Genomic DNA, 55566 nt, shown 5'->3' on the forward strand with positions numbered 1-55566 from the left:
TTCGTTGCCGGCTTGCGTTGCCGGCCGGCGGTTTCTTGGTGGTGCTCACCGGTCCCGGTCGTCCAGCAGTTCCGCCGGGTGCACTCCCATTGCCTCGGCCAGGCGGAACAGTGTGTCGAGCGTGATGTTGCGCGTCGGGCGTGGGGAGCCTTGCGCGAGTCTCGAACGTTCGAGTTCGGCGATCACCGAGCGGGACACCCCGGCCCGGTCCGCGAGGTCGGCCTGGCTCAGGTCCCGGTCCCGCCGCAGCCGCCGGACACGCGTTGCCAGCGCCCGCAGCCGGGCGTCCAGTGCCTCCTCCATCGTCACAGCGACGCAGCCTACCAACGGTCCCGCCGAGCCGACTTTTTGTCTTTTCTATGCTACCGTGGAGGGGTGAACAGAGAACTCTCCGCCACCGGCCCCGCCTACCTCTACGACCTCGTCGCCGACGACCTGGCCCGTCGCATCGAGACGGGGGAGCTCGCGGTCAACACGCCGCTGCCGGCCGAACAGACGCTCGCCCGGCAGTACGGTGTCTCGCTCGGCACCTGCCGCCACGCGACGAAAGTCCTGCGCGACCGTGGGCTCGTGCGCACGATCCCGTCCAAGGGCACCTTCGTCGCCGAGCGGCCCAACCGCGCGGCCGTCTACTGCTTCGAGCCGTACCTCGTGGCCTAGACGACCTGTGCGCGCACCTTGCGCAGCAGCCGCACGTCCACGCGCGCCGGCTCGGCGGCCAGCCAGTCGCCGATCACCTGCACGAACTGGTCCGGCGTCATCGGCGGCGCGGGCACGTCGAAGTCCTCGTCGGTGGTGATCTCGCCCGTCCGGCTCGGGTACACGATCAACGCGCCCCGGATCTCCGCGCCCGGCAACAACGCGCGGAAGGCGTCAAGAGCCTCCGGCAGCTGCGTCGCCCCGCCGCGGAAACGACGGTTGTCCCGCCACAGCTCCCCGTACTCGTCAGCCGCGTAGTGCCCGGGCAACCACGTCTTCGACTCGATCAACACCAGCCGCCGCCCCGCGAGCACAGCATGATCGATGTCGGCGAACACCGAACCCGGCCACGCCAGCCCATGGAAGATCCGCGCCCCCGGCAACCGGGTCAGGTACCGCTCCAGCAGCTCCGCCGTCAACCGCTCGCCCCACTGGTCCGGCTCCGAACCGGGCGCGCCGAACACGACCGTGCCACCGAACTCGTCATCCACCGCGCGCTCGGCCCGCGCCATCTCCCGGTGCTGCCGCACCAACCAGATCGCCACCGCCGACGCCAGCACCAGCCACACCGCGACAGCCAGCGCGCCCGCCATGATCGGCAGCACCACCAGCAGCAACCACGCCAGCAACAACGCCGCCGGAGCGTGCCCAGGCGCCGCCCGGTCCCCGGTCCGCGCCTTCTCCCGAGCCGCGTCCCACCACTCCAGCGCATCCGGGTCCAGCACCGGCAACTCGGCCGTGAAACTCGGGTCCTCACCCAGCTTCCGCCCCGGCCGCCGCGCCCGCACCGGCGACGAGGTCGCGGCCGCACGATCCAGCGCCCGGTCGTACGCCGCGCGCTGCAACGGGTCCACCAGCACCTCGTAGGCCTGCCGCAACGCCTGGAACTCGTCGGGCGAACCACCGGCGTCCGGGTGCGCGGAGCGCGCCCGCTGCCGGTACGCGGACTTGATCTCCGACGTCGAGGCACGCCGGTCCACCCCGAGCAGGTCGTAGTAGCCCTCGCCACGCACGCGGTCACTTTATGTGGTCTCCGATTTCGCGCCACATGTGGCTAGAGTCAGCCGATGGTCCTCGACATCACGGACAGGCTGGGCATCCGCACCGGCCGCCACGTCGCGCCCGCCGGGCTCGCCGCGATCGTCCTCGGGGCCGCCCTCTTCGTCCTCCCACCACACAGCACCCTCGCCGCGATCGCGCTCGCACTCGCCGGCGGCGCAGCCTTCGCGCTCGGCACCGCCCGCCGAGCGAGCGGCCGGTGGTGGGCCCTCGTCGCCGGCCTGATCAGCGCGGCACTCCTCTTCGCCGCGCTGACCGTCGCCGGCCGCGGGCTCGCCCTCCGCGCCTTCGGCCAGGCCGAGACGTGCACGGTCACCGACCGCGTCATGATCGAGACCGGCGCCCGCTACCACCACTACGGCTTCGTGCACACGCTCGCCTGCGGCAGCGGCACCCTCACCATCCGCACCGACCCCGGCGACCGCGTGCCCGTCGGGACCGCGGTGCCGATCCTGACCAGCGACCTCATCGAACCGGACTTCGCCGACCGGCACTCCCTCCTGCTGGAGGTGCCTGCCGTGCTCGGGTCGATCGCCCTGACCGCCCTGCTCGTGCGGCGTTCCGTCAGGTCAGCGAACTAGGGTCCGCCGGCACGTCCACCGCGTGCCGCTGCAGCGCCTCCAACGGCACGACGTCCAGCGCCCGCTCGTGCGTGGACGCCAGCACCACCGGCGCGGCCACCCCCGCCTCGAACGCCTGCAGCCACCGCGCGGCCACCACGCACCAGCGGTCACCGGGCTGCAACCCGGGGAAGCCGTACTCCGGGCGCGGCGTGGACAGGTCGTTGCCGACCCCGCGCTGGTACTCCAGGAACTCCTTGGTCACCACGGTGCACACCGTGTGACTGCCGAGGTCGTCGTCACCGGTGGTGCAGCACCCGTCCCGGTAGAAACCCGTCATCGGATCGGTGCCGCAGGGCTCGAGTTCGCCGCCCAGAACATTGCGATCGGTCGTCATGGCAGTCCGTGCTGTCGTATCCAATCGTCCTTGGCCAGAGCGTACTCGACGTCACCGTGTTCGGCCCCCGGAAGCGGGTCCGGCCAGTCGTCGTGGAACGTGCGCACGTACCGCAAACCGGACTTCTCCATCACCCGCCGCGACCCGGTGTTCACGGCCATGGTGAACGCCACGACCCGCTCGACCCCGCCCTCGGCGAACCCCCGGGCGATCAGCGCCCGCGCGCCCTCGGTCGCGTAGCCGCGGCCCCAGAACCGCCGCCGCAACCGGTAGCCGAGTTCCACCTCGCCGCCGCCGAGCGGGCGGAACTCGAACCAGCCGGTGAACTCGCCGCTCGCCTTCTCGACCGCCGCGAAGTACCCCTCCCGCCCGGCCACGTCCCCGGCGGCGGCGTCGCCCAGGTAACGCATGACCTCGGGGTCGCTGTTCAGGTCGGCCACGAGGTCCGCGTCGGCGGGCGTGAGGGGCCGCAGGATCAGCCGGTCGGTCTCCAGGCGCACGCCCCGATCATGCCCGCACCCGCTCCGCCGAGTCCCGCCCGGCGCTGATCGCCGTCAGGGAACGGCCCGTCGTCGGGATGGCCAGGTAGAAGATGATCAGCGCGGCGAACACGTACCCGGCGGCGAGCACCAGCATCGACACGTGCGGGCCCGCCGCGGCGACCGCCACCAGCACGACCGACTGCAGCACCCCGCCGGTCTGGCCCAGCCCGCCGGCCAGCGAACCACCGCTCGCGCGGGCGTGCGTCGGGAACACCTCCGCCGCGTAGGAGAAGCCGGGCACGAACAGGATCGGCCCCGCGACCTGCGTCAGCACCGACCCGAGCACCACCGCGGCTGGGTGGCCGGAGGTGACCGTGACCAGCAGCGGGCTCAGCGTCGCCAGAGCCAGGCCCAGCACGATCAGCTTCTTGCGCTCCACCCGGTCGATCACGAACGGCATGACGCAGTAGGTCGCGACCCCGGCCAGCGTCCCGATCGCCAGCAGCATCGTCCCGCTCGACAGGGACAGCCCGAACTCGGTGAGGATCGTCGGCTGGAACGTGATCGTCGCCCGCACCGACCACTGCACCCCGAACCAGAACCCGATCACCACCAGCAGTCGCTGCAGGTAGGGCGGGCGGAACAACAGGCGCAGCGGGAACTTCTCGCCCTCGGTCTCCGGCGGCACGTCCGGGACCGCGGGCAGCGCGTGCCCGGCCGCCGCCACCCGGCGCTCCAGCGCGGTCGTGATGCGGTCGGCCTCGTCCAGCCGCCCGCGGGTGGCCAGCCAGCGCGGCGACTCCGGGATGATCGGCTCCCGGGTGAAGAACATCAGCACCAGCGCGACCGCCCCGACGCCGAACAGGATCCGCCACCCGACGTTCGCCACCGGCACCAGCGCGGTCGACAGGAACGCGGCGGCCACCGCGGCCACTCCGGACCAGAACACGTTGTAGGCGAGGTACTTCCCGCGCCGCGCGGCCGGGGAGAACTCCTGCACCAGCGCGGTCACCACCGCGATCCCGCCGCCGGTGGCGAACCCCGACAGCACGCGGAACACCAGCAGCGACGGGGTGTCCCAGGCGATCGCGGTCAGCAGCGCGGTGACGGTCAACGCGCCGAGGCCGAGGAAGAACGACCGTTGCCTGCCCAGGATGTCGCCGAGGAACCCGAACAGGATCGCGCCGAGCGCGGTGGCCACGAGATTTCCGGTCAGCATGACCGTCACCTGGGTTGCCGTCAGGTGGAAGTGCTCTTTCAGCACGGGCAGCGAGTAGCCCACGATCGAAACGTCATAGATGTCGACGAAGTACGCGATGCCGAGGATCGCGAACGCGGCCTTCGGCAGTCCCCAGCCGGGGAGGCGGTCGATGCGGGCGTTGATCACGGCGCTGCCGCAGAGATCGGCTGGCAAGGCGGAGGTCCCTTCTTCCGGTGACGCGTCAGGCCATTACCGATCACGGCCGCGGAACCGGCAAGCGGGGTCACCGCCCCACGGAAGACAAGGAGTCGCACCGATGGTTGAGGCCATACTCGATCCGACGGGCGGACGGCGCGCCGTCGCACAGGGCGCCGCGGTGCTCACGCCGAACCGGCTCAAGCTGGCCGGCGCGACGATCGGGCTGCTGGAGAACACCAAGAAGAACGCGGCGCCGTTCCTCGCCGAACTGGGCAGGCTGCTCGTCGAGCGGCACGGCGCGGCCGGGGTGGTCGCCCGCACCAAAACCGCGTTCGCCATGCCGATCCCCGAGGAGCAGCTGGCGGAGCTGGCCCGGACCTGCGACGCGGTGATCACCGGCGTCGGCGACTGCGGCTCGTGCAGCGCTTCCGCGGTCGCGGACGGGATCGCGTTCGAACGCCACGGCATCCCGGCGGCGGTGATCTGCAGCGACGCGTTCATCGTGACGGCCGACGCGATGGCCGGGATGCGTGACGCGACCGGTTACCGCTACGTCGTCACGCCGCACCCGGTGGCGGTGCTCGGGCCGGACGAGGTCCGCAAGCGCGCCGAGGAGGCGCTCGACGACGTCGTCGCGATCCTGACCTCGGTGGCGTCGTGACCGCGCCCGATCCCGTCGTCGCCCAGGAGGCGATCGAGTACTGCTACGAGCAGGGCTGGACCGACGGGCTCCCGGTGGTGCCCGCGTCGCGCCCATTGGTCGATGAGTTCCTGGCGCGCACGAGCCGCGCTCCGGAGGAGGTGATCGGCCGCGTCGAGCAGCTGGACCGCGAGTGCACCGTCGAGCAGGCCGCGATCAGCGCGGCGATGGCCGGGTGCCGTCCCGAGTACTTCCCGGTCGTGCTGGCCGCGTGGGACGCGCTGATGCTGGACCGCGCCGCCCGCGGCGGCGGCTGGCAGAGCACCAGCGGCCCGTCGCCGATGCTCGTCGTCAACGGGCCGGTGCGCCAGGAGCTCGGGTTCAACAGCACCGGCGGCGTGTTCGGGCCCGGCTTCCGTCCGAACGCGACAGTGCCGCGCGCGATCGGCCTGATGGTGCGCAACGCCTTCGGCATCCACCCGCACGTCCTCGAACAGGCGACCCAGGGGCTGCCGGGCCGGTGGCAGATCTGCTTCGGCGAGAACGAGGAGGAAAGCCCGTGGGAGCCGCTGTCGGTGTCGGCCGGGCTCGGGGACGGGGTCAGCGCGGTCACCGCGATGCTGCTGCGCACCGTCGAGTACGTCGACAACCGGCACACGCAGGACCACGAGCAGGTGCTGTGGGACCTGGCCGACACGATGTCCCGCACCGGCGCGCTGATCTTCCGCGAGGCCTCCTACGGGCTGGTGCTCGGGCCGGAACACGCCCAGCTGCTCGCCAAGAACGGGATGTCCAAACAGGACGTGCAGGCGTGGATGATCGAACACGTCGGACGCACCGGTCGGGATCTGCGGCGTGCCGGCAAGAGCGCGGGTGAGAAGCACGTGCGGGGCGCGTCCGAGTCCACTGACGGCGACGACGAGTTCCAGCGGTTCCTGCCGTCGCCGCGGCACGTCCCGGTGGTCGTGGCGGGTTCCCGCAACGCGGCGATGTCGATGGTGGTGCGAGTGTTCGGCGAATGGTCCGGGAACGCGGTGGCGGTGGAGGGAACGACATGATCGACCAGACCGGCCTGGCGGCGATGCGCACGACGCTCGCCGCGGACGGCTACGCCCTCGACGTCGCCGAGGAGGGCGGCCGGGTGGCGGTGCGGATCTCGGTGGCCGATCCGGCCGCGTGCGCGGACTGCCTGGCGCCGGAGCCGATCATGCGCGGCATCCTGCACCAGTCGCTCGGCGTGCCCGAGCAGGTGATCGACCTGACGTACCCGGGAGACGACGATGACCGGTGACCCACTGGCCGCGGCGGGTCCACTGTGGATGGCCGGCCGCCGCGCGATCGTCAGCGGCGGCGGGCTGTCCGGTTCGGCGGGCGGCGTCGGCTACGCGGTGAGCCGACTGTTCGCCGCGCAGGGCGCCCGCGTCGCGGTGCTGGACCGCGACCCGGCCGCGGGCAAGCGGACAGTGGCCGACATCGAGGCCGACGGCGGCGAGGCGATCTTCATCCAGGCCGACCTGACCCGGGACGAGGACTGCGAGCACGCCGTCGCCGCCACCGCCGAGGAGTTCGGCGGCGTGGACGCGCTGGTCAACAGCGCCGCCTCGGGAGATCGCGCCGGGGTCTTCGACGTCACGCCGGAACGGTGGGACGAGCTGATCGCGCTCAACCTCAAGACCGCCTGGATGATGACGCGCCACGCGGCGGAAGCGATGACCGGCGGCGGGGCGGTCGTGAACATCTCGTCCGCGGCGGTCACCGCGGCCGGGCCCGGCACGGTGTACGGCATCGGCAAGGCCGGTGTGGAGCACTTCACGCAGGGCGCCGCCTCGACGCTCGGACCGCGGGGGATCCGGGTCAACTGCGTGCGGGTCGGCGCGATCTGGTCCTCGATGGCGGCGCGCGACCTGCCCGAGGAGATGCGGGAGCTGCGGGCGAAGGGCGTGGCGCTGCAGACGGAGGGCACCGGGTGGGACATCGCGTACGCCGCGTTGTTCCTGGCCAGCGACCGCGCCCGGTGGGTGTCGGGCGCGGTCCTGCCGGTCGACGGAGGCGGCCCGCACCGCGCAGGCTTCCCGAGCCGCTCCGCCGACGCCGCCCGCACCCGCTAGGCGGGGGCCCCGCCCGGGGAGGCCACCGGTACCCGTCCGCCGTCGGCGTCCTTGCGGCCCAGGTCGGCGGTCGGGACCCGGTAGTTGTCCCGGCCGGTCAGCACCGCGATCACGTTCACCAGGCACAGGCCAGCGGTGAAGATCGCGACGCCCACCCAGTTCGCGCTCTTGTCGCCGGCGATGGCGGCGGCGATCGTCGGCGTGAACCCGGCGATCGCGAACCCGATCTGCGTGCCGATCGCCATGCCGGACAGCCGCACCCGCGCCGGGAACATCTCGCCGTAGAACGCCGGCCACACCGCGTTCGTCGCGCTGTAGACGACGCCGAACATCAGGATGCCCACGACGAACACGAGCACGTAGTTGCCCGAAGCGATCGCGCCGAGGTAGGCGAAGATCAGCACCCCGCAGCCCAGCGACCCGCCGATGAACACCGGTTTGCGCCCGACCTTGTCGGCCAGCATCGCCCACAGCGGGATCGCGCCGAGCGCGACGACGTTGGCGAGCACGCCGACCCACAGCATCGGGGTGCGCTCCAGGCCGGCGGAGTTGACCGCGTAGGACAGCGCGTAGACGGTGAAGATGGTGCTGACCGCGGCGATCACGGCCGCGAACACGACCCGCAGGACGTCGGCCCAGTGGTCGCGGAACAGCACCGCGACCGGCAGCTTAGCCTGCCCCTTGCCGGCCACCTCGCGCTCGAAGACCGGCGTCTCGTCCAGCTTGCGCCGGATGACGAACGCGGCGACGACGACCAGCGCGCTGGCCCAGAACGGCAACCGCCAGCCCCAGCTCTGCAGCGCGGCCGTCGGCATCGCGGCGACCGGCAGGAACACCGCGGTCGCCAGGATCTGCCCCGCCTGCGTGCCGGACAGCGTCCAGCTCGTGTAGTACGAGCGGCGGTTCTCCGGCGCGTGTTCGAGCGACATCGAGTTCGCCCCGGCCTGCTCACCGGCCGCGGACAGCCCCTGCAGCAGGCGCAGGACCACCAGCAGCACCGGGGCGAGCACGCCGACCTGCTCGTACGTCGGCAGGCAGCCGACCAGGAACGTCGAGGCGCCCATCAGCAGCACGGTGAAGACCAGGACCTTCTTGCGGCCGAACCGGTCGCCGATGTGGCCCAGGATGAACGCGCCGATCGGACGGGCGACGTAGCCGACCCCGAACGTGGCCAGCGCCAGCAGCGTGCCTGCCGCCGGGTCCGAGCTGGGGAAGAAGATCTTGCCGAAGACGAGTGCGGCGGCCGTGCCGTAGATGAAGAAGTCGTAGTACTCCAACGCGCTTCCGACCCAGGCGGCCACCGCTGCCTTGCGGGGCTTTCCGTGCTCGACCACGTCCACGCTCCTGTCGCTCCGTTGCGGACCGGGTTAATGTACCGTCTGGTTACGTACCAGATGGTGAGTTAGCCGGACGAGGCTTGTCAACCCGGAGAAGGGGACGAAACGCTCAGTGCGCGGTCAGGTACTCGACCAGCAGGTCGCCGAGCATCTTGCGGTAGTGCTCGCGCCGGCCGGGGTCGAGCATGTCGCGCTTGAAGATGGCGTTGAACGTGTGCCGGTTGGCGGTGCGGAAGATGCAGAACGCGCTGATCATCATGTGCACGTCCAGCGCGTCGACGTCCTCCCGGAACGCGCCGGCGGCCCGGCCGCGTTCCAGGATGCGGGTCAGCACGTCCAGCGCGGGGTTGGCGAGCGTCGAGAGCACCTCGGAACGGCCGATGTGCTCGGCGTTGTGGATGTTCTCGATGCTCACCAGCCGGATGAAGTCCGGGTGCGACTCGTGGTGGTCGAAGGTCAGCTCGGCGAGCTGTCGCAGCGCCTCGACCGGGTCGAGGTGGTCGACGTCGAGTTCCTGCTCGCGGGCGCGGATGCCGGAGTAGGCGCGTTCGAGCACCGCGATGTAGAGGCCTTCCTTGCTGCCGAAGTAGTAGTAGAGCATCCGCTTGGTGGTGCGGGTCTTCGCGGCGATCTCGTTGACCCGCGCCCCGGCGTAGCCCTGGTCGGCGAACTCGCGGGTCGCCACGTCGAGGATCTCGGCGCGGGTGCGCTCGGCGTCGCGCAGGCGTTCGGCGCTTTCGGTCGGCATATGCGCACCGTAGGACTCACCGACTGGTTCGACCAACACCGGCCCGTGCGAGAGGAGCCCCGGCCATGAGGCGAGGGATCGCGACCGTGTGCCTGTCCGGCACGCTCGAAGACAAGCTGACCGCGGCGGCGGCCGCCGGCTTCGACGGCGTCGAGATCTTCGAGAACGATCTGGTCGTCTCGCCGCTGTCGCCGGCCGAGGTCCGGCGCCGCTGCGACGACCTCGGGCTGTCGGTGGACCTGTACCAGCCGTTCCGGGACTTCGAGGCGGTGCCGCCGCCGGTGTTCGAGGCGAACCTGCGCCGCGCCGAGCGGAAGTTCGACGTGATGGAGCAGCTCGGCGCCGACACGATGCTGGTGTGCTCCTCGGTGTCGCCGGACGCCGTCGACGACGACGATCTCGCCGCCGAACAATTGCATACACTCGGTGTACGAGCTGCTCAGCGCGGTATGCGCGTTGCGTACGAGGCGCTGGCGTGGGGCCGGTTCGTCGACACCTACGACCACTCGTGGCGGATCGTGCGGCGCGCCGACCACCCGGCGGTCGGCCTGTGCCTGGACAGCTTCCACGTGCTCTCCCGCGGCAGCGACCTCGCGCTGATCCGGACGATCCCGGGCGAGAAGATCTTCTTCCTGCAGCTGGCCGACGCGCCCCGGCTGCACATGGACGTCCTGCAGTGGAGCAGGCACCACCGGCTGTTCCCCGGGCAGGGCGCCTTCGATCTGACCGCGTTCGTCGGGCACGTGCTCGCCACCGGCTACTCCGGGCCGCTGTCGCTGGAGGTCTTCAACGACGTGTTCCGGCAGGCCGATCCCCGTCGCGCGGCGGTCGACGCGATGCGGTCGCTGCTCGGGCTGGAGGAGTCGCTCGGGGAACCGGCGATCGCCGCGCCGGAACTGACCGGGCACGCGTTCACCGAGGTGGCCGTGGACGAGACCACCGGCCCGCAGCTGGCCGCGGCGCTGACCGCGATGGGCTTCGCGCACACCGGGCAGCACCGGTCGAAGCCCGTGCAGCTGTGGGCCCAGGGCGAGGCGCGGGTGCTGCTCAACGCGACCGGCGGGCCCACCGAGATCAGCGCGCTGGCGGTGGAGAGCGCGGACCCGGCGCGCTCGGCGGAGCGGGCGGAGTCGTTCCACGCGCCGGTGCTGCCCCGCGAGCACCGAGCGGGGGAGGCGGACCTGTCCGCGGTGGCCGCCCCGGACGGCACGGCGGTGTTCTTCTGCCGAGACGGCTGGCTGTCGGACTTCACGCCGACCGGTTCATCCGCCGCGGGCGCCGGGTTGCTGGGCACCGACCACGTGTCGTTGAGCCAGCCGTTCGACAACTTCGACGAGGCCGCGTTGTTCTACCGCACGGTGCTCGGGCTGCACCCGGAGATGCCGACCGAGTTCGCCGCGCCGTTCGGCCTGATCCGCAGCCGGGCGGTCACCAACCCGGCCAACACGGTGCGGATCGCGCTGAACGTGGCGCTGCTGCGCCGCGGCGAGTGGGCGCCCGGCGTGCCCGACCCGCAGCACATCGCCTTCACCAGCGACGACGTGCTGGCCACGGCCAAGGCGATGCACGCGGCCGGCGCGCCGTTGCTGGAGATCCCGGCCAACTACTACGACGACCTGGACGCCCGGCTGGCCCCGCCGCCGGACCTGCTCGCCGCCCTGCGCGAGTACTCGGTGCTCTACGACCGCGACGAGCACGGTGAGTTCCTGCACTTCTACACCGAGGTTCTGGGTTCGCGGGTGTTCTTCGAGGTGGTCCAGCGCATCGGCGGCTACCGCGGCTACGGGGCCGCCAACGCGCCGGTGCGGATGGCCGCGCACCGGCGGCTGCGGCTGGCGCGTCAGTCCGGCTGAGCGAAGACCTCGGGGTAGGCGGTGAACACCGGGTTCGCCGCCACCCAGTCCCACAGCTCGTCGTTGATGTCGCCGTAGATCTCCGCTTCCACCATGTCCGCGCACTCGCCGCCGCGCTCGAGCAGGGCCGCTCCGCGGTCGTTGTGCGCGAAGGCGGCGTCCACGTCGGTGTACTCCTCGATGACGACGTAGCTGCCCGGCTCACCGGAGAACCAGCGGTAGGTCAGCGTGCCCGGCTCGCTCGCGGCCTGGTCGCGCAGCGCGCGGGCGACCTCCTCGAACCCGTGGTGGTCGTGGACGTCGAAGCGGGCGCGCACGTAGAAGCTCATCCCCGAATCCAACCAGTGATCCGGCCCATCCGGTCCCGTTTCGGCGCCGAACACAGGGCGTCGGTGTGAGGGAGGATGACGGGATGGACGATCCGGTCCGGGCGATGCGCCCGGCCGCGCCGGGGCAGGCGGGCCCCTCGCCCGAGGACCTGATGGCTCAGGTCGCGCGGGGGAGCGAGGCGGCGTTCGAGCAGCTCTACGACGTCGTGGCCGGCCCGGTGTTCGGTGTGGTGCGGCGGGTGGTGCGCGACGTGGCCCAGTCCGAGGAGGTCGCGCAGGAGGTCCTGGTCGAACTGTGGCGCACCGCGGCGCGGTACGACCGCGGGCAGGGCAGCGTGCTGAACTGGTCGCTGACCTTGGCGCACCGCCGCGCGGTCGACCGGGTGCGGTCGGCGCAGGCGCGCACCGACCGCGAGCAGCGGGCCGGTGCGATGGCGCCGGGGCGGGAGTTCGACGAGGTGATGGAGGCGGTCACCGCCCGGCTGGAGCGGGAGCAGGTGCGCCGCTGCCTGAACGGGCTGACCGAGCTGCAACGCGAGTCGATCATGCTGGCCTACTACGGCGGCCACACCTACCCGGAGGTCGCGGACCTGCTGCAGAGTCCACTCGGGACGGTCAAGACGAGGATGCGGGACGGCCTGATCCGCCTGCGCGACTGCCTGGGGGTGACGCGGTGAACCCGGACGTCCACATGCTGACCGGCGCGTACGCCCTGGACGCACTCGACGAGCTGGAGCGGCGCCGGTTCGAGGAGCACCTCGCCGGGTGCGCGGACTGCGAGCGCGAGGTGGCCGAACTGCGCGCGACGACGGCCCGGCTCGGGGCCGCGGTGTCCGAGACGCCGCCCGCGACGCTGCGGGACCGGGTGCTGCGGGACGTGCGCGAGGTCCGGCAGGAGCCACCCGGCCGCCGGGCGCCGACACGTGGTTCCCGTAGCTGGACGACACGCTTTCTCGCGGCGGCGGCCGTGATCGCGATCGCCGTCGCCGCGGTGGCCGGGGTCCTCGCGGTGCGGGCGGACCGGCAGCTGGAGACCGCGCAGGCGCAGTACGCGGCAGTGACGCAGCTGCTGGCGGCGCCCGACGTGCAGACGCTGGACGGCGCGGACGCGGGCATCCCGGGCGAGGCGCGGATGGTGATGTCGCCAAGCCAGGACCGGGCGATGCTGATTATGACCGGAATGCCCGACCAGCCCGCCGAGGTGACGTACCAGGCGTGGACGATCGACGCGGCGGGCCCGCACCCGGCCGGGGTGATGGGACACGCCGGGACGACCGGTGCGCCGCTGATGCTGGCGGGCCTGACGGGGGTGCGCACGGTCGCCGTGACGATCGAACCAGCCGGCGGCTCGGAGCAGCCGACCAGCGCGCCGGTGGTGCTGTTCACGATGCCGGCGTGACGGTGGGCCGGGATGTGAGCCCGGGTGGTGCCCGGTGGCCGGGGTGTTTCGGCGGTGGGTGCCGCCGCACCCGCGGAAGCATTTCCACACCACGCAATGCCGGATTCACTGGGCGGCCGCCGCACGGCGAGCGGCTGGTGGCTGGCGCGGGTTGCGGCTCCGCGGTGGCTCGGCCACTGGGTGCCGCCGCGTGGCGGTGGCTGGTGTGTGGGTGGCGGTTGCGGCGTGGTGGGGTCCCCGGTGCTGCGGCTGCTGTGCGTCGCCGCATCGGCGGGCGGTTGGTGAGTGGTCGGGGTGCTTCGGCCACTGGGTGCCGCCGCGTGGCGGTGGCTCGTGTGTGGGTGGCGGTTGCGGCGTGGTGGGGTCCCCGGTGCTGCGGCTGCTGTGCGTCGCCGCACCTGTGGGCGGCCCGGTGCGTGGCCCGGGGCGCTCCGGCCGCCGGTTGCCGCCGCGTGGCGGTGGCTCGTGTGTGGGCGGCGGTTGCGGCGTGATGGTGGCCCGGGGTTGCCACGGCTGCTGAGCCTCGCCGCACCTGTGGGCGACCGGTGCGTGGCCCGGGGCGCTCCGGCCGCCGGGTGCCGCCGCTCCGCGGCGGATCCTGCGTGGGGTGGCGGGTTGCGGCGTGATGGTGGCCCGGGTGCTCCAGTTGCCGAGCGTCGCCGCACTCGCGGGCGGCTGGTGAGTGGGCGGCCACCGCCGCATCCATCAGCGCTGGCCATCACCCGACAGCGCTGGCGTTGGCGAGCGGGAGATCATCGCCGCAAGCGGCGTCGTCCGATGAGGGGGCCCAGGCCGGACCGCCACCACGCCGGCCACGCGCCGGGCCGTCCCGCGACGGCCATCGCGACCGGCATCGAGTCGAAGAAGGAGTCCCGGCGCGTCACGCGGCCGTCGGCGGTCAGCCACAGCTCGTCCACGGCCCGGAAGGCGAGCGGCTTGCCGCGCAGGGTTCCGCTCAGCCGCAGCTCGATGAACAGCCGGTCCTCCCGGCCCGCCCACGACAGCACCTCGCCCCGCAGGTCCGGCAGGAACCCCAGCAGCCGCTCGGCCTCCCGCCCCCACCCCTGCCTGCCCCGCGTCGGCGGCACCATCGGCTGGTTGAGCTCGACGTCTTCGGCCAGCAACGCGTCCCACGCCTGCGGGTGCGGCCGCGCCCAGCCCTCGGCGAAGGCCGCCACGGCCTTCTCGTGCACGGCGGTCCAGTCGGTCATCGTCGACCTCCTTCTTGCAACGGTTGCAAAAAGTATACGGTTCGAAAACCGGGCAGGCTGAACTACCCTCGAATTCGTGCCAGTCGACGTCCGCACCGAAATCGTGGTCGCGCTGCCCAGGGAAAAGGTGGCGTCCTACGCGGGCGACCCGTCGAACGCGCCCGAGTGGTACGCCAACATCCTGGACGTCGAATGGGAGACCCGCCCACCGCTGCGCGAGGGCACCCGGCTCGGATTCGTGGCGCGTTTTCTCGGCCGGACCCTGCGGTACACGTACGAGGTGATCGAACTCGTGCCCGGCGAACGGCTCGTGATGCGCACGGCGCAGGGCCCGTTCCCCATGGAAACCACCTACAGCTGGGAATCCCTGGACGCGCACAGCACCCGCATGGTGCTGCGCAACCGTGGCGAGCCGAGCGGATTCGCGAAGGTGGGCAGCCGGATGATGGCCGCGGCGGTGGAACGCGCGAATCGCAAGGATCTGCGCAGGCTGAAGAACCTGCTCGAAACCGGACGACCCTAGTGCGCCGCCGCCCCGTTTCCTCCAGTGTGCTCGCTTCGGTCGGGTACGACGCGGCGCGCCGCATTCTGGAGGTGGAATTCCTGCACCACGGGATTTACCGGTACGTCGGCGTGGAAAGCGCTATCTTCCGCGCGTTGCTGGCCGCGGAGAGCAAGGGCCGCTACTTCCAGGCCCGCATCCGTGACCGCTACCCGCACGAGCGGCTCGCCTGAACCGTTCGCCGGCCGTTCGCCTGCGCGTCGTCTGCGGTCCCCGCCCGGGTCGGAATCGGCGGTTTTGATCCCTTCGCACGGTTCCCACCACAGGAGGTCGTCATGGCTCCACTTTCCCGGCGTGATCTGCTGCGCACCGGCGCGGCGAGCGGTCTGGGCGTCATCGTCGCGGGCAGCGTCGACGCGATCGCGGCGCCCGCCGCGGCCGCGCAGGTCGCCCGCGCCACCGGCTACGGCCCGCTCGTCGACGACCCCGCCGGCCTGCTCGCGCTGCCGAAGGGCTTCCGGTACAAGGTGATCGCGCAGTCCGGCGTGACGAAGCTGGAGACCGGCGAGTTCACCCCGAGCGACCCCGACGGCATGGCGTGCTTCCGCAGCGGCCGGGACTTCGTGCTGATCAACAACCACGAGATCGGCGGCAGCGAGCCGCACCGCACGCCCGCGCTGGCGGGCCTCACCTACGACCCGGGCGCAGGTGGCGGCACGACGACCATCGTGGTGGACCGGGAGGGCAACCGGAAGAGCGAGTACGTCAGCCTGGCCGGCACGCACAACAACTGCGCGGGCGGCGAGACCCCGTGGGGCACGTGGCTGACCTGCGAGGAGACCGAGCAGCGCGCCGGTGGCGTGTACCAGAAGGACCACGGTTACGTGTTCGAGGTGGACGCGTTCGACCGCGACGCGAACCTCGAGCCGGTCCCGCTGAAGTTCCTCGGCCGCTACTCGCACGAGGCCGTCGCCGTCGACCCGAAGACCAGCGAGATCTACCTGACCGAGGACGCGAGCGGCCCGAACGGCCTGTACTTCCGCTGGGTGCCGCCGAAGGGTTTCCGCGGCGGCAAGGGCGCGCTGCGGGCGCTGGCGCTGTCCGCGGGCGGTGACACGGCGGGCACGTTGCAGGCGATGAGCGCGTTCAAGGGCAGCAGGCACATCGACGACCTGTCCGAGGCGACCACGCCGGGCACCCGCTACAAGGTCCGCTGGGTCGACGTGCCCGACCGCGACGCACGCACCGTGTCGGTGCGCAAGCAGTTCGAGCCGGGCCAGGTGACCCACAGCCGCAAGCTGGAGGGCGCCTACTGGGGCGACGGTGGGGCGTACTTCGTCGCCAGCTACGCCCGGATCAGCGACGGCAGCGTCAACGAGCACGACGGCCAGGTGTGGTTCTACGACCCGCGCGCCGAAACGATCGAGCTGAAGACGATCTACGGCGTGAACCCCGACCCGGAGGCCGACACGGACTACGACGGGCCGGACAACATCACCGTGTCCCCGCACGGCGGCCTGATCCTCGCCGAGGACGGGGAGGGCCTGAGCCACCTTGTCGGCGTCACGCGGGACGGCAAGTCGTACCCGCTGGCGCGCAACGACCTCAACGACAGCGAGTTCACCGGGCCGGTGTTCAGCCAGGACGGGCGGATCCTGTTCGCCTGCATCCAGAGCCCTGGCCACGTCTTCGCGATCACCGGCCCCTGGGGCGACCGCTGACCGGGTGATCCAGCTCATCACCGCTGGAGCCTCACACCGGTGTGAGGCTCTAGGTTCGGCGGCATGAGCGTTTTCGTCGTCCACCGCAACGGCCGTCCGGCCACCACCGGGGATCTGGCCCCGCTCGCCTTCGCCGGGTACGCCCACTTCACGGCGATGCAGGTGCGCGGCGGCCGGATCCGCGGTCTCGACCTGCACCTGGACCGGCTGCGTGCCGCGTCGGCCGAGCTGTTCGACCGCGCCCTGCCGGACGACGTGGTGCTCGCGCACCTGCGGGCCGCGTTGCGGGAGGGTCCGGCGGACGTCTCGCTGACCGCCACCGTGTACTCGCCGGAGTTCTCGGCAGCGGACGTCTCGCCCGAACTGCTGGTTCGCACCGGGCCGGCCACCGACGGCCCGGCCGGCCCGCTGAGCCTTGCGACGTTCGAGTACGAGCGGGTTCTGCCCGCGTTCAAGCACGTCGGCGAGGTGGCCAAGACGTACTACCCGCGACAGGCGGTGGCGCGCGGCTTCGACGACGCCGCGTTCGTCGACCGCCACGGCCGGCTCACCGAGGCGTCCATCTGGAACCTGGCGTTCTGGGACGGAGCCTCGGTGGTCTGGCCGGACGCGGCGGTCCTGCGCGGCATCACGATGGGGATCCTGCGGCGGCAACTCGACCGGTTGGGCGTGCCGCAGCGATCGCAGGTCCTGACCGCGGCCGATCTGCCCGCGATGCGCGGGGCGGTGGTCATGAACTCCTGGACACCCGGCGTGGCGGTGCGCCGGATCGACGACGTGGAGCTGGACACGCCGGAGTCCTTTGTGGAGCTGCTGCACCGCGCCTATGCGGCGGAGCCGCTGGTCGCCCCGTGACGGCGGTCAGCGTGCGAAGCGCCGGGCGAACTCCGCCACACCGGTCGGCCGGACAGCGGGGTAGCGGTCGTTGTCGAGCGGCTCGAGCTTGGCTTTCCCGGTGACCATCGCCCAGACGTACTGCAGGGCGACGAAGTCGGCGGGACCGGTGGCGACGGCGCGGCGCCGCCGGATCTCGGCTTCGAGTTCGGAGACGTCGCCGCGCACGCGGAGTTCGAGACGCCTGCCCGAGCCGCGCTGCAACGCCTCGTGGAACTCCTTCATCGTCAGCACGTCCCCGGCCACGCGAACCGGCCGCCCGGCGACGGCCGGATCGAGCGCCACTTCGGCGGTGTAGGCCGCGGTGTCCGCCACCGTGGTGAAGTCGCAGGGCTGGTCGCCGTCGCCCCAGTAGGCGAACGTGTCGTTGTCCCAGTCGACGATCTCCAGGAACGGCGCGGTCATCACCTCGGTGAACGCGCCGTTCAGGACCGAGGTCACCTGCACGTGGGTGCCGTCGAACGCCTCGTGAGCCCGGCGCCGGTGGTCGAGGAAGACGTTGTCGCCGTCGTCGAGGCGGAACAGGTCGACGGCGAAGTCCGACGGGATCAGCCGCGGCACCCCGGCCTTCTCGGCGGCACGCAGCAGGGTCGTCTGCCCGTCGACCACGACGTCTTCCCCGCCCTGCAGCGCGGAAATCGCCACGTCGGCGCCTTCGAGCAGCCGGGCGAGGCGTTCCGGCCCGTCGGTGAGCGAGCCTTCCGCGATCACCACGCCCTTGTCCGCGAGCGCGTCGACCACCTCGCGCTTGCTGGAGGGCCGGACCAGCGCCCGGACGCGGACGTCCCGCTCCAGCAGGCTGTCCACGATCGCCCCGCCCAGCATGCCGGTCGCCCCGGCCACCAAAACCTCTGTCACTGCCGTTCCTCTCGTCACCTTGACGTGTCCGGCGTCGAAGCTAATCCTTGAAATCAGTTACAAGGTCAAGTCGCGGAGGCGGACGGATGCGCATCGGTGAACTCGCGCGGCGAACCGGGGTGGACGAGCAGCTGCTGCGGTACTACGAGAAGCAGGGGTTGCTCCGGCCCGAGCGGACGCCGAACGGATACCGCGACTACGCCGAGGAGGACGTGACGGCGGTGCGCCGCATCCGCGAACTGCTCGCGGCCGGGCTGACGACGGCCGGGATAGCCGAGATCGGCACCTGCGTCCGGGGCGAACCGCCGACCCCCGCCTGCGACGGGGTGCTGGAGCGGCTCCGCGCGGAACGGTCTCGCATCGACGCCGCGATCGCCCGGTTGCAGGGCGCACGAACGGCACTGGACACGGTGATCGAGCGCCGCGACAGCGCCTGACGTCCGGCGGGCGCTGTCGGCGAACTTTGGAGAACAGACCTCAGCTGCCGAGGGACGAGCGCAGGCGGTCGAGAGTGTCCTGGTATTCCTCGTAGGCGTAGAAGCCCGAGCCGAGCACATAGAGCGAGTTGAGCACGGCGACCGCGGCGATAGATGCACCAGCCATGCCGGGCGCGGATCGCGATCACCAGCTGTCGGCGCGGCCTGGGATCGTGGCGGCGTGGCACTCAGCGTTCCGTAACGCTGATGGCAGGAGCGCGCGTGTAGGTAGGGATTGTGTGGGCCCGGAGAGACTCGAACTCTCACTGGCATGGACCTAAACCATGTGCCTCTGCCAATTGGGCTACGGGCCCCGACGCCACCAGCCTAGCGCCCGGGCCTCGTACGGCGTGGCCGGTGCCGCCCGTCGCGGGGCGTGATCTACGGTTGTGCCCTGCGAAGGTGAGGAGGACCTGTGGCTCGCGACCCGGACACCATCGAGCGGGAGATCGTGAAGGCCCGCGAAGCGCTTGCGTCGACGTTGGATCAGCTGGGCGAGAAGGCCAGCCCCAAGCGGCTGGCCGACAACGCCAAGACGACCCTGCGCACGAAGTTCGACGACCCCAAAGTCAAGTTCCCGCTGATCGGGGTCGGCGTGCTCGTCGCCGCACTGCTGGTGCGCAAGCTCTTCCGCTGAGGGCTCAGGCCCGCGCGGCCGGCGTGCTCGCGGCCGCGGTCACCTTGATCGACGAGGTGGCCGCCGGCTGCGGCGCCGCCGGCTTCGCGGCCGTCAGCGCATCCCCGATGTTCGCCGTCAGCTTCGCCTTCGGCTTCTTGTCCGGCTTGGGCGCCGGCTGCTCTGGTACTTCAGCCGGTGCCTCCTCCGCCGTCGACGCCTCCGCGGCCGCGGCCGGCTCCGGAACCTCGATCGGCGCCGGCTCGGGCCGCGACAGCCGCGCGGTCATGTACGCGGCCGTGAACTCCAGCGCGCTGCCGTTCAGCAGGTGGACGACGGTGGCCCCCTTCGCCTCCGCGCCCAGCTCCTCGACGAACTGGTCGACCCGGTCCCGCGCCGCGATGATGCCCGGCGCCCGCGCGGTCAGGCTCCTGCCCTGGCCGGTCACGGTGACCGCCCAGTCGTCGTCCTCCGGCACGTAGATCGCCGTGATCGGTACCGCCATGAGTCTCAACACCCCTGCCGCTCTCGGCTGCAACTCCACTTTGAGGGAGCAATCCGAAGCCTCTTCATGACGCCGATCGCGTTCATCCGATCGGGCGTGCTTCTGCCGCCATTTGCCTAACGCTCTGTCAGCTTCTATCGATACATCAACAGAACTCTGCGTGACAAGTTCTGGGCGAAACTGTGCGATGCGTGACGACCGGATGGAGCAACCACCTGCGGATACGCGTGATCACTGAGTGCGAAGGCCCAGTCCGGTCCACAAGACCTCCATCGCGAGGTCGGTCGCCAAATCGGGTGTCACCTCGTCGTGCTGCTCGCACCAGATGGCGAGCCGCTCGCACGCCCCGACGACGAGCTCGGCCGTCGCCTCCAGCAGGAGGTGCCCCGCCTCGCCTGCGTCGAAGTACTGCGCCATCAGTTTGGCGATGAGGTCCGTCTGCTGGCGCCGGGTGTCCTCCAGCGCGTCCGAGGCCGACGTCCCGATCAGGGCGAGCTCGTGACGCAACAGCGACCAGCCCTGCCGGCGCTCGCGCGCGAACACGAAGAACGCCCGCAATCCGCTGCGCAACGCCTCGCGCGCGTCCGTCTGGCCGGCCACCGCGCGTTCGGTCACCTCGCGCAGTTCGGCCCTGGCTTGCGCGACGCACGCCAGCAGCAGGCCCTCCTTCGAGTTGAAGTACTCGTAGAGCATCGGCTTGGACACGCCCACCCGCTCGGCGATCTCGTCCATCGACGCCGCGGCGAACCCGCGCTCGGCGAACACCGCTTCCGCGACCTCGAGCATCTGCTGCTCGCGCTGGGCTCGTGGCATGCGTTTGCGGCGGGTCGGCCCGGTCATGAAACCGACTCTACCGGAGGTAACCTACTCCGAGTAAGATGGACTCGCGGTAACACCTAATGCTCAGTGTGGAGGAAGGTACATGGCAGAGCACACGCGAACGGGCGTGATCATCGTCGGCACCGGGTTCTCCGGCCTGGGCATGGCGATCCAGCTGCGCAAGGAGGGGCGCGAGGACTTCGTCATCCTGGAGAAGGCGGACGATGTCGGCGGCACCTGGCGCGACAACACCTACCCGGGCTGCGCCTGCGACATCCAGTCGCACATGTACTCGTTCTCCTTCGAGCAGAACCCGAACTGGAGCCGTTCGTTCTCGCCCCAGCCGGAGATCTGGGACTACCTGCGCGGCGTCGCGCGCAAGTACGACCTGTACGAGCGCACCCGGTTCGGCCAGGAGATGACCGGCGCCCGGTGGGATCCGGACGAGCACCGCTGGCACGTCACCACCAAGAACGGCGACACCTTCAGCGGCCGGTTCCTGGTCAACGGCGTCGGCGCGCTGCACCTGCCGCAGATCCCCGACCTCAAGGGCATCGAGCGGTTCCAGGGCAAGACCTTCCACTCGGCGCAGTGGGACCACGACTACGACCTGCGCGGCAAGCGTGTCGCGGTCGTGGGCACCGGCGCCAGCGCGATCCAGTTCATCCCGGCCATCGCGCCCGAGGTCGAGCAATTGCACGTCTTCCAGCGCACGCCTGCGTGGGTGATGCCGAAGCCGGACCACGCGATGCCGGAGTGGGCCAAGTCGGTGTTCGCGAAGATCCCCGGCACGCAGCGCGCCTACCGCAACCTCCTGTACTGGATGCTGGAGGCCCGCGCGATCGGCTTCAACGGCCACCAGGGCCTGATGAAGGTCGCGCAGAAGCTCGCGAAGTCCAACATCGACAAGCACATCGACGACCCGGCGCTGCGCGCGAAGCTGACGCCGGACTATGTGATGGGCTGCAAGCGCGTGCTGATCTCCAACGACTACTACCCGGCGCTGAACCGGGACAACGTCGACGTGATCACGAACGGCGTCGCCGAGGTCACCCAGACCGCCGTGATCGACACGGCAGGCGTGGAGCGCGAGGTCGACGCGATCATCTTCGGCACCGGTTTCCACGTCACGGACGCGTTCGACAACCTGGACATCATCGGGGTCGAGGGTCGCAAGCTCAACAAGGAGTGGGCGACCGAGGGGATGCGGACCCACCTCGGCATCACGGTCAACGGGTTCCCGAACGTGTTCTTCCTGCTCGGGCCGAACACGGGACTGGGGCACAACTCGGTCGTGTTCATGATCGAGTCGCAGATCCGCTACGTCGCCGAAGCGATCCGGCTGGTCGAGCAGACCGGCGCCGGTGCGCTGGAGCCGCGGGCCGAGGTGCAGGAGCGGTTCAACGCCGAGATCCAGCAGAAGCTGGCCAAGGGCGTGTGGACGCAGGGCGGCTGCAAGAGCTGGTACCTCGACGCGAAGGGCGTGAACCGGACGATCTGGCCCGGCTTCACCTGGCGGTACTGGCTGAACACGCGCAAGCTGCGGCCGTCCGACTTCGAGCTGGTCGGCCGCGGCTGACTCGCGTGACGCCTTGCCGGAGTGCGGTCCGGATGGGGTCGCGCCCCGGCCGGGAACGTCCGGTCAGTGCGGCGAGGTTGCGCGGCTGGGCCATCCACGCCGTGGCTGCCCGGTCGCGGCGGACCTCGTGCGCGGCGCCGGCTGGCGCAGTTTGTCCTGCCGGAGTGCGATCCGGGTTGGGTCGCGCTCCGGCAGGGAACGTCAGTCGTCCTCTACGCCGGAGATCGCGCGCAGGCGGTCCAGCAGTTCGGGTGCGGTGAGGTTGCGCGGCTGGGCCATCCACGCTGTGGCTGCCCGGTCGAGGCGTACCTCGTGCGCGGCGCCGGCTGGCGCGGTTTTGTCCTGCCGGAGTGCGATCCGGGTTGGGTCGCGCTCCGGCAGGGAACGTCAGTCGTCCTCTATGCCAGAGATCGCACGCAGGCGGTCCAGCAGTTCGGGTGCGGTGAGGTTGCGCGGCTGGGCCATCCACGCTGTGGCTGCCCGGTCGCGGCGTACCTCGTGCGCGGCGCCGGCTGGCGCGGTTTTGTCCTGCCGGCGTGCGATCCGGGTTGGGTCGCACGCCGGCAGGGAACGTCAGTCGTCCTCTACGCCGGAGATCGCGCGCAGGCGGTCCAGCAGTTCGGGTGCGGTGAGGTTGCACAGCTGGGCCATCCACGACATGGCCGCCCGGTCGAGGCGCACCTCGCGCGGGGCGCCCGGCTGGCGCAGTCTGCCCTCCGCCCACCGGCGCAGCGGCAGCAGCTCGGGCCGCTCATCGGCGACGATCCGCGTCAGGTCCAGGCGCACCTTGCCCGGCTCGTCGGCGAAGACGCGGCGGTGCACGCGGGCCAGCAGGTCCTGCGGCAGCTCGTCCATCGCGAGGCACAGCTCGACGAGCCGCACCACCGAGCACTGCCGCGTGCCCAGTTCGTAGGTCGCCAGCGTCTGCAGCGAGATGTCGCTCTGCAGGTGCTGGTTCAGCTCCTTGCGCGTCCAGCCTCGTCGCCGGCGCAGCTTGCGGAGTTCCTCCCCCAGGATTCGCTGGTAGAGGTCATTGTCGATGCGCACTCCCCGTCCCCTGCCCTGACCTTGCGTCGCGCCGCACCCCTGCTCTGGCACGTCCGGTCGAACTCCAGCGGTGTTCACGGGTATGTAAGTCGCTGAGTGCGCGTTCCTTACGCGACTTTGCCCAGTCCGTTTCCGTTGACCACCGTTATTAGGCCGATCGGGCTAACCCGGGGTGGGCTGGACGGTGTGGTCAGTTGACGCAGGTGATGCCGTTGGCGGTGATCGGCTCGTCGCCGCCCGGCGCCGGGTTCTGAGTGGTCGCGGGCGGCGCGGCGGCTGCCTGCTGGACGACGCGCGACGGGGACGTCGAGTAGTCGCTGCCGACGAGCACGACGACGTGACCCTTGGTCACCGTCGGGTCCTGCTCGATCGTCGCGCCCGAGCCGAGCGCGTCGGCGACCTGCTGGGCCGCCTCCTGGCCGCCCGCCGGGTACCGGACCACGGTCGACTTGCGCGATGTGGTGTTCGACGTCTGGCCACCGGTGAAGCCCTTGCCGGTCAGGCTCTGCAGGACCGTGGACGCGAGGCCTTCGCGGCCGGTTCCGTTTCGGACGTCCACAGTGGTCGCCGACTTCGCCGGGCCGGTCTCGGCGGGCGGGGCGGACTGGGCCGGGGCGGCGGTCAGGCCCTGCACGAACTCGCGGATCTGGCCGGGGTCCACCTGGATGGCCTGCCCGTCGTCCGGGGTGCTGTAGTCCATGTTGACCACCGGGATGGTGCGGAACTCCAACTGCCCGCCGGTGAGCCCCTTCATCTGCTGGGCGAACCCGAGGATGTCCCAGCCCTGGTTGAGCACCACGGACTTCTTGACCGCGTCCGTGAGGCTGTTCAGCTTGCCCGGATCGGCGAGGGTGCCCGCGGACAGCACCTTGCGCGCCATCCCGGCCATGAAGACCTGCTGGCGCACGACCCGGTCGAGGTCGCCGCGCGGAAGTCCGTGCCGCTGGCGGACGAACTCGAGCGCCTCGACGCCGGAAATCGTATGCTGGCCCTTGGTGAACTTCGCGCCCGAGTACGGGTCGTTGACGTTCTCCTTCAGGCACACGTCCACGCCGCCGATGGCCTTGGTGATCTCGGAGAAGCCGAGCAGGTTGACCGAGGCGTAGTTGTCGATCGTCGAGCCGGTCAGCTGCTCGACGGTCTGGATGAGGGTCTTGGCCCCGGCCTGGTTGGACTGCACCTCGATGGACTTGGCGTCGGTCTCGCCCTCTTCCTGCAGTTTCCGGCGTTCCGCCGCCTTCGCCCGGGCGTACGCGGAGTTGATCTTGTGCTTGCCGAAGCCGGGGATGTTGACGTAGGAGTCGCGGGGCAGCGAGACCGCGACGGCTTTGCTGCCGTCGTTGGGGATGTGGACCATGATCAGCGTGTCGGTGTTCTCCTCGCCGTCCGCGACACCGGCGCGGAGCTGGGCGAGGAGGTCCTCCGGCAGCGGGTTGCCCTGCGCGTCGGTGCGGCTGTCCATGCCGACCAGCAGGATGTCGCGGGCCCCGTCGGCGGGCTGGTTCCCGTCGATCACGTCCGTGGTGGTGAGGCCGTTGACCAGGCCCTGCATCGCCGCCCAGGCGTAGCCGGTGAGGCTCATGACCAGCAGGGACACCAGCCCCACGGCGACTTTCGCGCCCCGGCGCGACGAGTGCCTCGGCGGCGGCGGTGGCGGCGGACGGCGGCGGATCTGGGCGGGCGCGGCCCGGTCGCGAGGGGCCGGTCCCCGCGCGGCCCGGCCGACCGGTGGGCGGCCCGCCGACGTGCGGTTGCTCGCCGGTTTGCCTGCGCGGTCGACGGGCGGGCGGCCTGCGGAGGTGCGGCCCGCGCGATCGGCCGGGATGCGGCCCGCCCGGTCGCCCGGCACGCGGTCGGCGGGGGTGCGACCGGCTCGGTCGGGCGGGATGCGGTCGGCGGAGGAGCGCCCGGCTCGGTCGGACGGCGTGCGCCGGACCGGGCCTTCGTGGCGGGCGTCGATCTGGCGCGGCTGCCGCGGCCGTGCGGGCCGGCCGGTCCCACGATCGTTCCGCGGGTCGTCCACGCCAGGTGCTCCTTTCATCGCCGTTATCGTTCACCTACTCGGCCGTAGCGTCGCACACGGCCGACGCGAAGTGGTTCACAACACTCGGTTACGTGTTTTGCGCCACCGCCTTGGTGGATACGAGCGTGCTGGCCACCGCCGCCAGCGCGATCAGGGCCGTCACGCCGTGCACCGCCATCGTCACGGGGTCGGCCGCCGACAGCAGTGCCGGAACGCACGCGATGCCCGTGACGATCCACGTGCTGCGCGCGCCGCTGAGCCCTGTCCGCACTGTGTGCAGGAGGAATACCCCGATCAGCAGCTGGATAAGGTTCTGGATCGGATCGACGGGCAGCCCCAGGATCGAGCCGTCGTCACCGCCGAACCGGGTCAGCGCGAACCCGAACAGCCCGACCACGGCGAACCCGATCCCGAGCATGGTCGCCGCGTGCGCGAGCCAGCCGCCGGAGCCCGGGTGGTCCGCGACCGGGACAGCCGTCTCCCGCGGGTGGCGCTCGAACCACCAGAAGACCATCAGCGCGGGGACCGCGAGCAGCGCCAGCGCGAACCACGTGCGCGGGTCGCCGAGCCAGCCGAAGATCGCCGCCGGGTGGCCCGGCAGGTAGACCAGCGCGACGACGAGCAGCATCGCGGCGAGGAAGCCCAGGTACAGGCTCATGGGCGCGCGCATCGCCAGGCGGGCGGCGCCGGCGCACCGGGTGGTCAGGCGGGCGAGCGGCTTCGCGGCCAGGCCAAGCAGGCCGATCTGGGTGGCGCCGAGCAGCAGGACCGGCAGGGTGGGCCCGGACAACGCGGGCGGCGCGCCCGGCGCGCCGAGCAGGTCGCGACTGAGCCCGCCAACCGTGGTGAGCAGGGCGAGACCGGTGGCCCCCGCCGCCGCGACGCCCACCAGGAGCAGGCGGTTCGACGTGCGGATCCGCCCGAACGCGACCTGCTGGGCGAGCAGGGCCAGGCCGAACGCCGCCAGGTAGCGCGGGATGGGCGAGCCGAGGGCCCGTGCCGCCATCTCGGCCAGCACGACGAAGGCGAGCAGGCCCGCGACCGAGGCCGCCGCGGCTCGCCGGTGCAGGGCGAGCATCAGCGGCGTGGCGACCACCGTCAGCAGGTAGATGCCCAGCAGCCACAGCGGGTGCAGGGCGATGCGCATGATCGCGGCGTTCGTGCCCTCGGGGATGCCGAGCAGTTCCAGCGCGAGCGGGACGAGCAGCGCCACCACGACGAAGATCAGGGCGGGGCGCAGCAGCCAGCTCGCCCGGTGGGCGAGGTACTGGCGGTACCCGCCGCCGCTGTCCCTGGTGGCGCGCCAGCCCGCCGCGTTGGCGCGGCCGCCGGCGAAGAAGAACACCGGGGCGAGTTGAGCCACCCACGTGAGCGGCCACAGCAAGTCCGCGCCCACGCCGGCCCACCGGGCCAGCGCGATGGCCGATTCGCCGAGGATCAGCAGCACCAGGCTGCCCACGCCGAGCGTCACCCACGGGGACAGCGGCGCCGGCGGGGCCCTGGTGGCCGGTGGCGGGGGCGTGGCGACGCGGGCGTGCCGGTGCTGCAGCCAGCCGCGCAGCCGGAAGATCAACAGGCACCCGATCACGGCGACGCCGGCCAGCAGCGGTCCGATCGGGTCGCCGACCGGCGGGCCCCAGCGCTGGTGCCAGGAGTTCACGACGAGCCCGGCGGAGTAGAGGCTCGCGACGACGCGGCAGGTGCGCGGCGAGTCGACCGGGTTGATGACGCAGGCCGCGTGCATGTCGTCGGACAGGCGCTGGTCCAGCGCCTCGCGGACGTCCTGGCCGAGGGGGTGGCCGACCGCGGCCGCGTAGCGGAGGAGGTCGTAGCCGAGGTCGTGCGCCTTGCACGGGACCGCGTAGTCCCACTTCGTGTTGTCGTCGCCCCACGGGGTCGAGCAGCCGCCATCGACGTGGACCGCGCGGACCGTGCCGTCCCGCGCCCGCATCTGGCCGGGGACGACGCCGGTGACCTGGGTGAAGTCGGCAGGCAGGAGGTCGAGCGCGGTCGCCTGCGGGCCGGGGTGGACGAGCGCCTCGATGGCCTGCTGGGCGGCCAGGGCGCCGCCGGTGGGCGGCCCCGCGTCCGGCGGGGAGGCCGGCCGCGACGCGACGAACCCGAAGGTGACGACGGCCAGCGACAGCACCAGCAGCCAGGCGGAGGTGGCCAGGCGGCGGCGCACCCGGGGCACCCGTGTGGTGCCCGGCCCGGGTGGCGGGTGGTCGGTGAAGGTCGCTGGGCTGATCATCGCCTCCCAGAGTGGCAGGGGAGCGGCCTCTGCGGCCACCAGGGAATTCCCTGATCGTGGATTCCGGAGTGCGCCACTCTAGTGGGTGAGGGGTCGGAGGTTTAGGAGTCGGGGGGCCGGGGTAGGGCGAACGCCCTGGTGGGGGCGGGTGTGGTCCGGGCGGGGGCCGTTCGGGGCACGCGAGAGGGCCTTTCGTGGGGGAGTGGGTGGGGCAGTCGTGGGTGGGTGAGTGGGCCGCTCGTGGGGCGGTGTCGGTCGGGGGGCGTGGAGGTGGGGATCACCGTGGTGCTCGTGTGGCGACGGTGTGGAGTTTGGCGCGGTGGTGGGGATCGCCGTGGCGGCGCGCGAGGGCCTTTCGTGGGTGGGTGAGTGGCCTCGTGGGGGCGGTGTCGGTCGGGGGCGTGGAGCGTGGGGGTCGCCGTGGTGCTCGTGTGGGGACGGTGTGGAGTTTGGCCCGGTGGTGGGGATCGCCGTGGCGGCGCGCGAGGGCCTTTCGTGGGTGGGTGAGTGGCCTCGTGGGGGCGGTGTCGGTCGGGGGCGTGGAGCGTGGGGGTCGCCGTGGTGCTCGTGTGGGGACGGTGTGGAGTTTGGCCCGGTGGTGGGAATCGCCGTGGCGGCGCGCGCCTGCTCGGGAGTGGGTGCGGGGCGTGATGTGGCGCATCCGGGCATGGCGGAAACGCTGGATGCGGGCGTGTGAGCAAGTCGGCCCGTATGAGTGGATTCGCGAGCGCGAGTGGAACAGAGGGGCCTCGCCGGGGCGTCCGTCGATCGCTCAGTGCGTGATGTGCTTGGCTTCGCGCGGGGGTTGCGGCAGCGGCGCGGAGTCGCGGGCGGCTCGGGCTATCCGGACCTGGTTGCGGCCGCCCTCCTTCGCCTCGTAGACCGCCGCGTCCGCGGCCTGCATCAGCGTCGGCAGGGTGTCGCCGTGGTCGGGGAACACCGCGACCCCGATGGAGGCCGTCCGCTCCGACACCAACGTCTGGTCACCGCGCTTGTTGGTCGTCCTGATCTGCAGCCCGGCCACCGCGGAGCGGATGCGCTCCCCGGCGACCGTCGCCGCCGCCTGGTCCGTGTCCGGCAGCAGCACCAGGAACTCCTCACCGCCGAAGCGGCCCACCACGTCGCTCGGCCGGGTCACCTCGTCCAGCAGCTGCGCCAGGTTCCGCAGCACGTCGTCGCCGGCCGGGTGGCCGAACGTGTCGTTGATCCACTTGAAGTGGTCCAGGTCGATCATCAGGATGGCCAGCGGATCGGCCGCCTTCGTCGCCCTGGTCAGGGCCCGCTCGGCCGACTCGGTCCACCCGCGCATGTTCGCGACCTGCGTCTTCGGGTCGGTCCGCACGTCGGCCTGCAGCTGCTCGATCTCGGCGAGGCGGTTGAAGACCACCGTCACCACGGCCATGATCGCGACCGTCGGCGGCATGATCACCAGCAGGATCGCCGTCACCGCGCCGAGGCCGATCGTGATCGCCTCCAGCACGTTGTCCGCCGGGCTGCCCAGCACCGTCCGCGCGTTCGCCTTGTCCGGCGCGGCCAGCGCGATCACGGATCCGATGTAGAGGATCTGCACGCCCTCGTAGATGAGCCCGGCCACCAGCATCCAGCCGAACTCCGTGAGCGAGCCCGCGACGTCCAGCGAACCCCAGTCGTGCGGACCCAGCTCCACGTAGACCTGGTGGGCTAGCGTCGCCGCCAGCATGTGGGCCACCGTGGAGTACACGAAGTTGTGCGCAGGCCGCCGCGCGACGAACCAGCGCTGCACCCGGACCAGGCCGACGACCAAGATCGTCAACGGCACCGGGAGAATAATCGCGGCCGGCACGACCCAGACCGCGGTCAGGTCGATCAGGACCCGCCCGCCCGCATTTCGCCGACGTTCTTCCTGCCGCCGGGTCAGTTGAATGTGCGCCGTCGCGCCCACCGTGAGAATCGCGAAGCGCAGCCAATCGAGACCGCTCGGCAGGCTCGCGTTCACGAATGCGACGACCAGCCACGCGACCGCAATCAGTTCGGTGACGAGCAGGAAAACGATGAAACGCTTCGGCCGCCGCCACAATGCCCAATTCTGCGGCAGCATGGCGCGGCGTGTGCTCGATGCATCACGCTTTGTGTTCGCCTCCGCCCTCTCGGGCGCGGCTTGGCGGGGTACCGAATTTCGCTCCTCGATGGACTGAATGCCCTCCCTGAGGTCCGGATCGCCGTGGAGTGTAGGCGATCGCCGACGCGCGTGGTGCGGAGGCATCGGCTCACCTTCCCTCGACATCGCGTACCGCCGCCGGGTAACTTTGCTGTGCCCGGAACGACGCCGGGTACTTTCCATCAACAGGTATCATCTCACCGCACGCGAAGCGTCGCGTACCGCCGCCACGAGCGGCCGCGCGGACGCAACGCGTCCCGGCCACAGGCACCGAATGGAGGTGTTCCTCGTGTCTGACCGCGACTTCTGATCCCCTGGTCTGAATAGCGTTCGTTTTCGTTCCCGTGGGAGAGGTGTTCGTCGTGCGCGACCGCGACTTCTGAGGTGCCCTCGATTTGTGTTTGTTTCCGACCGAATAACGTGAGGTGAATCGTCGTGCGCGACCGTGACTTCTGATCTTCCGAATGCAGCCGCCGCTGCCGTCAGCCGGTGCGGGCCGCATCGCTGTCCGTGCCAAGCACCCGGCCCCACGCCACCGCGAGGGGTACGCCGAGGACCACCCCGGCCGCGCCCGCGATCATGATGGCCGTGGTCGCCGCGCCGGACCACTGCGCGAGCATGCCGCCGAACGCGACCCCGACGCCCTGCGCGACCCGCAGGCCGGTCCGGTACAGCCCGCCGGCGCCACCGCGAAGCTCGTTGGGCACCCACGTGATGAACGTGGCCCCGACGGTGATGATGTACGCGCCCGCCGCGCCGGCCAGTGCGAGGACGACGAGGGCGAGCACCAGGTCCGGGCGCAGCCCGAACGCGAGCAGCAGTGCCGTCGGCACGACCGCGAGCACGCCGACCGTGCGGCGGCGGGCCGAGGCCGAGACGTAACGGGACAGGACGAACACGCCCAGCGCGAACCCCAGCGGGTCCGCGGCCAGCAGCCACCCCACGGCCTGGTCGGGCGCGCCGATTTCGCGCGCCAGCGGGGCGGCCAGGCCTGCCGGCACCATGGCCAGCCCGACCAGCCAGGACAGGCCGAGCAGCACGCGCAGCCTGCGCTGCGAGGCGACCCAGTTGATGGCGCCGAACCAGGAGCCGTCGCCGTCGCCCGCGGCGGGGCGCGGGCGCACCCAGTGGTGCAGGGCCACCGCGCTGATCGCGAACGTCAGCGCGTCCAGGGCCAGCGCCAGCGACGGGCCCGCGGCGGTGACGATCACGCCGCCCAGCGCGAGCCCGGCCAGCATCGTGGTGTTCGTGGTGATGCCGCGAATGTCCTGGCTGCGCAGGTACAGCTCGTCGTCGGTGAAGATCTCGCGGGTCAGCGCGTTCTGCGCCGCGTTCGACGGCGCGCCCGCCAGCCGCGCGAGCATGACCAGCACGCACAACCACACCACCGGCATGCCCGGCACGGCCATGATCGCGATGAAGAACGCCTGCAGCGCGGCGGTGACCACGAGGATCGTGCGGCGCGGGTAGCGGTCCGCCAGCTGGGCCAGCCCGAGCCCGCCGGCCAGCGCGGGCAGGAACGTCAGGGCGTAGGCGACCGCGGACCACAGCGCCGAGCCGGTGCGGTGGTAGACGGTGAGGGCCAGCGCGACCGTGGTCAGCTGGTCACCGAGCACCGACTGGGCCTCGGCCAGCCACACGGTGCGGAACTCGCGGTTGGCGAGCGCCGCACCCATGGATGGGCGAGTCGTGGTCTTCACACCTTTCCCCACTTCCCCCTCGTCGGCTGGTTGCCTGCGCTCACTGACTCTGTCGCTGCGCGCCCGGTTCCTGTGACGCCGATCACCCGAATGACACATTCCGCAACTATCAGTATGCCGCTCACTACACGCAGGCGAACAGTCACAGCGCGACCGTATCTCCTCAATGGGCCCATACGGTCGTAGACCTTCTAACCTTCGGGTTACGACGAACGGTGGAAGTTTCCGTCCCGCATGACCCGTGGTGCGGTCAGCCCGGCCGATCAGACATCACTCGTTCAGCGCAGTGGACGGACCGTTCGTCGGTGCGCGGTCACCGCTGAGCAGTTCCGGCGCGAAGACTGGGAACACAGGCCAGGGAGACAGCCGAGGACGGGCTGGAGCTCGGGGACTGGCCGGTGGGGAGAGAACCGATGAGCATGCTGATGCAGGACCGCGCCGTCGTGGTGACCGGCGCCGGACGGGGTCTCGGTGAGGCCTTCGCGGTGCACCTCGCGCAGGCCGGCGCGGCGGTCGTGGTCAACGACGTCGACGCCGAGCTGGCCGAACGCACCGCGGCGAACATCCGCGCGCACGGCGGGCGGGCGGTGGCCAGCGGGCACAGCGTCGCCGACCCGGCGCAGGCGACGGCGATCGTCGACCTGTGCGTGTCCGAGTTCGGCGCGATCGACGGACTGGTGAACAACGCCGGTCTCAACTACGAGGCGCTGCCCTGGGAGGAGGACCTCGACGAGGTCCGGGAACTGGTCGAGGTCAACGTCCTCGGCGTGATGTACACCGGGATCGCGGCCGTGCAGGCCATGGTCGCGGCAGGCCGCGGCGGGTCGATCGTCAACATCTCCTCCGGCGCCTCGCTCGGCCAGCGCAAGCTCGGCGTGTACGCGGCGAGCAAGGGGGCGGTGGCTTCGCTCACCTACTCCTGGGCGCTCGACCTGGAGGAGTCCGGCATCCGCGTCAACGCCGTCTGCCCGTTGGCCCACACCCGGATGGTCTGGAAGTCGGAGCGCTCGCTGCGCAACTGTCCCCCCGATCGGACGCCGTCGCGCATCGCGCCCGTCGTGCTGTTCCTGCTGAGCGACGCGGCGGAGGGCATCACGGGGCAGCTCGTGCGGTGCAACGGGCCGCAGCTGCACATCGTCGGGCAGCCCTACCTGAAGGCGCCGATCCTCGAACGGCAGACGTGGGACACCGACACGGTGCGGCAGGCGTTCGACGAGGTGTTCAGCGCCCACCTCGAGCCGTATGGCCTGGAGAAGCGTGTGCCACCCCGTCTGAGGAAGTGGACCACGCCTCTCCGCTCGGCCTAGGTGTCTACTGGTCCGCCGTGTAGAGGGCGGCGATGTCGTTCGCGTAGCGGTCGTTGATGATCCGGCGCTTCAGCTTGAGCGTCGGGGTGACCTCGCCGCTCTCCGGCGTCCACGGCTTGGCCAGCACCTGGTACTTCTTGATCTGCTCGACGCGGGCCAGCCGCGCGTTCGCCGCCTCGACCGCGCGCTGGATCTCATCCCGCACGGCCGGGTGTTCGGCCAGCACCACCGGGTCGCTGCCCTCGATGCCCTGCTGCGCGGCCCACGCCGGCAGGAACTCGTCGTCGACCACGATCAGCGCCGTGACATACGGCTTGTCGTTGCCGATCGCGACCGCCTGGCCGATCAGCGGGTGCTCCTTGAGCAGCCCCTCGATGCGGGTCGGCGCGATGTTCTTGCCGCCCGAGGTGATGATCAGCTCCTTCTTGCGGTCGGTGATCGTGACGAAACCGTCGGCGTCGATCGTCCCGATGTCACCGGTGTGGAACCAGCCGTCCTCGTCCAGCGCGGAGGCGATCGTCCCGTCCTCCTGCAGGTAGCCCATGAACACCAGCGGGCCGCGCACCAGCAGCTCGCCGTCGGCGTCCACCTTGATCTCGGTGTCGGCCAGCGCTCGCCCCACGCTGCCGGCGCGGAACGCCTTCGCCGAGTTCGACGTGATCGCGCCGGAGGTTTCCGACAGGCCCCACACCTCGTGGATCTCCACGCCCAGCCCGGCGAGGAAGTACAGCACCTCGACCGGCAGCGCGGCCGCGCCGCTGGAGCAGAAGTGCAGCTTGTCGAACCCGAGCAGCGCCCGGACCGGGGCGAGCACCGTGCGGTCGGCCTCGGCGATCTTCTCGGCGAGGTCGGCGGGCACCTCCTGGCCGGCGTTTCGCAGCTTGTACCCCTGCTGCAGCAGGTCGCTGGCGGAGAGCAACGCTTCGCGCCGGTCCTCGGGCAGGTTGGGCAGCATCGCCTTGAGCCCCGCGGCGATCTTCTCCCACACCCGCGGCACGCCGAAGAAGCCCTGCGGGTGGACCCGGCCGAGCGCGCCCGCGACCTGCGTCGGATCGGCGAGGGTGTGCACGTGGCCGGCGTAGACGATCGGCATGTAGATCGAGATCTCCCGCTCGGCGATGTGGGCGAGCGGCAGGTAGGCGATGTTCGACAGGTGCATCGGCGACTCGTGCAGCGCGTGCACGGCGTAGGCCTCGAAGATCACGTTGTGGTGGGACAGCACCACGCCCTTCGGGTCGCCGGTGGTGCCCGAGGTGTAGATCATCGCGATCGGGTCCTCCGGGCGCACGTCCGCCCAGCCGTCCTCGAACGCCTGCGGGTCGGCCTGGTGCAGCTCGGCGCCGCGGGCGCGCAGTTCGGCGAGGCTGACGAACCGCTCGTCGCCCGCGGGGACCGCGTCCTGGTCGATCATCACGATGCGGCGCAGCGCGGGCAGCTCGTGCAGGACCTGCTGCCAGCGCTTGAGCTCGTCCGTGCCCTGGAGCACGACGACCGGGGTGCCGCTGTGGCGGGCGACGTAGGAGATCTGCTCCGGGCTCAGGGTCGCGTACGCGGTGCACGAGATGGCGCCGAGGTGCGTGGCGGCGAGGTCGGCGATCAGGTGGTCCGGGGTGCTCGGCGCCATGATCAGCATCCGCTCACCGCGGCGCAGGCCGAGGTCGGCCAGGCCGCGGGAGACCGCGGCGATCTCGTCGCGGAACGCCGACCAGGTCAGCGTCGGGCGGTCCGGGTCGTCCAGTGACGTGAGCGCCGGCAGGTCGCCGTACTCCGCGGCGTTGCGGCGGAGGAGCATGGGGATGGTCAAGCCCTCGGCCTGCTCAGCGACGGACGGTTGGCTGGTCAACTGCGACCTCCTCGTGATCAGCTGGCGGAGACACCACCCTATGTGACCGCCAACACAGGGCGATAGAGAGAAAGGGACACGATGTCGCTGCGAGACGAAGCGGCCGAACTCGACGCGCGGGACCCGCTGGCGGGCAAGCGGGCGGAGTTCGATCTCGACCCGGACGTGTCCTATCTGGACGGAAATTCACTGGGCGCCCCGCCGCGCGGGGTCGCGCCGCGGCTCGCGGAGGTCGTCGGCGAGCAATGGGCCGGGCGGCTGATCCGGTCCTGGGACGAAGGCTGGTGGGACGCGCCGGAGCGGATCGGCGACCGCATCGCGCCGTTGATCGGGGCGGGGCCGGGCCAGGTGGTGGTCGGCGACTCGACGACGGTGAACCTGTTCAAGGCGGTGGTCGCGGCGGCGCGGTTGAACCCGGGACGGCCGGAGATCCTGGTTGACGCGGGCACGTTCCCCACGGACGGCTACATCGCCGAGAGCGCGGCGCGCATGACCGGTCACTCCGTGCGGCGGGTGCCGGTCGGGACGCTGGCGTCGGAGGTCGGTCCGCGCACGGCCGTGGTGCTGGTCAACCACGTCGACTACGTGACCGGGGAGCTGCACGACCTGCCGGGCATCACGGCGGCGGTGCACGCGGCCGGGGCGGTCGTGGTGTGGGACCTGTGCCATTCGGTGGGGGCGGTGCCGGTGCCGCTGGACGCTGCCGGTGTCGACCTGGCGGTGGGGTGTACGTACAAGTTCCTCAACGGCGGGCCCGGGGCGCCGGCTTTCCTGTATGTGGCACGGAAGTGGCTCGACGAGTTCGACCAGCCGCTGACCGGATGGGCCGGGCATGCGGATCCGTTCGGGATGACCCCGGCCTATGCCGGACGGGCGGGCATCAGCCGCGGCCGGACCGGGACGCCGGACATCCTGTCGATGCTGGCGCTGGACGCCGCGCTGGACGTGTGGCGCGACGTGACGATCGACCAGGTCCGCGCGAAGGGGCTCGCGCTGGGGGACTTCTTCCTGCGGTGCCTGGACTCCCTGGTGCCGGGCGCGCGGGTGGTGACGCCGCGGTCACACGCGCGGGGGAACCAGGTGTCGGTCGCGTGGCCGGACGCCAAGGCGGCGATGGAGAAGCTGATCGCGCGCGGGGTCATCGGGGACTTCCGGCCGCCCGAGGTGCTGCGGTTCGGGTTGGCCGGGCTGTACGTGCGGTACGCGGACGTGCTGCGCGCGGCGGAGGAGTTGCGTGGGTTGCGGTAGGGGTGTTTTGCGGTCGGGAGTTGGGCGGGTTGCGGTCGGGTTGTTTTTGGCGGGGAGTTGGGCGGGTTGCGGTAGGGGTGCTTTTGGTGGTGCGGGAGTTGCGTGGGTTGCGGTAGGGGTGATTGGCCGGTGGGGTTCGTGGCGGGCCGTGAGGGGGTCAGTCGCGCGGCGTTGAACGGTCATTTCAACGAGGGGTGAGGCGCGGGCGGGGTGGACCCGTGGTGGTTGAAAGGTCCTTTCAACCGGGTGTGAGGGAGCATTTCGGGCGAGGGGCGGGGTCGCGGGGTGGGGCCGCACGCAGGTGGCTCGGCGCTGCGGCGAGGCGGCGCGGTGAGGTGCGGCGAGGCACCGGCGAGGCACCGCGGCGAGGCGCCCCGGCCCGCAAAGCGAGGCACCGGCGAGACAGCGCGGCGCCCAAGCGTCAGTCCCGCCCCTGCCAGGTCGTGACACACGCTTCGTTCCCCTCGGCGTCGGCCAGTACCCAGAATGCCGGTGCCGCCTCGTCGGAGCGTAGGACGCCTCCGGCGGCGAGCGCGGCCTCGATTCGGCGCGGCGCCTCGTCGTGGGGGACGGACACGTCGATGTGCATCCGGTTGCGTTGGGGGCGCGGGGCGTCCATCTGCTGGAACCAGATCGACGGCCCTTGACCCCGCGGGTCGACCACCTCGGGTGGTCGCGGGCCGTCGACGTAGTCCATCACCGCCCGCCAGAACGGCACGATCCGCGCGGCGTCGAGCGTGTCGATCGCGATTTCCAGCACCTGCGCGTCCCCCGGCGACGGCTCGTATCCCAGATCCCGGACCAGCTCGGAGATGCGCCGGGCCAGGTCGATCTCCCGCGCGGTCACCGAGGCGAGCACCAGCCTTACCCGACCGGGCCGGATGTCGACCGCCACCTCGTCCGCCACCGACAGCACCCGCTGCGCCACAACCCCCGCGTCGCGCGCCGACGGCACCGACACCGCTGTCGACAAACCCGCCAGGACGTACCGCCAGCCGGCGTCACGCACCGCTTCCGAGATCTCCGCCCCAGTGAGCCCCATCCGGCGAAACCTACCCCCACCGTCCACAACAGACAATAGTTGGCCGGAGCAGCGGGAGGGGTGGGAGGCCGCTGCTCCGGCCGGTTATCTCAGCTCGCGGCGACCGGCGCGGCCGAGAATCTTCTGTTCTGACCTCTTCACCTTCGCCGATCACGTGCCCCGCGAACAGGGTCCAATGGCCCTGTTTGCCGACGGGAAATGTCACGCCGCCGGGTGGCGTACACGGCGGCTTCGGTGCGCCGCTCGAAGCCGAGTTTGTGCAGCACCGACGACACGTAGTTCTTGACCGTCTTCTCGGCCAGGTGCAGCTGCTCGCCGATCTGCCGGTTGGTCAGCCCGTCCGCGATCAGCTCCAGCACCCGCCGCTCCTGCGGGCTGAGCTGCGCATACCCCGGATCCGCCGCGCCCCCGCCGCGCATCCGGTTCAGCACCGTGGCGGTCAGCTCCGGGTCCAGCAACGACGCACCCGCCGCCACCCGACGGACCGCGTCCACCAAGTTCATCCCGGACACCTGCTTCAGCAGATAACCCGCGGCACCAGCCATGATCGCCCCGAACAGGGCCTCGTCGTCCGAGTACGACGTCAGCATGAGGCACGCCGGCGCCGGCTCCACCGACGACCGGATCTCGCGGCACACCCCGATCCCCTCGCCGTCCGGCAGGCGCACGTCGAGGATCGCCACGTCCGGCGTGAGCGGCGGAATCCGGTGCAGGGCCTCGGCGACGGTGCTCGCCTCACCGACCACCCGGATGTCGCCTTCGGACTCCAGCACGGTCCGCAAACCGGTCCGCACCAGCTCGTGGTCGTCCAGCAGGAAAACCGAGACGGTCATCGCACCCTCCCCGCGCCGTTGAGCTCGGCCGTCCACACGAGCTTCGTCCCGCGCTCGCCGCTCCGGGCGACCGAACAGTGACCGCGCCACCGCGCCGCCCGCTCACCCAGGTTGACCAGCCCGCTGCGCCGCCCGGGCTCGTCCGGGATTCCGACACCGTCGTCGGTGACGGTCAGCGTCAGCGACCGGCCCGCCAGGTCCACCGCCACCTCCACCGACACCGCGTCCGCCTTGGCGTGGCGGGCGACGTTCGACAACGCTTCCCGCACCGTCGCCGTGAGGTCGGCGCGCACCGGGGGCGGCACCGCCGAATCGACCGGCCCGGTGAACCCGAGCCGGGGCGTGAACCCCAGCGCGGGTGTGCAGTCCTGCGCCAGCCGCAGCAGCTCCGCGCGCACACCCTCGGCGGCCTCGTCGGGCTGGGTCAGCGAGAAGATGCTGTTGCGGATCTCGCGGATGGTGCGGTCCAGCTCCTGCACGAAACCGGTCAGCCGGTCCGCGACCTCGGGCTGCGTCACGAGCGGCCGCAGCCCCTCCAGCCCCAGCCCAGTCGCGAACAGCCGCTGGATGACCAGGTCATGCAGGTCGCGGGCGATGCGGTCGCGTTCGGTGAACACGGCCAGCCGCTGCCGGTCCTCCTCGGCGCGGGCGAACTCCATCGCCAGCGCCGCGTGCCCGGCGAACGTGCTGGCCAGGGCGACCTCGTCGTCGGTGAACGGCTCGGCGCCGCCGAACTTCGCGACCAGCAGCACGCCGAGGGTCTCCCCGCCGACGATCAACGGCACGGCGACCGCCGAGTCCAGCTCGGTGACCTGCTCCGGCACCCGGATGTTGACCTTGGCCTGCTCCTTGGTGGCGTAGCGGCCGTAGTTGCGCACGACCACCGCTTCCCCGGAGCTGAACGCCGCACCGCTGGCCGTGCCGTCGACCGGCACCGTCAACCCGGCCAGGCCGGGCGGGGCGTCCTCGCCCGCGGCGACGACCTCGAACACCAGCGTGCCGGGGTCGTCCTCGCGCGGGACGGCGACCGCGGCGGCCGTGGCGCCCGCGACCGCCCGGGCGTGCTCGGCGATCAGCCGAAGTGTGCGCTGCGGGTCCTCGCCGGTCAGCAGGGCCGCGGTGACCTCGTGCGAAGCCTCCAGCCAGCGCTCCCGGCTGCGCGTCCGCTCGTACAGAGTGGCGTTGTCGATCGCCATGCCGGCCGCGGCGACGAGCGTGACCACGGCTTCCCGGTCGCCACCGGTGAACCCGCCCTCCTTGCCGGTGAGCCGCAGCTCGCCGAACCGCCCGCCGCGGGCGTGCAGCGGCATCGTCAGCGACGCGCCGGGCGCGGCCGGATTGCCGGCGCGCACGGGCGCGGCGTCCGGCACCTGGATCACGGCGTGCGCGGCGCCGGTGAGGTCGCACGCGCTGGTGACGATCTTGGACAGGATCTCGGGCAGGCTGAGGTCAGCCGCGACCCCGACGACGGCCTCGACAAGTCCGCGAACGCCCGGTCCGATCACCCACTGCCCTTCCGGCAGCCCTACCCCACGAGCCGCCGACCCGAGACTACTTCCAGCGGGATGCGGATCCAACGGTCATCGGCGGTGCTCGCCGGCCACGCCCTGGCGCGTTCCCGGGTGGCCCGCGCCCGGCCGAGCACCGTCACCCACCAGCCGGACCCGAGGTCCGGGGCGAAGGCGTCGGCCTCGAACGCGACCACCCCGTCGTGCGCCGCGGCGAACAGCGGGCTCGCGGCGGGCGCGCCGAAGTTGACGGCGTCGTCCGCCAGCACGAACCGGACCGGCTGGACGGCGGGCAGACCGCGCGTGGTGAACACGACCCGCCCGATCCCGGCGGTGGCGAGCAGCTCCAGGCACTGCGCCCGCCCCAGCACTTCCAGTCCGAACGGATCGAGCATCGGAGCGACCGGTCTTTCGCGCGCGGGGAACGTCACGGCCACCACGATCACCCCGGCCGGTGATGGACGGTAGGGCCATTGGACCCGGGGGATCCGGGTCTGCCAGGGATGGTCGCGGCGGGCGGTTGGCGGTGCCGGGGCAGCGGTGGGTGGCGCGGGTTACGGCGGCGGTGCGGCGCCGGGGTTGGTGAGGTTTGGGTTGCGGCGGCGGTGTCAGGACAGCGGTGGGTGGGCGCGGGTTGCGGCGGTGATGCTGGAGCTGCGGTGGGTGAGGAGCGGGTTGTTTTGCAGGGGCTGGGCGCGGGTTGCGGCGGGGAGGGCGGAGCCGCGGTGTGGTTGTTAACGGGGTGCCGGTGGGTCCGGTCTCGCCGGGGATGATTGCGGCGTTGTCGACCGGAGTGCGGGGTGCAGCGGTGGATGCCGGGCCCGCGGTGGGTGCGGTGTGGGTCGTTTCGGGGTGGCCTCGGGTGCAGGTGGGTCCGGTCTAGCCGAGGACGGTCGCGGCGAGGTCGTCGGCCAGTTCGCGGCTCGCGGCGGCGATTCCGGACCAGCGGCGGGTCAGGTCCGGGTCGATCTCAAGCGGGCGGCCGCGCACGTCGATCACCGCGCCGCCGGCCGCGGGCACCGTCACCATCGCCGTCGCGAGGTCGACCAGCCGGTGGGTGTCCGAGCCCGGGTCGCAGAACGCGTCGACCGAGCCCTCGGCGACCAGCGCGCACTCCAGCACCGTGGTGGACAGGATCCGCACGCGCTGGGCCTTGTCCGCGACGCGCATCCAGGCTTCGGCGTTGCGCTTGTGCGGGCGGAGCAGGTTGACCGTCGCGCCGGTCAGGGCCGTGCGGCCGGTGGTGCGGAACGGGACCGGCTCGCCGGCGCGGGCGTGCCAGGCGCGGCCGGTGTCCAGCCACACGGTGAGCGCCTCGGTCGCCCGGCCGTCGACCGCGACCGTGCCGCCGAAGCAGCTCAGCGGCACCCCGTTGGCGGCGTTGTTGGAGCCGTCGACCGGGTCGACGACGAGCGTCACCGCGGAGCCGTTGTCGACGAAACCGACCTCCTCGCTGAGCAGGTTGACGCGGTGCCGATCCGCCTCCTCGGCGATCGCGGCCTCGACGATCTCGTCCACGCGCATCGTCGGGGTGCCGTCCGCGCCGTCGGCGACCTTCTCGGCCAGCTCCGCGCGGGTGTGCCTGCGGCGGGCGTCCCCGTAGGCGGCGCTGGCGGCGCGGGCCATCGCGGCGAGTGCGGGGTGGACGTTCTCGGGAAGGCCCGGGGCGGGTACCGGCCACGCGATCTTCGTGCTCATCACACTCGATCCTAAATGACTTGCCCGGTCACGGCGGTGCGACGGATCATTCCCGCCGTGCAACCCCTTGACGAGAACCGCATCCGCAAGTCGTTCGTGAACTGCTCGAAGGGGGAGGCGCAACGGCTGGCGCTGCCTGCGGGACTGGCCGGGCTCGACTGGTCCGAAGTGGACTTTCTCGGGTGGCGGGACCCGCGTGCCGCGCAGAACGCCTACCTCGTCGCGCCTTACGGGGACGAGGTGGTCGGGGTGGCGTTGCGGGCCGCGGCGAAGCACCGGAGCTCCGTGAAGTCCTCGCTGTGCGCCTTCTGCGGAACGATCCACGCGGCGACGGACGTGTCGCTCTTCGCCGCCCGGCGGGTCGGCGCGGCGGGGAAGCAGGGCAACACCGTCGGCACATACGTGTGCGCCGACCTCGCCTGCGGGCTGTACCTGCGGGGCAAGCGCCGCCCGGCGGTGCACAACCCGGTGGACCGCGCGCCGCTGGCGGAGCGGGTGGAGCGGATGCTGGCCAACGTGGCGCGCTTCCTGGACGAGGTGACGACCGACAACGCCGGCTGACGCCGCGGTGCCCGGAGGGGTGAACCGCCGCGGGTGCGGGGAACCACTGCCACAGGTGGGGAACTCGGTACCGGGGAACTCGCCGCGCACGGAGGGCCGACTCGGCAGCAGGAGGGGCGGACACTCCGCTGCCCACGAAGTGTCCGCCCCTCCGCAGCAGTCAGCTCACGATCGGCAGCGACAGCGGTCGCCGGACGGCCTGCGCGACGCCGTCGGAGGCGAGCGCCGCCGCCACGCGGTCCGGCGATGGGCGGCCGTACGTGGTCGTCCGCTGCACCAGCGGGCGGCCGATCGGGGCGACCATCGCCTCCAGTTCGCTGATCGTCTTGTACGAGCCGTTGTCCGCGCCCGCCATGCGGCTGATCGTCTCCTCCATCAGCGTGCCGCCGAGGTCGTTGACGCCACCGTTCAGCACGTCCCGGCAGGTGTCCTCGCCCAGCTTCACCCACGAGCACTGGATGTTGTCGATCAGGCCGTGCAGCAGGATCCGCGCCAGCGCGTGCACCGCCCGGTTCTCGCGCTTCGTCGGGCCCGGGCGGGACAGCCCGGCCAGGTAGATCGGCGCGTTCTGGTGGATGAACGGCAGCAGCACGAACTCGGTGAACCCGCGCCGCCCGGTCTTCTCCAGCGTCCGCCGCTGCAGGTCGGCGATCAGCTTGATGTGCCCGACCCAGTGGGCGGGCGTGTCGACGTGCCCGTACATCATCGTCGAGGTCGTCGGGATGCCCAGCTCGTGCGCGGTCGAGATCACCTCGATCCAGCTCGACGCGGGCAGCTTGCCCTTGGTGAGCACCCATCGCACGTCGTCGTCCAGGATCTCGGCCGCCGTGCCCGGCAGCGAGTCCACACCGGACTCGTGCGCGCGCGTCAGCCAGTCCCGGATGGACAGGTTCGTCCTGGACGCGCCGTTCACGACCTCCATCGGGCTGTAGGAGTGCAGGTGGATGTCCGGCTGCCGCCGCTTCACCTCGGCCGCCAGGTCGAAGTACGCCGTGCCGGGCATGTCCGGGTGGATCCCGCCCTGCATGCAGATCTCCGTCGCCCCGGCCTCCCACGCCTGGTCGACGCGGTCACCGACCTGCGACAGCGACAGCGTGTAGGCGTCGGCGTCCGTGCGGCGCTGCGCGAAGGCGCAGAACCGGCAGCCGGTGTAGCAGACGTTGGTGAAGTTGATGTTCCGCGTCACCACGAACGTGACGTCGTCGCCGTTGACGTCCCGGCGCAGCCCGTCCGCCAGCGAGGCGAGTGCCTCCAGTTCGGCGCCGTCCGCGTGCAGCAGCGCCAGAGCGTCCTCATCGGACAGACCGGCCGGGTCGCGTTCCGCGCGGCGCAACGCTTCCGCGATGTCGGTGTCCATCCGGCGCGGCGCGGTCGGAACCTGCGAAGCGAGTTCCTTCCAGTCGCCGTACACCGAGTCGAAGTCGCTGCGCCGGTCCTCGGTGCGACCCGTGGTGTCGACCTCGACGTGCAGGTCGGTGCGGCCGGTGCCGGCCTGGTCCTGCCAGCCGCCGTCCGGCTCCTGCCACGGGCGGCCCTCCAGGACCGCGTCCTCGCGCGCCAGGCCGGTCTTCGGATCGGCCAGCGCGGCGACGTGCCCGGCGACGCGCGGATCCAGCCACGGCTCACCGGCGAGCAGGTACTCGGGATAGATCGTCAGCCGCTCGCGCAGCGTGTAACCGGCCTTCTCGGTCTGCCGGGCCAGCTCGTCGATCTGCGGCCAGGCGCGCTCGGGGTTGACGTGGTCGGGTGTGAGCGGCGAAACCCCGCCCCAGTCGTCGATCCCGGCACGCACCATGAGGTCGTACTGGCTGCCGATCAGGTTCGGCGGCGCCTGGATGCGCATCTTCGGGCCGAACACGAGCCGCGCGACGGCGATCGTCGCGGCCAGCTCCTGCAGGTCGGCGTCCGGCGTGGCGCGCATCTTGGTGTCCGGCTTGGCGCGGAAGTTCTGCACGATGACTTCCTGGATACCGCCGTACTGGCGCGCCACCTTGCGGATCGCGAACAGGGCGTCCGCGCGCTCTTCGTAGTTCTCGCCGATGCCGATCAGGATGCCGGTGGTGAACGGCACGGACGTCCGGCCGGCGTCCTCCAGCACCCGCAGCCGCACTGCCGGGTCCTTGTCCGGCGAGCCGTAGTGCGGGCCGCCGCGCTCGCTCCACAGCCGGGTCGCGGTGGTCTCCAGCATCATGCCCATCGACGGCGCGACCGGCTTGAGACGCTGCAGGTCCTGCCAGCTCATGACGCCGGGGTTGAGGTGCGGCAGCAGACCGGTCTGCTCCAGCACCAGGATCGCCATCGCGCGCACGTAGGACAGCGTGTCGTCGTAGCCGTGCGCATCCAGCCACTCGCGGGCCTGCTTCCAGCGGTCCTCGGGGCGGTCGCCGAGGGTGAACAGGGCTTCCTTGCAGCCCATCGCCGCTCCCTGCCGCGCGATCTCCAGCACCTCGTCCGGCGACAGGAACGGGGCGTCCAGTTTGCCCGGAACCGTCGCGAAAGTGCAGTATCCGCAGCGGTCGCGGCACAGCCGGGTGAGTGGGATGAACACCTTGCGGCTGTAGGTGATGACGCCTTCGCGGCCGGCTTCGGCCAGTCCGGCGTCGCGAACTCGGGAGGCGTGCTCGGACAGCGTTTCGAGGTCTTCGTCGCGCGCGTGCAACAGCACGGTCGCCTCGGTGATGTCGAGGGTCTTGCCGTCGCGGGCACGGGCCAGCGCGCGGCGCATCGCGGAGGCGGTGGGAGCGGATGCCATACCGGAAACGCTAGGACCGGCCCGGCCCGCGGTGCCAGGACCAGACCGCGCAAGATCGGCCACACCGGGTGGCGGGAACCCTGTTTCCGCTGCTCACCACGGCCGTGGTCGTTGCGCCGCGGCCGGTGCCGGCGTATTACCTAAAGTGTGGCTTCGGTGATCGGCAAGCGGGTCGGCGGCAAGACCTACTACTACCTCGCGCACACCGGGCGGGTGAACGGCGCGCCGCGGATCACGTCGCAGCGTTATCTCGGCACCGCCGAGGACATCGCGGCAGCTCTGGACGGTGCGGCCGGTTCACCCGACGGTACGCGGCACCTGGCGTTCGGTGACGTCGCTGCCGTCTGGTCCACCCTGGAGCGGCTCCAGGTGCGCTCGGCGATCGACGCCGCTCTCGGATCGCGCAGGGCGAAAGTGTCGATCGGGACGTACATCGCGTTGTCGGTGCTGCACCGCGCGACCGCGCCGGGCACGGATCTGGCCCAGTGGTGGGCGGAGAGCGCGGCGAGCCGGTTCGTGCGGCCGCGGATCGCCGCCGCCGCCGTGCAGGACGACGAGTTCTGGCGCGCCACGCGGCGGCTGACGCGGGCGCAGCTGGAGCGGATCGAGGAGGCGGTGTCCGCGCGCGTGCGGGCACACCTGCCCGAGCCGATCCTGCTCGCGGTGGACGTGCCGAACTTCGCGACCTACGCGGAATCGGAAACCGCGGCGGCGTCCCCGGCCGGGCTGAGCACGGTGGTCACGCGGGACGGCGCGATCCCGCTGGCGTCGAGCGTGTACCGCCGGGAGGGCGCGGTGCCGTTCGGGGTGTCGGCCGACCGGCTGGCGTCACGGGTGGCCGGCCCGGTGACGCTGGTGTTCGAGACGGGCCAGCACGCGCAGCTCGACCTCGACGACGGCAGGCACTTCGTCGGCGCGTTGCCGCTGGGCGACTACCCGGAGCTGCTGGCGCGCCCGGCGTCGGCGCGCCGGTCGGTCGGCCCGGACCGCTTCGCCGGGGTGACGGCGCTCGACACGCACGCCGTGGTGTCCGGCACGACCCGGCGGGTGGTGCTGACGCACTCGGCGAAGCTGCACGCGGCGCAGGCGCGCGGGTTCGCGCAGGCGCTGAGCAGCGCGACGCGGCAGCTCGACGGTCTCGCGCTGGCGCTGGCGGCGGGCACCAACCGGCGGCCCCGCGAGCAGGTGCTGACCGAGATCGCGCGGATCACCCGGGTGCGGTGGGTCGACCGTGTGCTGTCCACGCGGCTGACCGGCACGCGCCCGGCCGAGCTGCGGCTGGAGTGGCGGGTCGACGAGAACGCCCGGTCGCGCCTGGACGAGGAGTACTTCGGCAAGCAGCTGCTGGTGACCGACCACGACTGGCCGGTCGCCGACGTGATCACCGCGTACCGGGCGCGCTACCACCTGGACTCGACGTTCCGGCAGCTCAACGGCCCGTTCGTGGCCGCGTCCGCGCCGCGGCGGCACTGGACCGAGCACCGGATCGCGGTGCACTCGCTGGTGAGCGTGCTGGCGACGGCGGTGACGCACGTGATGCGGCAGGAGGCTGACCGGGCCGGGCTGGACCTGTCGGTGCGTGAGCTGCTGGACCTGCTGTCGCGAATCGGGGAAACGGTGCTGCGGTACCCGTCGACCGGCGGCCGCCCGCGCACCCGGCGGCTGCTGACCTGCCGGGACGCGGTGCAGCAGAAGCTGTTCGACCTGTTCGGCCTGGACGCCTACGCGCCCTGAGCGCGGAACTCGCGGCTATGTGGGACTCGCAGCGCTGATCTCACTCCTCGGTCAGCAGGTGCTTCTCGCGGACCGCGGGCAGCGACAGCGAGCGGTAGCCTGCCTCGTCGAACAACACGGTGACCTTCTCGGCCTCCCGGCGCACGACCTGGCCGGTGCCCCACTCCGCGTGGCGCACCGACGCGCCGGGCTGGAACTCGCCGTCGGACGGGGTCAGCTCGGCCGCCGTGCCCGCGTCGCAGGTGTCGCAGAACCCGCACGGTTCGTCCAGCGTCTCGCCGAAGTAGCCGAGCAGGAACTGGCGGCGGCACGCGGACGTCTCGGCGTACTCGCGCATCACCTCGACGCGGGACCGGTCGAGCTTCTTGCGCTGCTCGGACACCTCCGCGGCGCGCTCGGTCGCCTCCTCCGGATCGGTGTCGGCGTAGCTGAACTTCCCCTGCCCGGTCTCCTCGACCAGGCCGGTCTGCTCCAGCAGGTTCAGGTTGTTCATCGTCCGGCGGTGCGACTGGTCCACCTCGCCGTCGATCTCCTGCGGGCTGGCCGGGCCGTCCTGCTCGCGCAGGGACTCGGCGAGCTCGGCGATGCCGTCGTCGTCGAAGCGCCGCGCGGTGAGGAACTTCTGCATGCCCAGGTCCTCCGGCCGGTAGAACAGCAGCGCGTCGGCGCGTTCGCCGTCCCGGCCGGCGCGGCCGATCTGCTGGTAGTACGAATCGACGGAATCCGGCACCGACGCGTGCACGACGAACCGCACGTTCGGCTTGTCGATGCCCATGCCGAACGCCGACGTGGCGACGACGACGTCCACCCGGTCGGCGAGGAAGTCCTCGTGCACGCGCTTGCGGTCGGCCGCCTTCATCCCGGCGTGGTAGGCCACCGCGCCCAGTTCCTCGGCGTAGCGCTCGCTGTCCTTGCGGGTCGCGGCGTAGACGAGGCCGGGTTTCTCCGCGTCCCGCACCCACTGCAGCACGGCGGCGCGCTTGTCCTCCTCGGTGGTGGCGCGGTGCACCGCGAGGTGGAGGTTCGGCCGGTCGAACCCGGACACCACGCGCACCGGGTCGCGCAGGCCGAGGTGCTCGACGATGTCGTCCCGCACCGGCCCGCCCGCGGTGGCGGTCAGCGCGAGCACGCGCGGGCGCCCGAGCCGCTCGATGGCGTGCCCGAGCCGGAGGTAGTCCGGGCGGAAGTCGTGGCCCCACGCGGACACGCAGTGCGCCTCGTCGACGACGAACAGGCTCGGCCGGATCTCGTCGAGCTGCTCCAGCACCTCGTCCTTGGCCAGCTGCTCCGGCGCGAGGAACAGGTATTCGGCGTCACCGCGGGTGACCGCGTCCCAGGCCTTGTCCGTGGTGCGCGCGGGCTGCGTGGAGTTGACCGCGACCGCGTCCGGGGCGTCGCTGTCCTCGATCTGCCCCACCTGGTCCCGCTGCAACGCGGTCAGCGGCGACACGACGAGCGTCGGTCCGTCCATCAGCAGCGCGGGGATCTGGTAGATCGCGGACTTGCCGGATCCGGTCGGCATGACGGCGAGGACGTCGTGCCCGTCGAGCAGCGCCGCCATCGCGGTCAGCTGGTCGTCGCGCAGCTCCGCCCAGCCGAAGGTGTCGCGTGCGGTCCGGCGGAGTTCGTCGTGTCTGGACACCGGTGGGGTGTTCCCGCATCCGTGGGGCGGAAACGTCGTAGGCTGCGGGCATGCTGGAGGGGTACACCGCACGGGACGAGACCGAGAACGCCGACGTGGCGCGGATCCGGGAGGTGCTGGCCACCGCGGCGGACCCTTTCTCGCGGCAGATTCCCTTGCACGTCACGGGATCCGCGGTGATCGTGCACCCGGAGAGCCGCCGCGTGCTGCTGCGCTGGCACCAGCGTCAGCAGGCGTGGCTGCAGGTCGGCGGGCACGGCGACCCGGGTGAGACGGACCCGTTGGTCATCGCGCTGCGGGAAGGGCGCGAGGAGACCGGGCTGACCGATCTGCGGCCGTGGCCGACCGCGGACCTGCTGCACGCGGTGGTCGTCCCGGTGCCCGCGAAAGGCACCGAGCCCGCGCACGAGCACGCGGATCTGCGGTTCGTGCTGGCGACCGGGCAGCCGGAAGCGGCGCGGCCGGAGAAGCCGGACGCGCCGCTGAAGTGGCTTCCGCTCGACGAAGCGATCGACGCCGTCTCGGAGGACAACCTGCGCGAGACGCTGCGCCGCGTTCAGGAGCGGCTCTAGGTGTGCCCCGCCGCTACCACCGCGACCGCAGGGGCGGGTGGAGCTGCTCTAGGAGCGTCCCCGGTGCGGGGTCTGGTCGGCGACGCCGTGGCGCAGCGGGGTGTTCGGCTCGGCCGCCGTCTGCTGCTTGGCGGGTGAGCCGCCGGCGTGGCCGGTCACCTCGGGGATCTTGGTGTGCTCGCCGTGCGACGGCTCGGCGCCCTCGTGGAGCTGGCGCTTGCGCACGCGCATCAGCTCCAGCACCGGCAGCCGGTTGGCGTGCTTCAGCTCATAGGACATCAGCTGGTCGAGCTGCTCCTCGTCGAGCGACCGGATGCGGTGCTGCAGCGACGCCAGTGGCAGCTCGTCGTACTCGGGCAGCGGTAGTTCGGACATGTGCCAAGGCCTACCCGGGCGGCGGCCGGGCAAACGGTTGGACGCGGCTCGGCCGGGTATGCGCCGGGGGAGAGGAGGACGTGATGACCAACGCCCTGCGCATGGTGCGGACCCACCCCGCCGACCTGGGCGGCCTCGACCCGGAGGCCATCGCCGCGTGCCTGGAGGAGTGCGTGTCCTGTGCCCAGACCTGCACGGCCTGCGCCGACGCCTGCCTGTCCGAACCGGATCCGGGCCCGATGGTGCGGTGCATCAAGCTCGACCAGGACTGCGCCGCCGTGTGCGCCGCGACCGCCCAGGTGCTGTCCCGCCGCGGTGACCCGCCGGAATCGTCTCCGAGCTGCTCGCGCTGTGCGAGAAGGCCTGCCGGGCGTGCGCCGAGGAGTGCGAGAAGCACGCCGGGCACCACGAACACTGCGCGGTGTGCGCGGAGGCCTGCCGCAGCTGTGCGGACGCCTGCCGGCAGTTGCGCCAGCACCTAGGTTGACAGCCACACGGCGGAGTCGGGGGCGAGTTCGTCCGCCGGTTCGGCGCTGGCCAGCAGGATCTTCCGGTGCGGCGGCAGCGCGACCGGTGCCGAGCCCAGGTTGACCACGCACACCACTCCCGGCTCGCGCCGGAAGGCCAGCACGTCCGGCGCACTGTCCAACCAGGACAGTTCCCCGTCCCCGAGTGCGGGGTGTTCCTTGCGGATCCGCAGCGCGTCCCGGTAGAGGCACAGCATCGAGTCCGGCTCGTCCTCCTGCGCGGCGACCGTCTTCGCGGCCCAGTGCGCGGGCTGCGGCAGCCACGGCGTGCCGGCCGAGAACCCGAACGGCGGCTCCGAGCCGGACCACGGGAGCGGCACCCGGCACCCGTCGCGACCGCGTTTGGTGTGCCCGGACCGTTCCCACGTCGGGTCCTGCAGCACCTCCTCCGGCAGGTCCTCGACCTCCTCCAGCCCCAGCTCCTCGCCCTGGTAGAGGTATGCGCCGCCGGGCAGCGCGAGCATCAGCAGCAACGCGGCCCGCGCCCGCGGCAGCCCGCCGCCGTACCGCGTGACGTGCCGTTTGACGTCGTGGTTGGACAGCACCCAGGTGGCCGGCGCGCCCACCGTGGCGAGCGCGGCGATGCTGGAGTCGATCACCGACCGCAGCTTCGCCGCGTCCCACGGGCAGCGCAGGAAGTCGAAGTTGAACGCGGTGTGCAGCTCGTCCGGCCGCACGTACCGGGCCAGCCGCCGCGGGCTGTCCACCCAGGCTTCGGCCACGAAGATCCGGTCGTCGCCGTAGTGGCGGGCGAGTTCACGCCAGGACCGGAAGATCTCGTGCACGCCGGGCCGGTCCCAGTGCGGATGGTCGCTGCGGTCCGGCGGCTCGACCAGGCCCTCGTGGTCCAGGCCGAGGTCGGGCAGCGCCGGGTCCTTGACCATGCCGTGCGCGACGTCGATGCGGAACCCGTCCACCCCGCGGTCGAGCCAGAACCGCAGGACGTCCCGGAACTCCGCGCGCACCTCCGGGTGGTCCCAGTTCAGGTCCGGTTGCGCGGGGTCGAACAGGTGCAGGTACCACTGGCCGTCGTCGACCCGGGTCCACGCGGACCCGCCGAAGACGCTGCGCCAGTCGTTGGGCTCGTCGCGGAACACGTACCGATCCCGCTCGGGCGAGCCACGCCCGGCGGCCAGCGCGGCCTGGAACCACGGGTGCCGGTCGCTGGTGTGGTTGGGCACGATGTCGACGATGATCCGCAGGCCGTGCCGGTGCGCTTCGTCGATCAGGGCTTCGGCGTCGGCGAGCGTGCCGAACACCGGGTCGATGTCGCGGTAGTCGGCCACGTCGTAGCCGCCGTCCGCCATCGGGGACGGGTACCACGGGGTGATCCACAGCGCGTCCACGCCGAGGCCGGACAGGTAGGGGAGTTTCGCGCGGAGGCCGGCCAGGTCCCCGACACCGTCGCCGGTGCCGTCCGCGAAGCTGCGGATGTAGACCTGGTAGATGACGGCGTCCCGCCACCACTGGCCGCTCACGTCTGCGGCAGGTCGTGGGCCCAGGACACCAGGTGGATCAGCGCGTCGATCTGACCGCACGGATCCGGGTCCCCGGCGATGAACTCCAGCTGCGCCGCCAGCCCAGCGCCGTCCTGGTTGAGCTCGGCGAGCACGGCGCGCAGGACGGCCCGCAGCGCCGGCTGCAGGTCGTCGATCGGCACGGCCTCGTCGGTCTCGTCGGACAGGGCGATGGTGAACAGGTCCGCGCCCTCCGGCGCCGCGCGGGCCCGCACCTCGCGGGCGATCACCGCGACCAGCTCCGCGCACAGCGGCCGGAGCAGGCCGGCGTCCGGCGCGTCGGCGCCGATCATCCTGGGCAGCACGCGGGACACGGAGTCCAGGTCGTGCCGGTCGAGGCCGTCCACGAGCTGATCGGCCAGGCGCCGCACGTCTCGCTGGGTGTTTTCGTGGCTCATCGGAAGCGAGGATTCCCCTGCTCGGAGGTGCCGAAACTCACGGCCAGCGTTGGGCGGCCGGACGGCCCAGCGGCGGGCTGGACGGGCTGCGCGCGACCGCGACGTCCGCGCCGCCGTGCCAGTCCACGCCGAGACCGCGCAACGTCACCGCGCGGCTGATGTCGGACGGCGACACGATCCCGACGAGCCGGTCGGCGTCGAACACCAGCGCCCGCCCGTCCGCGCACCCGGACATCCTCGGCAGCAACGCCAGCAGCGGCTCGTCCGGGGTGGCGCGCGGGATTTCCGTTGGCGGGCAGGCGATTTCCCCGAGCAGGGTGTTCGGGCGCTGCTCCGGCGGCACGGCCCGCATGCGGGTCAGCGTGACGAGCCCGGCGAACCGGCCGACCGGGTCGACGAGCGGGTAGGCCGAATGCTGGCGCAGCATGGCGTTGTCCCGCAGGAAGGCCGCCACGGTGGTGGCGGCGGGCGCGGTGGCCGGGCGCATGGTCATCACGTCCCGCACCCGCATCGCGGCGAGGCTGGTGCCGAGTTCGGCGTCGCGTTCCTCGGCCAGCGCCAGGTTGACGATGAACAGCCCGACCAGCAACGGCCACACGCCGAGCCCGATCGGCCCGCGGAGCAGGGTCACCACGCCGAGGGCGCACACGGCGAAGCCGAGGACGCGGGCGGCGCGGGCGCTGCCGAGCGTGGCGCGGTGCCGGTCGTGCCACGCGGCCCACAGGATCGACCGCAGCACGCGGCAACCGTCCAGCGGCGCCACCGGGATCAGGTTGAACACACCCAGCACGAGGTTCAGCACCGCGAGGTAGCCGAGCACCGCGCCGGACAGCGAATCGCCCATCGGCGACGTCATCCAGGTGGCGAAGCCGAAAATCGCCGCCAGCAGCAGACTCATCAGCGGCCCGGCGAACGCGACGCGGAACTCCACCCCGGGCGACCGCGGTTCGCCGCGCAGCCGCGTGACACCGCCGAGCAGCCACAGGGTCACCTCGCGGACCTCCAGGCCGGATCGCCGCGCGACGAGTGCGTGCGGGAGTTCGTGGGCGCACAGCGACACCACGAACAGCGCGGCGGTGATCAGGCTCGCCACGATGTAGGCGAACACCCCCTGCACCGGCGCGAGTGGCGCCCACTGGGTGAACGGCAGTGCCACGACCAGCACCCCGGCCATCGCGAAGACGCTCCAATGCAGACCCACCCGGATGCCTTCGAACCGGCCCAGCCACACGGTCGTCGCCATCGCCCACTCCCCTCTCGCGCGTAAGTCCCCGTGAACACCTACCCGCGTTGATCCTCCGTTGAACGTTTTGCCCGGCACGGTTTGGTTTCGGGGCGGAAGGGGAAAGCTGAACCAGTACGACCGGCGTCAGACAGGGGACCGGCGAAGATGGACGTGTCACGGAACAGCGAGGTGGCGGCCAGCTGCGGCGGGCTGGCGGAACAGGCCCAGCTGGCGACGCGCGGGTTGTACCACCGCGCCTCCGGGGTGGGCGGCGAAACCGGCATCGACGGCGCCGCGGAGATCTACCAGGTGCTCGGATCGCTCAAGTTGCTCTCCCAGAACGTCGCCCGCAGTCTGCCCGAACTGGGCACGTGGCTGGAACGGCAGCTGTGGCTGGGGAACCTGGATGTGCCGGGTGATCAGGGCGGGTACGAAACGCTGATCACGTCGGTCTTCGACGCCACGGCCGCGCTGGCCAGGGCGCAGGAGGTCACGGTGCGGTTGTGCCAGGAGCTCGCCACTGCGCAGGCCGCCGCCAAGGAGCTCTCGTATTGACCCCGCGCGAGGACGCCATCGGGCTGCGCCGGGTGGAGGACCTCGACCCGCTGATCGACCGCGTCGGCGACGCGCGTTTCGTCCTGCTGGGCGAGGCTTCGCACGGCACCGCCGACTTCTACCGGTGGCGGGCGGAGATCACCAAGCGGCTGATCGTGGAGCGGGGCTTCTCGTTCGTCGCCGTGGAGGGCGACTGGCCGGACTGCCACCGCGTGCACTGCTGCGTGGCGGGCGGGCGCGGTGATCCGGAGGCCGTGCTGTCCGGTTTCGACCGATGGCCGCGCTGGATGTGGGCCAACGACGACGTGGTGGAATTCGCCAGGTGGCTGACGGCGTACAACGCGGCGCGGTTCGGCGACCGTCCGGTGGGTTTCCATGGTCTGGACGTCTACAGCCTGTGGGATTCGCTGCGGGAGATCCTGGGGTACCTGCGCGAGCACCAGCCGGGCCAGGTGGAGACGGCGCTTTCCGCGATGCGCTGCTTCGAGCCGTTCGCCGAGGACCCGCGCGACTACGCGTACTCGACGCGGCTGGTGCCGGAAAACTGCGAAAGCGACGTGCTGCGGCTGCTCGCCTCGCTGCGGGAGACCGGCGATGTGCCCGGTTTGGACGCCGGTTTCGTGGCGCGGCAGAACGCCGAGGTGGTCGCCGGGGCGGAGCGCTACTACCGGACGATGGTCCGCGGGGACGTCGGATCGTGGAACGTGCGGGACGAGCACATGACCGACACGCTCTACCGGCTGCTGGAGGCGTACGGCCCGTCGGCGAAGGCCGTGGTGTGGGCGCACAACACACACGTCGGCGACGCGCGGGCGACGGACATGGCCGCGGCCGGGATGCTGAACGTGGGGCAGCTGGTGCGGGAACGCCACCCCGGCGAGTCGTTCACGGTGGGCTTCGGCACGCACCGGGGCACCGTGATGGCCGGTGCGCGGTGGGGCGCGCCGCCGGAGGACATGCCGGTGCCGCCCGCACGGGAGGACACCGTGGAGTCGCTGCTGCACTCGGCCGTCCCCGACACCGATTCGCTCTTCCTGCTCGATGAGGCCGGTGAGTGGGCCTCGCAGGTCCGCGGTCACCGTGCGATCGGCGTCGTGTACGACCCGCGGTCGGAGTGGCGCGGGAATTACGTGCCGACGATGCTTTCGCGACGGTATGACGCGTTCTTGTTCTGCGATTTCTCCAGCGCCGTGGTGCCCTTGCATGCTCCGGTGGGGGTTTCTTAGCCGGCCACCCGACGGCGACCCGGCAACGAAAAGCAACCACCCCACGAGCCAGCCCCCTCCCGCAACCGAACAATTCGAGATCGGGTTCGGGAGGGCACTTCTCATCCGGGCGTAGCGAAGCGAAGCCGACGCAGTAGATACCCGCGTAGCGGCCCTAAGGCTCCCGAGGAGCAGGCAACTCCGGCAAAGGAGTGTGCGCGCGGCAGTTGGTGCACACCAGCAGGGTCGCCAGCGGCTCGTCGGCCTCGTTGACGAGTTTGGCGATGCGCAGGGCGGAGTAACCGCATTCTTCGCACGGCACGGGTGGCGCCGCCCGGTCCGGGGCTATCAGTATCCGGGTTGCCGGTCTGGGCTGGCTGAGGGTCATGGCTGCTTCCGCGACTCGAGGATGCCGGGGGTCAGCCGGGGTCGGCCCCCGGCGTGTTCGGTTGTGCTCGCCGCTGCCTCGACCGCCGCTCGTGCGGCGGTGCGCAGGTCCTGTCCGCGCGACAACGCGCAGGTCAGGGTCGCGACCAGGGCATCTCCCGCACCGGTGGTGTCGACGACGTGCGCGTCGCCGTGCGGGAGGAACTCGTAGCCGGCCCGGCTGACGAACACGTTGCCGTGACCGGCCACCTCAAGTACTGCCAAGTCGAGCCCGTGCGCGAGCAGCATAACGCCCGCTTTGACCCCTTCGGCCACATTCTCGACGGGCTGTCCGGTGAGAATTTCCGCTTCCCTGGCGTCGGCGCGGAGGACGTCCGCGCACGCCAGCAGGTCCTTGTCCGCGGGCACACCGTCCAGCACCACCCGGGCGCCGGCTTCGCGGGCGAGCCGGGCCGCGGCCATCGACGCCCGGGCCGGTTGCTGCAATTGGACGATGACCGAGGATGCCTCCCGGAGCAGTGCGGCCGAGGAGAGCACATCGTGTTCGGCCACCTGCACGTCTTCGGGGATGTCCTCCAGGTAGCGCCACTGGCCGTGGTCGTCGACGACGTTCACGACGAGCGCCGACCGGGCGTGTTCCCGCACCACGCAGTGCGAGACGTCGATGCCGTCGGCGGCGGCGTGGGTCAACAGGTCGTGCCCGGCGCGGTCGTCGCCGACCACCGCGAGCAACGCGACCGGCACACCGAGCTGGGCGACGCCGACGGCCTGGTTCGCGCCCTTGCCGCCGAGCACCTCGTCGCGGGAGCGCACCGCGGCCGACGTCCCGGCCTCCGGGGCGTCACCCACGCACAGGACGAGGTCACGGGCGATCTGCCCGACCACGACCACCTCTGGTGTCACGGCCGGAGCAGTACCCGATACCGATTCGCACTAATCAACCCGAACGGGCGGCACCCGTTCGCGACGCGCTGACCTGCGCTTTCCCGCCCGTCAGGGGGCGACGGCGACCTCGCCGGTGAGAGCGCCTTCCAGCGGCTGCGTCGCCTGTTCGTCCTCGGGCCGCGCGTGCCGGCCGCGGGCGGCGTGCCTGGCTTCGGTGACGAGGGCCGGACCGCCCCACTTCAGGTCCGTGCCCGCGTCGTCGATGCGGTGCCTGCCCATGATTTCCCTCCCCGATCGAGCGCTGACGCCGGATTACCCCCTGGCCGTTCCGCATACACCTCCCCCTGGCGGGTGGTCAGCGGCGCCGTTTCCGCACGGTGGCGGCGAAGGTTGCGGCGGTGAC

57 protein-coding genes and 1 tRNA gene (1 of these 58 only partly in view) are annotated in these 55566 nt (G+C 71.7%); 24 read left to right on the top strand and 34 right to left on the bottom strand.

What is annotated here, in order from left to right; all coding sequences use genetic code 11:
* Positions 1-45: 45 nt before the first annotated feature.
* A complete protein-coding gene (locus ACCP09_RS22845; protein ID WP_027934250.1) occupies positions 46-303 on the bottom strand; it encodes a helix-turn-helix domain-containing protein in 258 nt (85 codons plus the stop codon).
* A gap of 72 nt (positions 304-375) precedes the next feature.
* Here ACCP09_RS22845 and ACCP09_RS22850 point away from each other — a divergent pair, with 72 nt between their 5' ends.
* On the top strand, positions 376-660 hold the full coding sequence (locus ACCP09_RS22850; RefSeq protein WP_027934251.1) for a winged helix-turn-helix domain-containing protein: 285 nt from the start codon (positions 376-378) through the stop codon (positions 658-660).
* On the opposite strand, the gene ACCP09_RS22855 is transcribed toward ACCP09_RS22850, so the two are convergent.
* The gene (locus ACCP09_RS22855) at positions 657-1712 is read right to left on the bottom strand and encodes a J domain-containing protein (protein WP_027934252.1); all 1056 of its coding nucleotides are present in this window, start codon (positions 1710-1712) and stop codon (positions 657-659) included. The two genes, ACCP09_RS22850 and ACCP09_RS22855, sit on opposite strands and share 4 nt — an antisense overlap.
* A 54-nt stretch (positions 1713-1766) precedes the next feature.
* Between ACCP09_RS22855 and ACCP09_RS22860 the strand changes: the two genes are divergently transcribed.
* Positions 1767-2339, top strand: a complete 573-nt coding sequence (locus ACCP09_RS22860; RefSeq protein WP_433749986.1) for a hypothetical protein — start codon at positions 1767-1769, stop codon at positions 2337-2339.
* On the opposite strand, the gene ACCP09_RS22865 is transcribed toward ACCP09_RS22860, so the two are convergent.
* Genes ACCP09_RS22865 through ACCP09_RS22875 form a run of 3 tightly spaced genes read right to left on the bottom strand, consistent with a single transcriptional unit; the run spans position 2323 to position 4611 of the window.
* The gene (locus ACCP09_RS22865; RefSeq protein WP_017984611.1) at positions 2323-2715 is read right to left on the bottom strand and encodes a DUF2237 family protein; all 393 of its coding nucleotides are present in this window, start codon (positions 2713-2715) and stop codon (positions 2323-2325) included. The two genes, ACCP09_RS22860 and ACCP09_RS22865, sit on opposite strands and share 17 nt — an antisense overlap.
* Positions 2712-3215 carry a GNAT family N-acetyltransferase gene (locus ACCP09_RS22870; protein ID WP_433749989.1) on the bottom strand — a complete coding sequence of 168 codons (504 nt, stop codon included), beginning with the start codon at positions 3213-3215 and terminating at the stop codon, positions 2712-2714. The genes ACCP09_RS22865 and ACCP09_RS22870 overlap by 4 nt, the downstream gene beginning before the upstream one ends.
* A 7-nt stretch (positions 3216-3222) precedes the next feature.
* Positions 3223-4611 (bottom strand): MFS transporter, encoded by a 1389-nt coding sequence (locus ACCP09_RS22875; protein WP_433749992.1) that lies wholly within the window; start codon positions 4609-4611, stop codon positions 3223-3225.
* 103 nt (positions 4612-4714) lie between these two features.
* Here ACCP09_RS22875 and ACCP09_RS22880 point away from each other — a divergent pair, with 103 nt between their 5' ends.
* Genes ACCP09_RS22880 through ACCP09_RS22895 form a run of 4 tightly spaced genes read left to right on the top strand, consistent with a single transcriptional unit; the run spans position 4715 to position 7344 of the window.
* The gene (locus ACCP09_RS22880; protein WP_020421544.1) at positions 4715-5257 is read left to right on the top strand and encodes a UGSC family (seleno)protein; all 543 of its coding nucleotides are present in this window, start codon (positions 4715-4717) and stop codon (positions 5255-5257) included.
* The gene (locus tag ACCP09_RS22885) at positions 5254-6294 is read left to right on the top strand and encodes a hypothetical protein (RefSeq protein WP_433749995.1); all 1041 of its coding nucleotides are present in this window, start codon (positions 5254-5256) and stop codon (positions 6292-6294) included. The genes ACCP09_RS22880 and ACCP09_RS22885 overlap by 4 nt, the downstream gene beginning before the upstream one ends.
* On the top strand, positions 6291-6527 hold the full coding sequence (locus ACCP09_RS22890; protein ID WP_017984607.1) for a hypothetical protein: 237 nt from the start codon (positions 6291-6293) through the stop codon (positions 6525-6527). The genes ACCP09_RS22885 and ACCP09_RS22890 overlap by 4 nt, the downstream gene beginning before the upstream one ends.
* Positions 6517-7344 (top strand): SDR family NAD(P)-dependent oxidoreductase, encoded by an 828-nt coding sequence (locus tag ACCP09_RS22895; protein ID WP_378336361.1) that lies wholly within the window; start codon positions 6517-6519, stop codon positions 7342-7344. Before ACCP09_RS22890 ends, ACCP09_RS22895 begins: the two co-directional genes overlap by 11 nt.
* Here ACCP09_RS22895 and ACCP09_RS22900 read toward each other — a convergent pair.
* Both ACCP09_RS22900 and ACCP09_RS22905 read right to left on the bottom strand, forming a co-directional pair.
* Positions 7341-8678, bottom strand: coding sequence for an MFS transporter (locus ACCP09_RS22900; RefSeq protein WP_378336362.1), 1338 nt, complete (start codon positions 8676-8678; stop codon positions 7341-7343). The two genes, ACCP09_RS22895 and ACCP09_RS22900, sit on opposite strands and share 4 nt — an antisense overlap.
* 112 nt (positions 8679-8790) lie before the next feature.
* On the bottom strand, positions 8791-9429 hold the full coding sequence (locus ACCP09_RS22905) for a TetR/AcrR family transcriptional regulator (protein ID WP_020421539.1): 639 nt from the start codon (positions 9427-9429) through the stop codon (positions 8791-8793).
* A gap of 65 nt (positions 9430-9494) precedes the next feature.
* Between ACCP09_RS22905 and ACCP09_RS22910 the strand changes: the two genes are divergently transcribed.
* Entirely contained in the window at positions 9495-11282 is a 1788-nt protein-coding gene (locus ACCP09_RS22910) for a bifunctional sugar phosphate isomerase/epimerase/4-hydroxyphenylpyruvate dioxygenase family protein (RefSeq protein ID WP_431909112.1), read from the top strand.
* Here ACCP09_RS22910 and ACCP09_RS22915 read toward each other — a convergent pair.
* The gene (locus ACCP09_RS22915) at positions 11270-11611 is read right to left on the bottom strand and encodes a putative quinol monooxygenase (RefSeq protein WP_431909115.1); all 342 of its coding nucleotides are present in this window, start codon (positions 11609-11611) and stop codon (positions 11270-11272) included. The genes ACCP09_RS22910 and ACCP09_RS22915 overlap by 13 nt on opposite strands.
* An 83-nt stretch (positions 11612-11694) precedes the next feature.
* On the opposite strand from ACCP09_RS22915, the gene sigK reads away from it, so the two are divergent.
* Positions 11695-12288 (top strand): ECF RNA polymerase sigma factor SigK, encoded by a 594-nt coding sequence (gene sigK, locus ACCP09_RS22920; RefSeq protein WP_027934261.1) that lies wholly within the window; start codon positions 11695-11697, stop codon positions 12286-12288.
* Positions 12285-13010 carry an anti-sigma factor gene (locus ACCP09_RS22925; protein WP_433750003.1) on the top strand — a complete coding sequence of 242 codons (726 nt, stop codon included), beginning with the start codon at positions 12285-12287 and terminating at the stop codon, positions 13008-13010. The genes sigK and ACCP09_RS22925 overlap by 4 nt, the downstream gene beginning before the upstream one ends.
* 752 nt (positions 13011-13762) lie before the next feature.
* Here ACCP09_RS22925 and ACCP09_RS22930 read toward each other — a convergent pair.
* The gene (locus ACCP09_RS22930) at positions 13763-14221 is read right to left on the bottom strand and encodes a nuclear transport factor 2 family protein (protein ID WP_433750006.1); all 459 of its coding nucleotides are present in this window, start codon (positions 14219-14221) and stop codon (positions 13763-13765) included.
* A 76-nt stretch (positions 14222-14297) separates the two neighbouring features.
* Between ACCP09_RS22930 and ACCP09_RS22935 the strand changes: the two genes are divergently transcribed.
* The 4 genes from ACCP09_RS22935 to ACCP09_RS22950 all read left to right on the top strand — a co-directional run bounded on the left by ACCP09_RS22935 (position 14298) and on the right by ACCP09_RS22950 (position 17299).
* Positions 14298-14744 (top strand): SRPBCC family protein, encoded by a 447-nt coding sequence (locus ACCP09_RS22935; RefSeq protein WP_378365546.1) that lies wholly within the window; start codon positions 14298-14300, stop codon positions 14742-14744.
* Between the two features lie 26 nt (positions 14745-14770).
* A complete protein-coding gene (locus ACCP09_RS22940) occupies positions 14771-14956 on the top strand; it encodes a KTSC domain-containing protein (protein ID WP_228685101.1) in 186 nt (61 codons plus the stop codon).
* A gap of 102 nt (positions 14957-15058) precedes the next feature.
* Positions 15059-16444 carry an alkaline phosphatase PhoX gene (locus tag ACCP09_RS22945; protein WP_433750011.1) on the top strand — a complete coding sequence of 462 codons (1386 nt, stop codon included), beginning with the start codon at positions 15059-15061 and terminating at the stop codon, positions 16442-16444.
* Between the two features lie 63 nt (positions 16445-16507).
* Entirely contained in the window at positions 16508-17299 is a 792-nt protein-coding gene (locus tag ACCP09_RS22950; RefSeq protein ID WP_433750014.1) for an aminotransferase class IV family protein, read from the top strand.
* A gap of 6 nt (positions 17300-17305) precedes the next feature.
* On the opposite strand, the gene ACCP09_RS22955 is transcribed toward ACCP09_RS22950, so the two are convergent.
* The gene (locus tag ACCP09_RS22955) at positions 17306-18196 is read right to left on the bottom strand and encodes an NmrA family NAD(P)-binding protein (protein WP_123685015.1); all 891 of its coding nucleotides are present in this window, start codon (positions 18194-18196) and stop codon (positions 17306-17308) included.
* An 86-nt stretch (positions 18197-18282) separates the two neighbouring features.
* On the opposite strand from ACCP09_RS22955, the gene ACCP09_RS22960 reads away from it, so the two are divergent.
* Positions 18283-18633 carry a MerR family transcriptional regulator gene (locus ACCP09_RS22960; protein WP_027934269.1) on the top strand — a complete coding sequence of 117 codons (351 nt, stop codon included), beginning with the start codon at positions 18283-18285 and terminating at the stop codon, positions 18631-18633.
* Between the two features lie 40 nt (positions 18634-18673).
* Here the strand turns inward: ACCP09_RS22960 and ACCP09_RS22965 are convergent, their stop codons facing one another.
* Together ACCP09_RS22965 and ACCP09_RS22970 are read right to left on the bottom strand one after the other, a co-directional pair.
* Complete coding sequence (locus tag ACCP09_RS22965) at positions 18674-18799, bottom strand: hypothetical protein (RefSeq protein WP_433750019.1); 126 nt, start codon at positions 18797-18799, stop codon at positions 18674-18676.
* Positions 18800-18912: 113 nt separating this feature from the next.
* Positions 18913-18986 (bottom strand) — tRNA-Leu (locus ACCP09_RS22970).
* Positions 18987-19087: 101 nt separating this feature from the next.
* Between ACCP09_RS22970 and ACCP09_RS22975 the strand changes: the two genes are divergently transcribed.
* Positions 19088-19309 carry a DUF3618 domain-containing protein gene (locus ACCP09_RS22975; RefSeq protein ID WP_017984592.1) on the top strand — a complete coding sequence of 74 codons (222 nt, stop codon included), beginning with the start codon at positions 19088-19090 and terminating at the stop codon, positions 19307-19309.
* A 4-nt stretch (positions 19310-19313) separates the two neighbouring features.
* Here ACCP09_RS22975 and ACCP09_RS22980 read toward each other — a convergent pair whose 3' ends face one another.
* Together ACCP09_RS22980 and ACCP09_RS22985 are read right to left on the bottom strand one after the other, a co-directional pair.
* Entirely contained in the window at positions 19314-19793 is a 480-nt protein-coding gene (locus tag ACCP09_RS22980) for a hypothetical protein (protein ID WP_027934270.1), read from the bottom strand.
* Between the two features lie 231 nt (positions 19794-20024).
* Entirely contained in the window at positions 20025-20579 is a 555-nt protein-coding gene (locus tag ACCP09_RS22985) for a TetR/AcrR family transcriptional regulator (protein WP_037324258.1), read from the bottom strand.
* A 136-nt stretch (positions 20580-20715) separates the two neighbouring features.
* Here ACCP09_RS22985 and ACCP09_RS22990 point away from each other — a divergent pair, with 136 nt between their 5' ends.
* Positions 20716-22191, top strand: coding sequence for a flavin-containing monooxygenase (locus tag ACCP09_RS22990; protein ID WP_433750023.1), 1476 nt, complete (start codon positions 20716-20718; stop codon positions 22189-22191).
* A 573-nt stretch (positions 22192-22764) separates the two neighbouring features.
* On the opposite strand, the gene ACCP09_RS22995 is transcribed toward ACCP09_RS22990, so the two are convergent.
* The 5 genes from ACCP09_RS22995 to ACCP09_RS23015 form a co-directional block, all read right to left on the bottom strand.
* Positions 22765-23238, bottom strand: coding sequence for a helix-turn-helix domain-containing protein (locus tag ACCP09_RS22995; RefSeq protein ID WP_027934273.1), 474 nt, complete (start codon positions 23236-23238; stop codon positions 22765-22767).
* A gap of 190 nt (positions 23239-23428) precedes the next feature.
* The gene (locus ACCP09_RS23000) at positions 23429-25261 is read right to left on the bottom strand and encodes an LCP family protein (RefSeq protein ID WP_433750026.1); all 1833 of its coding nucleotides are present in this window, start codon (positions 25259-25261) and stop codon (positions 23429-23431) included.
* A gap of 88 nt (positions 25262-25349) precedes the next feature.
* Complete coding sequence (locus ACCP09_RS23005; RefSeq protein ID WP_433750029.1) at positions 25350-27512, bottom strand: phospholipase; 2163 nt, start codon at positions 27510-27512, stop codon at positions 25350-25352.
* A 772-nt stretch (positions 27513-28284) separates the two neighbouring features.
* Positions 28285-29589 carry a GGDEF domain-containing protein gene (locus ACCP09_RS23010; protein WP_051362914.1) on the bottom strand — a complete coding sequence of 435 codons (1305 nt, stop codon included), beginning with the start codon at positions 29587-29589 and terminating at the stop codon, positions 28285-28287.
* Positions 29590-30131: 542 nt separating this feature from the next.
* The gene (locus ACCP09_RS23015) at positions 30132-31325 is read right to left on the bottom strand and encodes an MFS transporter (RefSeq protein ID WP_027934277.1); all 1194 of its coding nucleotides are present in this window, start codon (positions 31323-31325) and stop codon (positions 30132-30134) included.
* A gap of 437 nt (positions 31326-31762) precedes the next feature.
* Between ACCP09_RS23015 and ACCP09_RS23020 the strand changes: the two genes are divergently transcribed.
* Positions 31763-32656: an SDR family NAD(P)-dependent oxidoreductase gene (locus ACCP09_RS23020; protein WP_027934278.1), complete on the top strand. Its 894-nt coding sequence runs from the start codon at positions 31763-31765 to the stop codon at positions 32654-32656.
* A 4-nt stretch (positions 32657-32660) separates the two neighbouring features.
* Here the strand turns inward: ACCP09_RS23020 and ACCP09_RS23025 are convergent, their stop codons facing one another.
* The gene (locus tag ACCP09_RS23025) at positions 32661-34448 is read right to left on the bottom strand and encodes an AMP-dependent synthetase/ligase (protein WP_433750119.1); all 1788 of its coding nucleotides are present in this window, start codon (positions 34446-34448) and stop codon (positions 32661-32663) included.
* A 132-nt stretch (positions 34449-34580) separates the two neighbouring features.
* Between ACCP09_RS23025 and kynU the strand changes: the two genes are divergently transcribed.
* Positions 34581-35747: a kynureninase gene (gene kynU / locus ACCP09_RS23030; RefSeq protein WP_433750034.1), complete on the top strand. Its 1167-nt coding sequence runs from the start codon at positions 34581-34583 to the stop codon at positions 35745-35747.
* 421 nt (positions 35748-36168) lie between these two features.
* Here kynU and ACCP09_RS23035 read toward each other — a convergent pair whose 3' ends face one another.
* The 5 genes from ACCP09_RS23035 to ACCP09_RS23055 all read right to left on the bottom strand — a co-directional run bounded on the left by ACCP09_RS23035 (position 36169) and on the right by ACCP09_RS23055 (position 40828).
* Positions 36169-36789, bottom strand: a complete 621-nt coding sequence (locus ACCP09_RS23035; protein ID WP_400990305.1) for a VOC family protein — start codon at positions 36787-36789, stop codon at positions 36169-36171.
* Positions 36790-36926: 137 nt separating this feature from the next.
* The gene (locus ACCP09_RS23040) at positions 36927-37622 is read right to left on the bottom strand and encodes a response regulator (RefSeq protein WP_027934282.1); all 696 of its coding nucleotides are present in this window, start codon (positions 37620-37622) and stop codon (positions 36927-36929) included.
* Entirely contained in the window at positions 37619-39127 is a 1509-nt protein-coding gene (locus ACCP09_RS23045) for a GAF domain-containing sensor histidine kinase (protein ID WP_433750039.1), read from the bottom strand. The genes ACCP09_RS23040 and ACCP09_RS23045 overlap by 4 nt, the downstream gene beginning before the upstream one ends.
* A 20-nt stretch (positions 39128-39147) precedes the next feature.
* Positions 39148-39525, bottom strand: coding sequence for a pyridoxamine 5'-phosphate oxidase family protein (locus tag ACCP09_RS23050; RefSeq protein WP_027934284.1), 378 nt, complete (start codon positions 39523-39525; stop codon positions 39148-39150).
* A 484-nt stretch (positions 39526-40009) separates the two neighbouring features.
* The gene (locus ACCP09_RS23055; RefSeq protein WP_378365555.1) at positions 40010-40828 is read right to left on the bottom strand and encodes an inositol monophosphatase family protein; all 819 of its coding nucleotides are present in this window, start codon (positions 40826-40828) and stop codon (positions 40010-40012) included.
* Positions 40829-40885: 57 nt separating this feature from the next.
* On the opposite strand from ACCP09_RS23055, the gene ACCP09_RS23060 reads away from it, so the two are divergent.
* Entirely contained in the window at positions 40886-41389 is a 504-nt protein-coding gene (locus ACCP09_RS23060) for an FBP domain-containing protein (protein WP_167499092.1), read from the top strand.
* 160 nt (positions 41390-41549) lie between these two features.
* Here ACCP09_RS23060 and ACCP09_RS23065 read toward each other — a convergent pair whose 3' ends face one another.
* Positions 41550-44141, bottom strand: coding sequence for a bifunctional FO biosynthesis protein CofGH (locus tag ACCP09_RS23065; protein ID WP_433750044.1), 2592 nt, complete (start codon positions 44139-44141; stop codon positions 41550-41552).
* Between the two features lie 147 nt (positions 44142-44288).
* Between ACCP09_RS23065 and ACCP09_RS23070 the strand changes: the two genes are divergently transcribed.
* Positions 44289-45875, top strand: coding sequence for an IS1634 family transposase (locus ACCP09_RS23070; RefSeq protein WP_433750047.1), 1587 nt, complete (start codon positions 44289-44291; stop codon positions 45873-45875).
* A 40-nt stretch (positions 45876-45915) separates the two neighbouring features.
* Here the strand turns inward: ACCP09_RS23070 and ACCP09_RS23075 are convergent, their stop codons facing one another.
* Entirely contained in the window at positions 45916-47517 is a 1602-nt protein-coding gene (locus ACCP09_RS23075; protein ID WP_433750050.1) for a RecQ family ATP-dependent DNA helicase, read from the bottom strand.
* A gap of 50 nt (positions 47518-47567) precedes the next feature.
* Here ACCP09_RS23075 and ACCP09_RS23080 point away from each other — a divergent pair, with 50 nt between their 5' ends.
* Positions 47568-48089, top strand: a complete 522-nt coding sequence (locus ACCP09_RS23080; protein ID WP_433750053.1) for an NUDIX hydrolase — start codon at positions 47568-47570, stop codon at positions 48087-48089.
* Between the two features lie 48 nt (positions 48090-48137).
* Here the strand turns inward: ACCP09_RS23080 and ACCP09_RS23085 are convergent, their stop codons facing one another.
* The gene (locus ACCP09_RS23085; RefSeq protein ID WP_020423074.1) at positions 48138-48464 is read right to left on the bottom strand and encodes a hypothetical protein; all 327 of its coding nucleotides are present in this window, start codon (positions 48462-48464) and stop codon (positions 48138-48140) included.
* 421 nt (positions 48465-48885) lie between these two features.
* Between ACCP09_RS23085 and ACCP09_RS23090 the strand changes: the two genes are divergently transcribed.
* Positions 48886-48951, top strand: a complete 66-nt coding sequence (locus tag ACCP09_RS23090; protein ID WP_433750122.1) for a four-helix bundle copper-binding protein — start codon at positions 48886-48888, stop codon at positions 48949-48951.
* On the opposite strand, the gene ACCP09_RS23095 is transcribed toward ACCP09_RS23090, so the two are convergent.
* From ACCP09_RS23095 to ACCP09_RS23105, 3 genes are read right to left on the bottom strand one after another with little or no spacing between them, the layout of a single operon-like run.
* On the bottom strand, positions 48943-50469 hold the full coding sequence (locus tag ACCP09_RS23095; RefSeq protein WP_433750057.1) for a glycoside hydrolase family 13 protein: 1527 nt from the start codon (positions 50467-50469) through the stop codon (positions 48943-48945). The two genes, ACCP09_RS23090 and ACCP09_RS23095, sit on opposite strands and share 9 nt — an antisense overlap.
* A complete protein-coding gene (locus ACCP09_RS23100; RefSeq protein ID WP_433750060.1) occupies positions 50466-50906 on the bottom strand; it encodes a hypothetical protein in 441 nt (146 codons plus the stop codon). The genes ACCP09_RS23095 and ACCP09_RS23100 overlap by 4 nt, the downstream gene beginning before the upstream one ends.
* Positions 50907-50943: 37 nt before the next feature.
* Complete coding sequence (locus ACCP09_RS23105; RefSeq protein ID WP_123685032.1) at positions 50944-52149, bottom strand: site-2 protease family protein; 1206 nt, start codon at positions 52147-52149, stop codon at positions 50944-50946.
* 147 nt (positions 52150-52296) lie between these two features.
* On the opposite strand from ACCP09_RS23105, the gene ACCP09_RS23110 reads away from it, so the two are divergent.
* Positions 52297-52686 (top strand): hypothetical protein, encoded by a 390-nt coding sequence (locus ACCP09_RS23110; RefSeq protein WP_020423069.1) that lies wholly within the window; start codon positions 52297-52299, stop codon positions 52684-52686.
* Entirely contained in the window at positions 52683-53912 is a 1230-nt protein-coding gene (locus ACCP09_RS23115) for an erythromycin esterase family protein (RefSeq protein WP_433750064.1), read from the top strand. The genes ACCP09_RS23110 and ACCP09_RS23115 overlap by 4 nt, the downstream gene beginning before the upstream one ends.
* 363 nt (positions 53913-54275) lie before the next feature.
* Here the strand turns inward: ACCP09_RS23115 and ACCP09_RS23120 are convergent, their stop codons facing one another.
* The 3 genes from ACCP09_RS23120 to ACCP09_RS23130 all read right to left on the bottom strand — a co-directional run.
* A complete protein-coding gene (locus tag ACCP09_RS23120; RefSeq protein WP_433750067.1) occupies positions 54276-55181 on the bottom strand; it encodes a PfkB family carbohydrate kinase in 906 nt (301 codons plus the stop codon).
* Positions 55182-55271: 90 nt separating this feature from the next.
* Complete coding sequence (locus ACCP09_RS23125) at positions 55272-55442, bottom strand: hypothetical protein (protein WP_167344627.1); 171 nt, start codon at positions 55440-55442, stop codon at positions 55272-55274.
* 76 nt (positions 55443-55518) lie between these two features.
* Positions 55519-55566 carry the final stretch of a hypothetical protein gene (locus ACCP09_RS23130; RefSeq protein WP_433750070.1) on the bottom strand. It continues 426 nt past the right edge of the window, so the window shows 48 of its 474 coding nt (coding positions 427-474); its start codon lies off the right edge, out of view — the gene reads right to left on this strand; it ends in the stop codon at positions 55519-55521.

This window comes from Amycolatopsis sp. 3B14, from assembly GCF_050958625.1.
GTDB classification, from domain to species: domain Bacteria; phylum Actinomycetota; class Actinomycetes; order Mycobacteriales; family Pseudonocardiaceae; genus Amycolatopsis_E; species Amycolatopsis_E thermoflava.

Coding starts and splice junctions, on each gene's coding strand:
- ACCP09_RS22845 (WP_027934250.1), bottom strand. CDS start 303: ATGGAGGAGGCACTGGACGCCCGGCTGCGGGCGCTGGCAACGCGTGTC.
- ACCP09_RS22860 (WP_433749986.1), top strand. CDS start 1,767: ATGGTCCTCGACATCACGGACAGGCTGGGCATCCGCACCGGCCGCCAC.
- ACCP09_RS22865 (WP_017984611.1), bottom strand. CDS start 2,715: ATGACGACCGATCGCAATGTTCTGGGCGGCGAACTCGAGCCCTGCGGC.
- ACCP09_RS22880 (WP_020421544.1), top strand. CDS start 4,715: ATGGTTGAGGCCATACTCGATCCGACGGGCGGACGGCGCGCCGTCGCA.
- ACCP09_RS22890 (WP_017984607.1), top strand. CDS start 6,291: ATGATCGACCAGACCGGCCTGGCGGCGATGCGCACGACGCTCGCCGCG.
- ACCP09_RS22895 (WP_378336361.1), top strand. CDS start 6,517: ATGACCGGTGACCCACTGGCCGCGGCGGGTCCACTGTGGATGGCCGGC.
- ACCP09_RS22905 (WP_020421539.1), bottom strand. CDS start 9,429: ATGCCGACCGAAAGCGCCGAACGCCTGCGCGACGCCGAGCGCACCCGC.
- ACCP09_RS22910 (WP_431909112.1), top strand. CDS start 9,495: ATGAGGCGAGGGATCGCGACCGTGTGCCTGTCCGGCACGCTCGAAGAC.
- ACCP09_RS22915 (WP_431909115.1), bottom strand. CDS start 11,611: ATGAGCTTCTACGTGCGCGCCCGCTTCGACGTCCACGACCACCACGGG.
- sigK (WP_027934261.1), top strand. CDS start 11,695: ATGGACGATCCGGTCCGGGCGATGCGCCCGGCCGCGCCGGGGCAGGCG.
- ACCP09_RS22930 (WP_433750006.1), bottom strand. CDS start 14,221: ATGACCGACTGGACCGCCGTGCACGAGAAGGCCGTGGCGGCCTTCGCC.
- ACCP09_RS22945 (WP_433750011.1), top strand. CDS start 15,059: ATGGCTCCACTTTCCCGGCGTGATCTGCTGCGCACCGGCGCGGCGAGC.
- ACCP09_RS22950 (WP_433750014.1), top strand. CDS start 16,508: ATGAGCGTTTTCGTCGTCCACCGCAACGGCCGTCCGGCCACCACCGGG.
- ACCP09_RS22960 (WP_027934269.1), top strand. CDS start 18,283: ATGCGCATCGGTGAACTCGCGCGGCGAACCGGGGTGGACGAGCAGCTG.
- ACCP09_RS22965 (WP_433750019.1), bottom strand. CDS start 18,799: ATGGCTGGTGCATCTATCGCCGCGGTCGCCGTGCTCAACTCGCTCTAT.
- ACCP09_RS22980 (WP_027934270.1), bottom strand. CDS start 19,793: ATGGCGGTACCGATCACGGCGATCTACGTGCCGGAGGACGACGACTGG.
- ACCP09_RS22985 (WP_037324258.1), bottom strand. CDS start 20,579: ATGCTCGAGGTCGCGGAAGCGGTGTTCGCCGAGCGCGGGTTCGCCGCG.
- ACCP09_RS22990 (WP_433750023.1), top strand. CDS start 20,716: ATGGCAGAGCACACGCGAACGGGCGTGATCATCGTCGGCACCGGGTTC.
- ACCP09_RS23005 (WP_433750029.1), bottom strand. CDS start 27,512: ATGATCAGCCCAGCGACCTTCACCGACCACCCGCCACCCGGGCCGGGC.
- ACCP09_RS23010 (WP_051362914.1), bottom strand. CDS start 29,589: ATGCTGCCGCAGAATTGGGCATTGTGGCGGCGGCCGAAGCGTTTCATC.
- ACCP09_RS23015 (WP_027934277.1), bottom strand. CDS start 31,325: ATGGGTGCGGCGCTCGCCAACCGCGAGTTCCGCACCGTGTGGCTGGCC.
- ACCP09_RS23020 (WP_027934278.1), top strand. CDS start 31,763: ATGAGCATGCTGATGCAGGACCGCGCCGTCGTGGTGACCGGCGCCGGA.
- ACCP09_RS23025 (WP_433750119.1), bottom strand. CDS start 34,448: ATGCTCCTCCGCCGCAACGCCGCGGAGTACGGCGACCTGCCGGCGCTC.
- kynU (WP_433750034.1), top strand. CDS start 34,581: ATGTCGCTGCGAGACGAAGCGGCCGAACTCGACGCGCGGGACCCGCTG.
- ACCP09_RS23035 (WP_400990305.1), bottom strand. CDS start 36,789: ATGGGGCTCACTGGGGCGGAGATCTCGGAAGCGGTGCGTGACGCCGGC.
- ACCP09_RS23040 (WP_027934282.1), bottom strand. CDS start 37,622: ATGACCGTCTCGGTTTTCCTGCTGGACGACCACGAGCTGGTGCGGACC.
- ACCP09_RS23050 (WP_027934284.1), bottom strand. CDS start 39,525: ATGCTCGATCCGTTCGGACTGGAAGTGCTGGGGCGGGCGCAGTGCCTG.
- ACCP09_RS23055 (WP_378365555.1), bottom strand. CDS start 40,828: ATGAGCACGAAGATCGCGTGGCCGGTACCCGCCCCGGGCCTTCCCGAG.
- ACCP09_RS23065 (WP_433750044.1), bottom strand. CDS start 44,141: ATGGCATCCGCTCCCACCGCCTCCGCGATGCGCCGCGCGCTGGCCCGT.
- ACCP09_RS23080 (WP_433750053.1), top strand. CDS start 47,568: ATGCTGGAGGGGTACACCGCACGGGACGAGACCGAGAACGCCGACGTG.
- ACCP09_RS23085 (WP_020423074.1), bottom strand. CDS start 48,464: ATGTCCGAACTACCGCTGCCCGAGTACGACGAGCTGCCACTGGCGTCG.
- ACCP09_RS23100 (WP_433750060.1), bottom strand. CDS start 50,906: ATGAGCCACGAAAACACCCAGCGAGACGTGCGGCGCCTGGCCGATCAG.
- ACCP09_RS23105 (WP_123685032.1), bottom strand. CDS start 52,149: ATGGCGACGACCGTGTGGCTGGGCCGGTTCGAAGGCATCCGGGTGGGT.
- ACCP09_RS23110 (WP_020423069.1), top strand. CDS start 52,297: ATGGACGTGTCACGGAACAGCGAGGTGGCGGCCAGCTGCGGCGGGCTG.
- ACCP09_RS23125 (WP_167344627.1), bottom strand. CDS start 55,442: ATGGGCAGGCACCGCATCGACGACGCGGGCACGGACCTGAAGTGGGGC.